Source organism: Halorubrum pallidum (assembly GCF_055380345.1).
Genome location: NZ_AP043945.1, coordinates 337457 through 393574, shown reverse-complemented (window position 1 = coordinate 393574; position 56118 = coordinate 337457). Strand labels below are relative to the sequence as shown.

The window sequence follows — 56118 nt, the reverse complement described above, 5'->3', positions numbered from 1 at the left end:
GTGTACGTCTTGATCTCCAAAGCGTGGACCGTCCGTGTCATGTGGTCGCCGACGGCGTCGTACACGCGCTGGTGCTGGTCGACGAGCGACTCCCCGTCGAAAGCGGGCGAGACGACGACCGCCGCGAAGTGCGCGTCCTCCTCCTCGTCGTCGTGAATCCGAGGGTTCGTCACGCGCGCGACGGCGTCCGCGATGTTCGCCTCGATGAGGTCTTCGACCTCGGCCGGGTCGATGGTCATGCGTCGTCTCCGGTCCCGGCAGGCAAAAAGCGACCGCATGTCTCCGGTGATCGATCGCGGTCTGTCGCGCCTACCAGTCGACCGCCTCGGTCATTCGATCACCGCTGTCACTCGGTCGCCCAGTCGAAGACCTCCCGCCGACGGTCGAGGAGGGTTCCGAGGTGATCGCCGTCGACTTCTACGAGGGTACCGCCCACCTCGTCGAGGTACGTTCTGACCGGCTCGATCGGGGCGTTGTCGTCGTCGACGCCGTGCCAAGCCCGTACGGTCGCGTCGGGCGGGTGATCGACTGACTCCTCGGCGAACTGTCGCGCCTCGCGGGCGACGGCCGTCGCACCCTGTCGGAGCGCCTCGTGGAAGTCGGTGGCGACGGCGTCGGCGACGGCCGCGGACACCGCCCGATCCGTGTACTGGTCCACCACCGCTTCGGACCCGCGGAGACGCGCCAGCGGCTTCGAGAGCCGGAAGGCCAACCGCACCGCGAACGGGATCGACGCGAGTCGGGCCAGACCGGTCTCCGCCGGCGGAACCACGGCTCCGACCAGCCCGATCCGTTCGGCCGGCTCCGCGGCCGCCAGCGCGAAGGGCCCGCCGCCGGAGAAGCCGACGTGTGGCACGCCCGTTACCCGTCCGTCCGTCCCCTTCTCCGCGACCCCTTCGATCGCGAGCAGTTCCCGCACGTCGTCTCGCCAGTCGGAGAGCGACCAACCGCGCCGCGGCGGCGACGACCGCCCGTATCCGGGTCGGTCCGGGACCACGAGGCGGACTCCGGTCTCGGCCGCGGCCCGATCACAGACGGCCGCGAACAGCCGTGACCCGGGCGTTCCGTGATGGAAGACCAGCGGGTCTCCGGTCGGATCGCCGGCAACGGCGTACGCCAGCGTCCGGCCGTCCGGGAGCGTGCGTTCGCGCGTCGAAACCTCGCGTCGCGTCGTGGCCGATTCGTGTGCTGTCATTGTCGGTCGTTCCCGTTCGTCTACCGCTCGAACACGAGTCCGTAGTGGTACGGCGGGAGGTCGACCTCCCGAGCGAGTCGCAGATCCGTCGCCGACTCGACCGCGGCGCGCGTCTCGTCGGGACTGATCCGGAGGTCGGTCGGCGGTCCGCGCGGCTCCCCGCCGACAGTCGTCTCCGCCCGCGGCCGAGCCTGCCAGTTGATCACGACGAACCGACCGCCGGGCGCGAGCGCGTCGACGACGCCGGCGAGAAATCCGGCTCGGTCGTCGATCCCGTGGAACGCGTTAGCGAGTATCGCGACGTCGACCGACTCGGGGAGGTGCAACGCGAGATCCCGGGCGTCACCGCGGATCGGAACGACGGCGTCTATCTCCTGTTCGTCCGCGAGCGTCGTGAGCTCGTCGAGCAGCGACTCGTCGAGGTCGACGGCGTACACCGGTTCAGGGTCGACGATCCGCGCGGCCGGCAGCGCGAAGTACCCGTTGCCACAGCCGATCTCGACCGTGCGATCTCCCCGTTCGAGTCCCAACCGCCGGAGCGTGTCTGCCGGCGTCGGCCAGAGTCGACCCCACCAGTCCCAGTCCGGTTGTCCCGTGTTCTGGAAGCGGTCCATACCAGACGGTAGCGGGGATGTCGGCCTTATCGGTTCCGGGGCGGTGCGAGCGGCGACCGGCTCACTCGCCGTCCGCGAGCCGACGCAGTCGCGGCAGCGCCTGCTCGTAGCCGAGCGCGACGACGCCGACGTACAGCGCGAGCAGGCCCATCGCGATCCCCCACGCGCCGAGCGCGAGGTCGCCGCCGGTGACCGCCGACAGCCCGAACCGTTCGAGGACGACGCCGCCCGCGGCCGCCGCCCCGGCACCGAGGGTGACGGCGACGAGTTCAGCGATCTCGACAGCGACGGCGGGTACTTCGACCATACCCGACCGACGGCTGCGGCGCGATATGACTCTTTTGGACCGACGGGATGGTAGGTGTCCTGCGAAGCGCCGCGCTGGGCGAGAACGCCACGGTATCGGCGGCGGAGAGCGGCCCTTTTATTTTCGTGAACGCGTATCACCGGGTACGCATGAGCAACGGAGACGGCGACGGTCGGAACGACCTCCGGATGCCCGACGACGACGAGGTGTTCGCGGAGGTCGTCGAGATGCTCGGCGCGAACCGCGTCAAGGTCCGCTGTGCGGACGGCACGGAGCGGACGGCGCGCATCCCCGGGCGGATGCAAAAGCGCGTCTGGATCCGCGAGGACGACATCGTTCTCGTCGAGCCGTGGGACTGGCAGGACGAGAAGGCCGACATCTCGTGGCGCTACGAGAAGAGCGAGGCCGAACAGCTCCGCGAGGAAGGACACCTGCAGTGACCTCCGACGTCCCGATCGTCGCGCGTCACTGACGAGACTTTTCGCGGCGCTCTCTCACTCGCTCGTGAACCGCTCCCGTTCCGCGAACGCGACCGCCGTCCCGTAGCGTTCGACCAGCGGCACGTACGCGTCGCCGAGAGCGCGCATGCATGCGGCCGTCGAGACGAATCCGAGGTCGTCTGCCACCGACTCCGCCGGGCGGCCCTGCAACACTTTCCGGACCAACAGGCGCTCCTCACGGTCGTCGAGGGCAGTGTCGCCTGCCTCGTCGGCCTCGATCAGCGCCGCGAGCGCGATGTCGCGGAACGCTCCCGGCGCGCTGTCGTACATTCCCGGACCGAACGACGCGCCCACCACGGAGCGCCACTCCGCTTCCGTCAGGTCGATCGGGACCGGTGCGGAGCAGGCGCGGAGCGCACCGCGGACCACGTCGGCGTCGACGGCGCGATGGGCGTCGGAGAGCCCGTCTCGCTCCCGGTCACGGAACGCGATCGCGTGACGGCCGAGGAGGGAATCACCCGCCTCGCCCGCCGGCCGCAGCATGACCGCGGAGTGCTCACCGGACGCGTCGTTTCGGGAGGTCGAGAGGTGAACCGTCCGGTAGTCCGCGCGACGCCAGAACCGGAGCAGCCGCGGCGTCGCCCCGTACCCGACCGAGAAGTAGTCGACGCCGCTCTCGGTGCTCCGGATCCCGAACTCGGCGTGGATCTCCGCGAGCAGCCGCGAACCGAACCCCTTGTCGCGGAGCGCGCCGTGCGTCGCGATCCGAACGATCCGGATCCCCCGCGGCTCGGCGGCAGCCTCGTCGCGGAGTTGGCTCGTGAGGAGGTCCGGTACCATGTTCCCGCGGATCCGTTTGCCCTCGTACATCCGCTCGCGGGTCGTCGCGTCCAGTCCCCCTTCGCGCGCGAGCAGGGCTATCGCGACGACCCGGTCGTCGGCGACGAGCGCCCGCGCGAGGAGGTTCGGCGCGTCGAGCAGCCGCGCGAGGTCGTTCGGCTCCGTGCGGTAGTGCGCGGCCACGAGCAGACCGAACGCCTCGCCGAGCAGCGTCTCGTCCGCGAGCAGATCCCCCGGGGCGAGCGCTCGATACCTCGCGTCTTCTGCCGCCGTTCCCGCGACCGCCTCCGCGACTGCCGGCCGGGCGTCGAGCAGGAGCGCGTGCGACGCCCACGCCTCGATGGGATCGTCGCGCGCGTATCGGATCGGCTCGTCGAGCCGCACGTCCCGCACCGCGAACCGACTCGCGAGCAGCCGCTCGCGGAACCGGACCGCGAACCCCCGGCCGGATCCCTCGTAGCCGTGAACCGTCGTACAGAACGCGATAGACGGCGCATCGAGGAGGCCCTCCAGCAGCCGCACCGGCAGCGCGGCCGCCTCGTCGACGATCACGACGTCCGGGCTCTCGGGTAGCTCTGACGCCGCCGCGGGAGACAGGTAGCGGACGCGCCCGCCACCCGGGGCGTCGAGGCCACGCGTCGCTTCCGCCGCGTTCTCGAAGCGCTCCACGTCGTCGCCGTCGCGTTCGATCCCGCGTCCGATCACCTCTCTCGAGCGTGTGAACACCTCCGCGGCGTTTCGAATTCCCGGCGCGGTGACGAGCACGTCCGCGCCCGCGAGCGCCAGTTCGCCGGCCGCGATCCCCGCCGCGCTCGACTTGCCGCGACCGCGATCCGCCTCGACGACGACGGCGTTCCCGGGGGTCGAGAGCGGCTCGAACGCCCGCACGGCGCGCGCCTGATCGGCCGTGAGACAGGCCTCGTACGCCGCGTCCGGAAACACCGGATCCGGCGGGACGGTCGGTGTCTGCGACACGGTCCCGCTGCCGGTCGAGTCCACGGGCCCCGCAGAGAGCGCGTCGCGTTCGACCGCGGCGCTGCCGTCTGGTCCGTCGCCAAGCGACACGAGCGCGATCCCCGGGTGCGTTCGGAGCGTGTCGACCAGCCGCTCGCGAAAGCGGCCGGTCACGTCGTCGAGGCCGTACGGCGGGACCGCGAGCGACTCGTCGAAGCGGTCGCGCGTCTCTTGCCACGCGTCGAGCGCGGGGGCGACGAGGACCAAGAGGCCGCCGCCGTCGACCGCCCCGACGCATCGGCCGAGCGCGTTCGGGACGAACTGCTCGTGGCAATCGAGCACCACGACATCGCGGGTGCGCCCGAGCAGCCCGTCCGCGCCCCGCGGCCGGTACTCCTCGAACCGGAACCCCTCGCGCGTCGAGACGACCGAGACCCCGTCCGCGTGCTCTCCGAGGACCGCCTCGATCGCCGTGTAGGCCGCGTCGATTCCACGGTCGCGGTCGCCGGCGAACACGAGGACGCGTCGCTCGTTCGTCGCCTCGGCCGCCCGTTTCGCCCGCCGCGCCAGCGTCGCGATCATCCGTCGGTTGCCCTCCGTTGTCCGGGACGGCAGATGTGTCTTGTCCTCCGCGGCGTCGGTCGATCGCGGCTAGTACCGTCCCGGTCCAGCCGAGGCGGGAGGCTTACGGCGGCGCAGGGCGTCGGTTCACTCATGACCACGGTCACGCTCGTCGGCACGCGGCTCGCGGACATCGGCCGCGAGTTCGTCTACGAGGGCGAATCGTCCGACTGCGAGGGGTGTCCCTACCGGGAGCAGTGCCTCAACCTCTCCGAGGGCACGCGGTACCGCGTGACGGGGATCCGCGAGAACGCGCAGACGCTCGACTGCGCCGTCCACGACGCGGGCGTCCGCGCGGTCGAAGTCGAGCCCGCGCCCGTCCCCGCCACCGTCCCGTCGAAGCGAGCGTACGCCGGGAGCAAGGCCTCCCTCGCGGGGCCGTGTCCGCACACCGAGTGTCCGAGCCACGGGTACTGCGTCCCCGACGGCGTCGACTTCGACGAGGAGCGCGTGATCGATCAGGTACTCGGCGAACCGCCGCACGACGAGTGCGCGCTCGACCGCGACTTGACGCTCGTGGAGTTCCGCGCGAAAGAGTAGCCGTCGCGCCGGTCGAGTACGTCTGACGACTACAGCGACGTGACCGCGTTCAGCGTGATCCGAATCGCGCGTTCGACGTTGTTCTTCGCTTTCTCCGGCAGTTCGTCGTCCGAGTCCGCACCCTTCTGCGTGCCCGCGACGAGGTTGCCGTCGACGGTGCAGATGGCTCCCGCGCGGAGTCCCTTGCGCCGCGCGAGCGCGAAGACGGTCGCGGCCTCCATCTCGATGGCGAGGAGGTTCGCGTCTTCCCAGTCGTCGACGTACGCGTCGCTCTCGTTGTAGAAGGCGTCGTCGGAGACGATCGGTCCGACGTGGACCTCCTCGTTGGCGGCGGCGTCGACGAGCCCCCTGAGCACGTCGTAGTCGGGGACGGCCGGGTACACTTCATCTTCGTACCGCTTGCTCGTCCCCTCCTCCTTGGCCGCGCCCGTCGCGACGACCATGTCGCCGACCTCCATGTCCGCCTGTAGCGCGCCGCAGGTACCACACCGGAGGAACGTCTCGACGCCGACCCGCGACAGTTCCTCGACGGCGATCGCGGCCGACGGGCAACCGATCCCGGTCGAACAGATCGTGAGGTCGACGCCCTCGTAGCTCGCGTTGACGACCTTGTACTCGCGATTCTGCGCGACGACCTCGCTGTCGTCACACAGGTCGGCGATCCGATCGACTCGCCCCGGGTCGCCGGGGATGACCGCGATCTCGTGTACGTCGCCTTCCTCGACCAGTAGGTGCGGCTGTTTCGCCATGTGGATCGAGACTCCCGCGTCGCGCAAAAACGGACCGGTCGGGACAACCGATCGTCGGGGTTGCGAGGAGGGACGTCGGATTCATCCTGCGTTACCGAGACCGGAGTCTCGTTCGCACACCAGAAACCTATGTTTTCTGGAGACGCTGTATCCCCGCCCTGCCCTCGCTTCGCTCGACCGTTGAGGACGGGGGCTTAGCGCCAGGATCCAGCTAATAGGTTGCAACGGTTCTACTGAGATCCTCAGCAGGTGATCCGTCTTCACCGGTTGCGGTCAATACAGGTTATTACATGTCACTCAAGATAGTTTGAATAGCCAAGATTAATGACGACCTCCGGAAGATTCGTTCCATGGCAGATTCACAATGGAAACTGTGGGCTGATGAGAACGTTGTCTATGCGAAGTTCCCGGAGGGAATGCCAGCAGAGGAATCGGAATTCATCCGAATCAACGAGCGTTTCGAGGAACTCGCCGAAAAGGAGCGGGTAGACGCGCATATCTCAATAATACAGATGGAAAGTTCCCTTCCGAGGGAAGTGATCGAAAAGGCAGCTGAAGCGGCCAAGGCGGGGAAACCGCATGGAATCACGAGATGGGCACTCGTGTCGAACGGAATCAAGGGAATGGCCTTCGCGAGTTCCGTTAAGAAGATAGATGGGATTGACGCGAAATCGTTCAAGGACGTAGAAGAAGCCGAAGAGTGGGCTACTAACTAGAGAGGATCTATTCAGCAGTGAACTCGATTCGCGTGATCTCGAACCGCACGCCGTCAAGAGTTTCCGCCTCCGCAATATGGATCTCCCAGCCGTGTTCATCGACGATTTGACGAACGCTTGTCATTCCCATCCCACTCCCGCCGGACTTCGTAGAGAATCCCGGAGTGAACACCTCTTCACGATCCTCCGGGTCTATCCCTGACCCGTCGTCTTCCACGTAGAACCCATTAGCGACCTTCCCAATATGAATAGAAGTGGGACAGTCGGCGTGTTCCACAGAGTTCGAGAGTAAGTTTTGCAGAAGCCGCCGCGTTGCGGCAGGATCACCCTCCATCCGGGCGGTTCCAACGATCTCCAATGTAGAACGATCAGAAGAATTGACGCCCTCCCACGCCGCTTCAGCGACCTCACTAATGTCGATCTCCTCCATTTCACTGACGATCTCCTTCGATCGGAGTATGTGCACTAGGTCTTCACGGAGTTCGTTGAGGCGATCTACTGCATCTAACGCACCCTCGATATGAGCCGTCTCACCGGTCTGCACCGCCAATTCTAACCGCCCCTCAATTGTCTGAATCGGGGTCTGGAGATCGTGGGAGATCACTCTTGCCAATTCATCGAATTGCTCGTTCTGCGTTTCCAACTGCTGTTGGCGACGCTTGTAATCCGTAATATCTCTGGAAAGACCAATCAGCCGCGAACCAGAGCCATCATCGAATACTGGCTGAATCTGTGCCTCGACCCACTCCGCCTCTATCTCCGGAATCGTTCGGAACTCGACAGTCTCTGCTTCGCTGGTTTCCAGAACCGATTCGACGGCCTCCACCACGTCAGAACGATCTTCTTCGTAGACCCGGGTTTCGAACTCCTCGATCGTCCTGAGAGATCCTTCAAGAACTGGACACGGGTCGGGATAGCTTACCATCTCCCCCGTTTCGTGGTCCTGTTCCCAGATAACTGAATCAGTCCGAGCGAGAGCGAACTCCATCTGATCTCGTACCTTCTCTATTTCCGCTTCATGTTGCTTCTGGTCGGTGATATCACGAGCAGACACGATTAGTGATACAACAGTTCCCTCGTCGTTTGTGACCGGTCTGATAGTCCCTTCGGCGGTGAAGACATCCCCGTCTGACATCGGATGGTCAACCTCGTACTCGACGTACTCGCCATCAGCACCCCGGTCTATCCACTGCTTCAGGTCGGCTGTCGTATCGGCAGTCCACCACGGCGTTGCCCAGAACGGTTTCCCAATAATGTCGTCACGATCTGCTTCAATATACTCTAATGCAGTATCGTTGACGTGCTGAACCCTCCCGTCAGTGTCGAGCAACCCAACGAGGATATTCGGGTCGTGGAACATCGATTCGAACCGACGCTCGTTCCGACGGAGTTCCGTCTCGCGTCGTCTCCGCTCGGTGATGTCGGTGATAAAGCCCTCTAGAGCTTCCAGTTCACCGTCGGGACCAAAGATTCCACGTCCCCGTTCCCACACCCACCGTGTTTCTCCGCCCTTGGCCTTGATGCGATAGGTGAGTTCGAACGAGTCACTCATTTCGAGTGATCCCTGAACGGTTTCCCAGACATCCTCCTGATCTTCAGGGTGGACGACCTCTTCACCCCACTGAGTTTCATTCGATTCAAGTTCTACAGCCGTGTATCCAGAAAACTCTTTGACGTCGCCACGCACGTCTTCCATCGGCCACTCCGGATCGTTCTTGCACCGGTAAACCATCCCCGGAAGGTTACTCGTGAGCGTTTCGAATCAGCGCTTGCGCTTCTTTTGTGTCGTGATATCGCGGGTGATTCCCGTCTGGAAGGACGCCTCTCCGCCCTCTTCAATCGTCTTCCCGTTCATCTCACCCCATCGCGTCCCGTCCTCGTCACGGAACCGGAACTGAAGCGAGTACGATTCCCCCTCTTGAGCTGCCGATCGTATCGTTTCCTCAGCCGTGTCTTGATCCTGTAGATGAACTTGTTCCAACCACTCATCGAGCGACCCGATTGTCGTCCCGAACACCGGGCAGACGGTCGGGTGGATTTCCATCTCGTCGGTTTCGACGTCTCGGGTCCATATCGCGGCGTCAGTCGATTGCAGCGCAAATTCCATCCGGGACCGTTCCCGTTCAAGTTCCTGTTGAGAGCGATACTGTTCGACCGCATTCTCGATTCTGTTAGCGAGCAGTTTGTACTGATCCGTCCCGGATCCCTTCTGGAGATAATCGGTTGCACCAGCCGAGATTGCATCGCTTGCGACCTCCTCACTCCCTTTCCCAGTAAACAGTATCATCCGTCTTCAGTTAAGCAAGAAACCGCGTGATAGCGGAGGCTTATCGAGACATCTTTCGGAAGGAATGAGGAAGCCGAGTTTGTGCCCAACGGCTCCTCATCTCGGATTATGCGTCGGCTCACTACACTGTTTCCCTCTGAGTTTCTCGAAGAGCACGCCGAGGAACTCGGCGTGGTCGAACGTGACCTGCCTTGTTGAACGCAAGACAGCGTCGGGGTAGGGTCGGTAACTCACGGTTTCACGGCGTTAAAGCACGGTTCTTACACTCAGAAGATGTAGTAGCTGCCGCTGACGGTGTTGCTCGAAGAGTCAAAACTATGCCATCTTACTCCCTTGATCAGATGACGATGGCGATGCCTCTCCCAAATATGTCCGGAGAAGGGGGAGCAGGCGGCGAGCCCTAACTCGCCGCCTGCGTTAGGTTATGGATGATGCACTTCCGCGTGAGCTCCCGGAACTGGCCGTGCCAGCTCCGGGAGCGTAGCTTCTCGCCGTCGTCTTCCTTCAACTGCGAGAAGCCCGTTTCACTCATCCAGCGCTGGTTGTAATCCTCATTCATCCGGGCGTTGTGAGCCTTCTGTAGCGGTGTTTGCTCTCTGTGCTTGATCAGTGGTCGCGTTGAGTTGGAGCGACACTCCTCACGGAGATCGCTCCATGAGTAGTTTGCGTCGGCAGATAACACGCGCAGGTCTTCCGCGTTCCGGCGGAAGACCTGCATCCCAATATGACCGTCCCATGCCTTCTGCGTCGTGAAATGAACGTCCTTGATCGCTAGCGAATTCACGTCGATCAAAATCGTCGTCTTCATCGACTGAAACGAGAAGTCTGCGCGGTCGCGGTAGTGGTAGCTGGTTTGATCGCGTTGAAAGCCGCTTGCGTCAATTGCGGCTTCACCACTCCAGCCCGCCTGCTCCGCCGAAGCGCGGAGCAGGCGGCGGAGTTCACGCATTCGGTACTCCTTTTCCCACCGACAAAACGAGCTGTAGTGCGGTGCGTCGTCAAGATCAAACACGGCGAGGACGCCGGGCATTTCGTTGAGGTAGTCTTCGGTCTCACGGAGACTCTTCTCCAGTTCGACGCGGTACAGGATCAACGCGATCTGCACCCACTCGGCGTACCCGTCCGCGCCGTCCGGCGCGGCGGGTACGTCCGGATCATCAACATGCTGTTTGGCAAGATCTCGACACATCCAAGCAAGCCGTCTGAGCGATGCCATATCGCCAGACGGCGTCCATTTCCGGGTTAATCTAACGGAATATTACAGTAAGAGCGTCTGAGAACGTCGTCACTAGGCGGCAAAACAAGGCAACGTGACCGCAAGCTTCAGATCCCTGCCTTTGTCTGGACATTTGTGTTCGGTTTCGCCGCAGGCGAAAGCCGAACACTCGCCGGGTTCAGACGATCTTACAACTCAACTGCCGATGAGACAATCTCGCCCAGCGGGTTCTATCAGCGGTTGACGCCGACGCTTGCGGAGTACCTCCGCGACCTCGTCGAGCGCGGTCTCGACGAGGTCGCTGTTCCTGATGCTGTTGACGCTGATATCGACCGATTTAGAGACGTGATGATCGCCGATGGAACGGTGTTGCGGTTACATGAGTTTCTTTCAGATCAGTTCGAAGCCCGCCATGAGGAGCAGGCTGGAGCGAAGCTCCACCTGCTCCACAATGCCACAGAGCAGACGATCGAACGGATCGATACTGCTGACGAGAAAACACACGACAGCACCTTGTTCAACACAGGGCCGTGGCTTGAGAATCGCCTCATGCTGTTCGATCTCGCCTACTTCAAGTACCGCCGGTTTGCGCTGATCGACGAGAACGACGGCTACTTCGTGAGTCGGCTGAAGCAGAACGCGAACCCGGTGATTACGGCAGAATTACGGGAATGGCGCGGCCGCGCCATTCCCTTAGAGGGCAAGCAGCTCCGAGCTGTTCTCAACGATCTCGATCGGAAGTACATCGATGTAGAAGTCGAAGTAGAGTTCAAACGAGGGCCGTATAATGGGACGCAGTCGCTAGATACGAAGCGATTTCGCGTCGTCGGCGTCCGCGACGAGGACGCCGACGACTACCACCTGTACATGACGAATTTAGCGAGGAAAGAGTTCTTTCCGGCGGATTTAGCGGAGATCTACCGCTGTCGGTGGGAAGTTGAGTTGCTGTTCCGGGAGCTGAAGACACAGTACGAACTAGACGAGTTCGACACGAGTGACGAACACGTGGTGAGGATCTTATTGTACGCAGCGCTGCTGTCGCTGCTTGTAAGCCGCGATCTGTTGGATCTAGTCACTGAGCAGGCGGATGATGAGCTTGTGTTTCCGACAGAGCGCTGGGCGGCGACCTTTCGGTCGCACGCCCAGCTTTTGCTCCACGAACTCGGTGAGTTCCTCGGCTACTCACCACCGCCGCTGCTCGACCGGCTGATCGAAGACGCTCAAAAGGTCCACAAGCAACGACCAATCTTACAAGAGACACTCGCTACCGCTACACAACCGAGGTGTGAGTCTTAACTGAAGACGGATGGTAAACAGTATAAACGGGAGATCGGGGTGGCATTCACGAACGGATTCGAGAAAGTCCGCCACCAAGTCCCCGAAACTCGGCTCGTCATCCACGTGGAGGACTTGGATGTCCGAAGTCATACCTACTCAACAACTGTCCGATCCGATAAAATTTCATATCTGACATTCAACATACAACAGTAATATAATCAGTGATCTAACTATTCTCCCCCGAATAAATGTCAGTAAGTGAGGTATACGCGCTGTATTCAGCAAAGCGTCGAGAACATATCACCGGCTGAGGATACCAACAGAGCCCACTAGGATTAATTCACATCGACTAGATCGTCGAACAGATGTGTGTCCGCACAATTATTTCACCCTACTGCGCGGTGACGGGAGTTTAAAAAGAAGCAAGTATCTCCTACACAACGAGAGAGCGAATTACGGACATTTTATACCCGTTAACCGGTTATTTACTCGTGGTGGCCATGACGATTCCGTTACCCCCACTGAAACTCGATTTCTACTAATAGATTGTAACGGCTCTGCTGAAGTCCTCAGCAGCCGATCCGATTTCACCGGTTGCGGTCAATACAGGTGAGTCATGAAGCGTTCAGTATAGGTGAAAGCGTACCGGAGTAGCTATCCACCTTTCCGATCCCTCATATCCAGTTCATTGGCCAGTTCGGCTTTGGTGAATCCCGCGACTGCAGAGACTTCAACCGGAGAACTTGTGAGTTTTAACTAAAGGGGAATGACTTAAGATATTGACTGATGAGTTGTTCTGTCCCCCGATGAAGATGTTCTGAGAGAGACTCTTCACTCATCTCTAATTCAGTAGCTAGTTCTTGGATTGTGACTTCCTGCGAGGGACTGTAATAGCCGTTTTCATATGCAGCCACCGTCGCTTTGAGTGTCGCTAACCGTGTCTGTGCCTCACTCGCGGTCAGTGAGCCAGTATAGATCGGCGACCCCGGTTGTATATGACGGCCTCCCTCAGTAAGTGGACCTGTATCCACAGGGGTGAATCCAATATCTTCGATAAGACTCGAAACGACACTTTTAGCCTCATCATCATCCCCCGCGATAAATATCGCAAAACGATCATCCGGATCGGCCTCAAGCCGTTGTCCGTCTCGGAGATTTTCCCAATAAATAGAATTGAATGCCTTGACCACTCTTGAGTCTTCGAGATGATCCGCAATGAGGTCTGTATGTGTCTCCGCTCCGTCGACTAGTCCATCACGCCCCGGATAATAATTTGAGGCACTGATAACGATCTTATCACTGAGAGTGTCCGCAGGGAGAGATTTGTATGCATTAAACGGAATCGCCTCCATAACGACTTCGCCGAAATCGGCTGCTTCAGAGACGGTCCCCGCATGAGCGTTGCTTCCCAGATCGTCAACGAGATCGGTGAGTGTTTCTGGCCCCCGAGAATTGCTGATCATAACCTCGTGGCCTGCTTCAACGAAGTTCTGAGCGGCTGTACTCCCGACATTCCCTGCACCAATCATTCCAATTTTCATCAATGGTCTCCTGTTCCAGCCTATGAGTGGGGACGTGAAAAGCTACCAAGTTAGGAGTCTGGTTGCTACTACCGAGAGTGGAAGTGAGGGAGCAACTTTTCAATCCATACCCGTCTCAATTGAAACCTGAAGTACGTGACTCGCTCCTCCTGTAGTATCCTCAACTGAGGATACTCTTCTCCGGAAGATCTATTACTACGAATTTCGTAGTGTTACTATGAGCGAGAGCAAAGGAAGTCAAGGGTCGAAACAGGGTGAAGGAGTTGATGAGAGTACGCTCTTTTCACTTCTGGGGAAGGCACATACCTTAGCAATCCTTAATGAAGTTGTCACTACAGACAAGCATTCGATCCGCTTCGGCGAACTTCAAGATTCGCTCGAACTTTCGCCGAATACACTCTCTCGACGACTCGATGAACTTGTCGAAGTTGGATTTCTTGAACGTACACAGTACGACGAAATTCCTCCACGAGTAGAATACGAAGAAACAGAGATGGTAAACGATCTCACGCCAGTTTTTCGAGGATTAGAGACATGGATGGAACGGCACGGATCAGATCAACTTGAGTGTTCCTGAGAATCGGTAGTTCATAGAGCCGTTAGCTGAAGCCTGTTCGGAACTCTACGTAATTGAGTGAGACGGCTCTGTTGAATTCCTATTAGAAGTTGTGAACGCAACTGCACAGATTCACTCAATGGGCTGTTCCAAAACCATAACCTCGGCATGACCCTCCAGTTCGACACGGACACCTTGACGGTTACTATCATCTCAGAGGCGAATGGAAACCCGCACATCGAAATTGAATCACATCGATAAGCTCGCACTCTTCAGTGACCAGCCGTTCAGACAATGATCTGTCTGAAGGGTACTGAGGCATCCCGAACGCGGCTATCTACTCTGAAATCTGAAAGTGTTCTATCTCATCTGATCCACACTGGGGACACTCATCTGCGCCCGACGCAAGATTCTCACCGCACTGGCGGCACTCCACGACTACCTCTTTCTCGTCACTGGGCAGTAGCCGAGTAAGTACTGTGCGGATACTCATGGGTTCCGATGTTTTGGTGGCTGTGAATTAATGCTACTGGTGATCGACTTCTCAGGTGATGTTGTGTTTAAAAAGAAGCAAGGATCTTCCAAACAACGAGAGAGTGAATCACGGACAGTTTATACCCGTCAACTGGTTACTTGTCCATGGTGGCCATGACGATCCGTTACCCCCACTGAGCCCCTTGTGACGACGGGTTTCTACCGAGCCACCACTTCCGAGCAGTCCGCACGAGTGACATCTGTGATCGTTCCCAGTGGCCACACGCGGGTGGAGTGAAAGTGAAATTTATCGGGATCACACCGATGCTGTCCGTCGATCTCGATGCGAAACGGGTGGGTGCGAACCGAGTGGCGTTCAGTACGAGGCTGCGCGCTTGTCGAGGCCCGCCTCCTCGATGTCGTCGCCGGCGACTGAGGTTCGAAGCGCGTCCATCCCGTCGTCGCGGTCGGTGTCGAAGTTGCGCGCGTACAGGTCGTCGACGCGGGCGTACTCGGCCTCCGACAGCGGGGGCACGTCGCTCGCGGCGCTCCACGCGGCGAGGTCGTCGCCGTCGCGGAAAGTGGGCGTCACGGAGGCGACTTCGTCGTGTGTGAGCAGCCAGCGGATGGCCGCCTGCGCCATCGTGCGGGTCCCCTCGGCGTGGTTCGGGTCTTCGAGGAAGCGGATCGCCTCCAGCTTCTCCCAGCCGGTCTCGTACCACTCCTTCGGACGGTGCGAGCGGTGGTCGCCGTCTTCGAGGACAGTGTCGGGCGTGACCTGTTCGTTGAGGAGCCCCGATGAGTGCGGCACGCGAGCGATGACGGAGGTGTCCGAATCGGTGGCGCGGATCCTCTCGACGAAGTGCCGACCGGGCTGTTGTTCGAAGAGGTTGAACACGGTCTGAACCGCGTCGAACTCTCCGTATTCGACGGCGGCGTCGCCCTCGGCGATCCAGCCGATGGAGGGACCCAGCGCCCAGCCGAGCGCGCGGACGCGGCCGTCGGCCTTCCACTCGGCGAGGAGGTCGCGGACCTCGGGGGTGACGTCGTCGACGTTCGCGTTGTGGAGCTGGAGCAGGTCGACGTAGTCGGTGTCGAGCCGGTCGAGCGAGCGCTCGAACGCGGTTTCGAGGTAGTCGCGATCGAGTTCCTTGGGAAGCTCGCCGTGGCCGGCCTGCGGGTTGTTGTAGAAGTCGTAGCCGATCTTCGTCGCGAGCGTCACCTCGTCGCGGCGTCCGTCGATCGCCCGCCCGACGATCGCCTCGCTGTCGCCGTGGCCGTATACGTCGCCCGTGTCGACGTAGGTGACGCCGGCGTCGAGCGCGTCCTCGACCATGCCGATCGCCTGTTCGTCCGAGCGGTCGCCCCACCAGTCGGTGCCGACGACCCACGCGCCGAATCCGATCTCCGAGACCTCGACGCCGGAGTTCCCGAGTTCGCGGTGCTGCATACCTCGCCTTCGGGATCGGGACACTTAGCGGGTGCGGTTACTCCCGCGACGCGGTAACGCCGGCTCGCCGAGACGCCGCCGGTGGATGCCGTCCTGTGAATATACGCGTCGCCCGAGCGTGCGTCCTCGCATGGACGAGTCCCTCCACGACGCGCTCGATGCGATCGCCTTCCTGCTCGCGGTGATCGCCGCCGCCGCGCTCGCCGACCTCACCATCCGATACGGCCTCAGGGGTCTCGCGTTCGCGGTGTTGTTCGTACTCGTGCTCACGCTCGTCGGCAGCGCGTTGGGGATCACTCCGGACCGTGACGGATTAATCGACGTCGGCGACTGCCCCTGACATCGCCTTCGCACAACCGAATCCCTTTGAGGGATGGCGACGAAGGTCGGGCGATGACAAAGCGACACGTGTCCCTGCCCGACGGTGCGGAGGCCGGGGTCCGAGGGTTTATCGACGAGGTGGACGATCGACTCTCCTCGGACGAGGACACCTGCGAGGTCGTACGAGACACGCTGATCGACCTCCACGGCGACCGCGAGCGCTGGGAGGCGTGGCGGGACGGCGAGTCGGTCTCGAAGGCCGAACGCGTCCGTCTGCAAGGGTACGATCCGTGTAACGCGACTCTCGAGTCGGAGTACTACGCCGAGAAAGACGAGGACCGCTTCCGGCAGTCGAAGTACCTCCAGTGGCTCTGGCGGCAGTTCGACGCCACGCCGATGGCCGACAACGTCGAGTTCGCGCTCCGCTTCCGTCAGATGCTCGGGGATCACCTCTTCGCCGAGTGCGGGGAGGACTGCCGCTTTTTCAAGGGGATCTCCGTCACCTACGGTCACAACATCGAGATCGGCGACAACGTGGTGATCCACGACGACGTCCACCTCGACGACCGCGGGAAGCTGACGATCGGCGATCGGGCGTCGATTTCGGACGGCGTCCACCTCTACAGCCACGACCACGACCTCGTCGACCAGACCGAGGTCCGCAACTTCCACACGAAAGTCGAGGACGACGCGCGCGTCACCTACGACGCGATGGTCCGCGCGGGCTGCCGGATCGGCGAGAACAGCGTCGTCGGCGCGCGCTCCGTGGTCCAGGGCGACGTGCCCGACCACCACGTCGTCGTCGGCTCCCCCGCGCGCAGCGTCCGGGTGAAGCCGGGCTGGGAAGAGACCGCCGACGAACTGGAGGACGGTCGGCTCCCGGACCGACAGGACGAGCGCGAGATCGAGTACGACCTGCCCGAGGGGATCGACGTGTTCGACGAGTTCGGGCGGGACCGTCGACCACCGAGTCCGAAGCGGTAGCGGGCAGTCGGCGCGATATCTGATGGCCTGTCCGACCGCCGTGTCCGACGACCGCCGCGGGACTCCGCGCCAGACTTCTCCGTGCGTAGTAGACTTCTCCGTGCGTAGTGAGAGACGCGCATGCGTTTCGAGTTGCGTTGGATGGTATCGCTACCGCTCGGGGTGTGGTACCACCCGTCAGTATCGTTATCTCCTCGGAGAGCGTGGTACGAGGTGGTGATACGCACATGACAGGAACACAGATCCTGATGATCGTCGGCGACTTCGGCGAGGACTACGAGATCATGGTGCCGTTTCAGGCGCTCCAGGCGGTCGGCCACGAGGTCCACGCGGTCTGTCCGGAGAAGGGAGCGGACGACAGCGTCAAGACCGCGGTCCACGACTTCCGCGGCGACCAGACGTACCTAGAGACCCGCGGACACGACTTCGCGCTCACTCACGGCTTCGACGAGGTGACCCCCAGCGACTACGACGCCTTGGTCGTCCCCGGCGGACGCGCCCCGGAGTACCTCCGCGGCTACGACGAGGTGCTCGACGCGGTGCGCCACTTCTTCGAGGCGGACAAGCCGGTCGCGTCGATCTGTCACGGCCCGCAGATCCTCGCGGCCGCGGGCGTGCTCGACGGCTACGAGATCACCGCGTACCCCGCAGTCAGACCCGAAGTGGAGGCTGCCGGCTGCTCGTGGGTCGACGAGGTCACCACGGACGGCAACCTCGTCACCGGACAGGCGTGGCCCGACCACCCCGAGTGGATCGCGCAGTTCCTCGACCTCCTCGGCACGGAGATCGACCACGCCTCGGAGGCGGCGACCGCGGACTGACGCCGCGGCCGCGGGATCGGAGCGGTCCCGCGACCGCAGAGACGTTCGCCACCCCGATTTATGGTGTGTGCTGTCGTTACTCGACGTATGACCGAGAACGACGAAGACGGTAGGGCGGATCCGGTCGGTGCGGCCGACGGCGGACGCGACGCCCCCTCGCGGCTCGGACGAGTGCTCCTCGGAATCGGCCTCGCGGCGCAGGCGACAGAAGACTTCCGCGACATGGAAGACACGATCGAGTACGCCGAGTCGGCCGGAGTCCCGCTCCCGGAGGTCGCCGCGCCGTTCGCCTCCGGAGCGATGGTCGCTGCCGGGGCCGGTATCGCGCTCTGGCGGCTCCCACGAGTCGCGACCGGTGCGGCGGTCACGTTCCTCGTCGGCGTGACCGCGACGATGCACGACTTCTGGAACGCCGACGAGGACGACAAGAGCGGAGAGCGGCTCGCCTTCTTCGGTAACCTCGCGATGCTCGGCGGGGCGCTGGTGTTCCTGCGAGAGGCGTACAAGTAGGGCGGCTACCCCGGCCGCACAGTGGATCCGTCGCTCACAGATCGCCCGCGTCGAGCGGGTCTTCGAGCTGTCCCATCACCGCCTCCAGCGCGTCGGTCGCGGTCACCAGGCCGACGATCTCACGGTCGTGCAGGACGAGCGCGAGTTCCTGACCCTCCGCCTGGAACTGATCGAAGGCGTCGCTGACGCTCGTCTCCGCCGCGAGCGTCATCGGCGGGGCGGCGATATCAGCGAACGTCAGGTCGCCCTCCCGGAGGTCCTCGAAACGGCTCACGATCGACGGCGCGTACACGATCCCCTCGAAGTCGGTGAGATCGGCCCCGACGCGCGTGTCTGAAAAGCGCTGAGGAACGGTATCGACGCCGAGTTCGGGGACTACTCGTAGTCCTCGTACGTGGGCCGGCCGGACTCCGGCGGGAACGCGTCGACGGGGACGGTCGTCTCGTCTCCGCTTTCCATGTCTTTCACCGTGTACTCGCCGTTCTCTAAGTCTCGCTCGCCGACGATCACGACCGTCTCGGCGTTGATCGAGTCGGCGTAGCCGAGCTGTGCGCCGAACGAGCGGTCGGAGACGTCCTCTTCGACGACCACGCTGTCGTCGATCGCGCGGAGGTCTCGGGCGACCGCGGCCGCCTCCGCGCGCGTGTCGCCGACCGAGAGGACGTAGTAATCGGTGGTCAGCTCCTCGTCGGGCCAGACGCCGGCGCGCTGACACAGCAACTTGAGCGTGGCGTGACCGGGCGCGACGCCGACGGCGGGCGTCGGCTGGCCGCCGAAGCTCTCGATCAGGTCGTCGTAGCGGCCGCCGCCGAAAACGGAGCGGGACACCTCGCCGGTCGAGTCGAAGCACTCGAAGACGACGCCGGTGTAGTAGTCGAGCCCGCGGGCGGTCGTCAGCGATATCTCACAGAACTCGCCCGCGCCGAAATCGTCGGCGGCCTCGAGCACGTTCCGGAGGTTCTCGACCGCGGCCTCGACGTCCGCGCCGCCCGCCTCGGCGACTGCGTCGAGATCGGCTGGAGAGTCCACGTCAGAGATGAGATCGTCGAACTCGCGGGCGGTGTCGCGAGCGAGCCCGGCGTCCGAGAGGAGTCCGAGGTACTCGCCGTCGTCGACCTTCGCGCGCTTGTCGACCGCGCGGATGGCGGCCGCCGTGTCGACCGCGTCGGGGTCGGCCGCGAGCGCCCGCACGAGCCCACCGAGGATGTCGCGGTGCGAGACGCGGAACTCGAAGTCGTCGCCGGTGAGTCCGAGATCGGTCAGGGCGTCGGCGGCGACCGCGAGCACCTCGGCGTCCGCCTCGGGCGTTGACGACCCGAAGACGTCGATGTTCGTCTGGTAGAACTCGCGGAACCGACCCTGCTGGACCTGTTCGTAGCGCCAGAACGGACGGGTCGACATCCACTTGATCGGCTTCGACAGCTCCTGACCCCTCGCGACGACCATCCGGGCGACGGTGGGAGTGAGTTCCGGCGTCATCGCGACGCCGCGGCCGCCCTTGTCCTCGAAGGCGTACAGCTCGTCGACGATCTCCTCGCCGGACTTGTCGACGTACATGTCGGTCCGTTCGAGTGCCGGCGTCGCGATCTCGCGGAAGCCGTGGCGACCCGCGGCGCCCTCGATCGCGTCGGTCACCGCCCGGCGAGCGGATTGCTCGCCCGGGTAGAAGTCGCGAAATCCTTTCAGTCCGTCGTGCATGGACGCGAGTTCGGCGACCGACCGCTTGAAACCATCCCTTCGAGGCGTCGTCGCGCGGGGAGGCGTCCCCGGCGAGCGTCGTCGCTCAGTCGTCGTCGGTCGCCGCCGCTGGCTTCCGACGGTCGTCGCGCGGCCCGGCGATCTCGACGGCTGGCAGCATGTCGCGGAGGTACCGACCGGTGTGCGAGTCGTCCTCGCGGGCCACCGCCTCCGGCGTCCCGCTGGCGACGAGATCTCCCCCGCCGTCGCCGCCCTCCGGACCGAGGTCGATCACGCGGTCGGCGTTTTTCACGAGGTCGAGTTCGTGTTCGATGACGACGACCGTGTTGCCGCGGTCGACGAGCCGGTGGAGCACGTCGATCAGCTTCCGCTCGTCCTCCTTGTGGAGCCCCGTGGTCGGCTCGTCGAGCAGGTAGAGGGTGTCACCGGTCGCGCGCTTGCCGAGTTCCTCGGCGAGTTTGACGCGCTGGGCCTCCCCGCCCGAAAGCGTGGTGGAGGGCTGGCCGAGCACCATGTAGTCGAGCCCGACGTCCTTGAGCAGCTTCAGTCGCCGTTTGAGCCCCTGGTGGCTCTCGAAGAAGTCGTACGCCTCCTCGACGCTCATGTCGAGCACGTCGGCGATCGTCTTCCCCTTGTACTCCACGTCGAGCGTCTCGTCGTTGTAGCGGGCCCCGCCGCACTCCTCACAGGGGACGTACACGTCCGAGAGGAAGTTCATCTCGATCTTGACGGTCCCCTGGCCGCCGCACTCCTCGCAGCGGCCTCCCTTCACGTTGAACGAGAACCGCCCCTTCTCGTAGCCGCGCCGCTTCGAGAGTTTGGTCTCCGCGAACAGCTCGCGGACGTGGTCGAACACGTCAGTGTACGTCGCGGGGTTCGAGCGCGGCGTCCGCCCGATGGGCGACTGGTCGATGAGCCGCACCGTCTCGATCTGGTCGATCCCCTCGATGGCGTCGTACTCGCCGGGATCGACGCTCGTGTTGTCGTTCATCTCGCGGGCGAGCCCCTTGTAGAGGATGTCGTTGATGAGCGTGGACTTCCCCGAGCCCGACACGCCGGTGACCGCGGTGAGCGTCCCGAGCGGGATCGCCACGTCGAGGTCCGCGAGGTTGTGCTGGCGCGCGCCGCGGACGACGAGTTCGCCGTCCGCGGCGCGGCGCTCTGCGGGCACCGGGATCGACTTCCGACCGGCGAGGTAGTCCGCGGTGATCGACTCGTCGCTCTCGAGCACCTCCTCGAAATCGCCCTGCGCGACGATCTCGCCCCCGCGTTTGCCCGGTCCGGGACCCATGTCGATGATCTCGTCGGCCCGGCGCATCGTCTCCTCGTCGTGTTCGACGACGATCAGGGTGTTCCCGAGGTCGCGCAGGCCGGTGAGCGTGTCGAGCAGCCGGTCGTTGTCGCGCTGGTGGAGCCCGATCGAGGGCTCATCGAGCACGTAGAGGACGCCGACGAGCCCCGATCCCACCTGCGTCGCGAGCCGGATGCGCTGGCTCTCACCGCCCGAAAGCGTCGAGGCCTCGCGGTCGAGTGTGAGGTACTCTAAGCCGACCTCCTCCATGAAGCCGAGCCGCGCGCGGATCTCTTTCAAGATCTCTTCGGCTATCTTCGTGTCGCGCTCGCCGAGCACCGCCTCCAGTCCCTCGAAGTGCGTGCGGGCGTCGGCGATGGACATGCGGTTCACCTCGGTGATCGGCGTGCCCGCGACGAGGACGTGTCGCGACTGCGCTTTCAGCCGCGTGCCGTCGCACTCAGAGCACGTCGTCACGGCCATGTACTCCTCGATGTGGTCGCGAGCGCGCTCGGAGTCGGTCTCCACGTGGCGGCGCTCCAAGTTGGGGATGACGCCCTCGAACCGCTCGGTCTTCTCGCGAGTGCCGTTCTTCGTGGTCCACTCGAAGTGAACGAGTTCGTCGGTGCCGTAGAGGAATTGTCGCCGGATCGACTCGTCGAGCTCCTCGAAGGGGGTCGAAAGCGAGACGCCGAAGTGGTCAGCGACGTTGTCGAGCTGTCGGGAGTAGTAGGTGCGGTCGTAGCTCCACGGCTCGAACACGTGTTTGAGGGGTTTCGAAGGGTCGACGACGACGAGGTCCTCGTCGACTTCCTTCGTCGAGCCGAGCCCCTCACATTCCGGACAGGCGCCGTACGGGCTGTTGAAGGAGAACGACCGCGTCTCGATAGCCGAGAACTGGAACTCTGAGTTGGGGTTTCCGAGTTCTTCGGAGAACTCCACGACGAGCCGGTCGTCGCCGTCGGCGTCCTCGGCGAGCGATCCCGTGGAACGCGCGTTGGAGGCGAAGGGGACGTCCTCCGGCGGGTCGGGGACGATCAGCTTGAGCGCGCCGCCGGCCTCCTCCAGCGCGGTCTCGACGGAGTCCGTGATCCGCGATCTGGCGTCGGGGCTCACTTTCACCCGGTCGACGATCACGTCGATCGTGTGGTCGTAGTTCTGGTCGAGTTCGGGGTCGTCCAAGGTCAGATCGACGGGCTCGCCGTCGACCTCGACGCGGGCGTACCCCTCGCTCACGAGGTCCTCGAAGAGATCCTCGAAGGCCCCCTTCTGGTCGCGGACGACCGGCGCGGCGACCTTCGCGCGGGTCCCCTCGGGTAGTTCGAGGATCTGCGCGACCATGTCCTGTGCGGACTGCTCGCCGACCTCCTCGCCCGTGACGGGGTCGTACTGGACGCCGATCCGGGCGTACAAAAGCCGGAGGTAGTCGTGCAGTTCGGTGACGGTCCCCACGGTCGATCGGGGGTTGTTCGCAGCGTTCTTCTGGTCGATGGAGATGGCGGGAGAAAGTCCCTCGACCGACTCCACCTGCGGTTTGTCCATCTGTCCAAGGAAGTTGCGGGCGTACGCGGACAGCGACTCGATGTAGCGGCGCTGCCCCTCGGCGTAGACGGTGTCGAACGCGAGCGACGACTTCCCCGATCCGGAGAGCCCGGTGACGACGGTGAACTCCTCGCGCGGGATCCGGACGTCGAGGTCCGTGAGGTTGTGTTCCTCCGCGCCGCGGACCTCGATGTAGTCCTTGCTCATTTCACCGTCTCTTGCGGTCGCGCGCGGGAATACTCGTCGGTCGCGGGGAGGGCGTCACGGCGCGTGACGCGTCACCGGCCGACGAACTCCGCCGGCGGCGAGAGGTCGCGACGTCCCCCGAGCGTGACGACGAAGAGGACGCCGACCCCGACGCCGTACGCGATCATCAGCGGCACCGTCGCGAGCAGCATCGTGATCACGTCGGCGGGGGTGAACACCGCCGCGACGAGCATGATGCCGATTATGACCTCGCGCCAGCGTCGGCGGAAGGCCCGGTACGGGACTCCGGCGTTGTTCAGAAGGACCATCGCGATCGGGATGTCGGCGAGGAACCCGATCCCGATCGTCGTGTAGATGACGAGCCAGAGGAAGTCGCTTACTTGGTAGGTGATGATCATGTTCGCCAGCTCCGCGTCCGTGACGAGCCACCCGATGAGCCCGGGAGCGATGTACGCGTAGCCGAGCGCGAAGCCGCCGACGAGGCCGGCACCGAGCGCGCCGGCCCAGAGGTACACCTGGTAGACCCGGCCGGCGACGAACCCCCGCTCGCGGAGCGCGGGCCACACGTAGTAGAGGACCACCGGGAACACGGCGATTATCCCGAGCAGGACGGAGAACTTCACCATGAAGATCAGCGCCTCGACGGGATGGAGCGTGATGATGTTGATCCCGCCGTCTATCTCCGCGGGGACGCGGCGTTCGAGGTCGTTGCGGACCGTCGCGAGCCCGCCGAGGTACAGCCACGTGAACGCGGCCGCCATCACCGCACCGAAGACGGCGACGAGCCGGAACGAGCGCGAGCGCAGCGAGTCGAAGATGAACTTCAGGTCCGTGTAGTAGCCGCCGATGTCGTCTTCCGCCTCTTCTTCCTCGCCGTCCGTGAGTTCCGAGAGGAACGTCGTGCTCGCGCGTGAGGTGCGGTTCTGCATCGCTCCCATGAATCCGCCGTCGTCGCCGGAACCGCCCGCACCGCCACTGCCATCGGAACCGCCCGCACCGCTGTCCGCGCTCCCGTCGGCTCCCGAGTCCCCGTCGTCCGCGTCGGCGACCGCGTCGTACCGGTCAAGAATCGCCTGCGCCTTCTCGGGGTCGTCGTCGTCGATCGCCGCCTGCGCGAGTCCGAGCGACTCCGATTCGTCCATCTGCTCGAAGACGTCGTCGGGGGCGGCGCGGACCCCGGCGGCGTCAAGGTCGCCGACGTCGAGCGCGGTCGGATCACCGTACTGATACCCCGGACTCGTCGTGTCGAGGTCGGCGTAGACGGCCCACAGCGTCGCGACGGCGACGAACGCGAGCGCCCACGCGGCGACGTACGCCCCGGGCGCGGTGGCGGGGTCGGTCCCGATCCCCGCGCCGGGTTCGAGGAACCGCCAGTCGCTGTTGGCAAGCCGGAGGAGGCCGTTGGCGGCCGCGCGACCCCCGTACTCGTAGAACGCGTAGACGAGTCCGCCGCCGAGGACGGCCGCACCGCCGACCACGTTCCAGTGGTTCCGAGCCGCGCCGAGCACGTCGACGCGGTCCGAACTGCGTTGGGCCGTGACGACGAGCTTCGCGAGGTAGAGGCTGAAGCCGTACAGCGCCACGAGCGGGAACGCCCACATCAGCTGCGTGAACGGGTCGGGCGGCGAGAAGACGGCACCGAAGACGAAGATGGCGACCACCGCGTAACGCCACTTGTCTCGGAACGTCTCGTACTGGACGATACCCGAGTAGGACAGCCCGGTGATCAGGAGCGGCATCTGTCCGGCGAGCCCGAATGACAGCGAGAGGAAGACGATGAACTCCGTCCACATCACGATGGAGTAGGTCGGCTGGATGCCGGCCTCCAGCCCGAACCCAGCCAGAAACGAGAACATGATCGGGAAGAAGGCGTAGACGCCGTAGGCGACGCCGACGCCGAAGAGCCCGGCTCCGAGGAGGGCGATCCCGGCGAGCTTCCAGCGCGGAATCGGCGACTGCGGCCACGCGCCGCGGGCGCGAAGCTCGGAGCGGGAGACGTAGATGAGCGGGGGAACGGCGGTGATCGCGCCGACTATCAGCCCGATCTTCGCCTGGAGCAGGATGACCTCGAACGGGGTCGTGGCGATGACGTCGGCCTCGGCGGCAACCGCGGGGGACATGTTCGATTTGGTGACCGTATAAAGGAAGTCCCAGACGAACGTGCGGAGCGCCCAGAACGTCGCGAGGAAGCCGAGGAGGAAGACGATGAACACCTTCTGGAGATCCTTCTGGATCGACCGAAGGAACGCCTTCGCCGACTCGCGGCCCGCCGCGAGCGACTGCTGGGTATCCTCGTCGAGGGCACTCGCCATACGGGAGTCGAAGTCCGTCGCCGTTATCAACCTTTTCGACCGCGTGCGAGTTCCGCGTCGCTCCCGTCGCTCGCGTCTATCCGAAAAGGCCTATAGTCGCCCGGTTTCGTAGGGAGAGTGAATGGACGACTCGGACCGGTCGCGCGAGGATCCCTCGGCTCCGGCAGACGACGCGGTCGGCGACGACGGGACGGCCGACAGCGGCGATACCGCGGCGGATTCCGACGAGACCGACGAACCTGCCACCGACGACGTCGGGAGCGACGAGACCACTACCGACGAATCCGCGTCTCCAGCCGACGGTTCGGCGGAAGACGAGTCCGAGTCCGCCGAGTTGACTCCGCTCGACAGACACGACGGGTCCGCGCGGTGGGAAAACACCGACCCCGTGGAAACCGAGAGCGGGACGGCTGACGATACGGCCGGAAGCGATGACGACGGCGAAGACGCCGACGGCGACGGCGGCACCGGCGAGTCATCCGACGAGGGGGAGGTCGGCGGCTTCAACGCGCCGGAATCGGACCAAGAGATGCCGCTCGCGGATCACATCGAGGAGATGATGCGGCGGCTCGCGGTCGTCTTCGTCTTCGGCGGAATCGCAACGCTCGTCGTCGTGGCGCAGTCGACGGAGCTTATCAACTACTTCTGGAGCTACCACATCCCCGCACCGATGGAGAACCGGCCGCGGCTGTACGGCCCGCTCGAACTGCCGCTCACCCGTCTGAAGGTCGCCGGGCTCGCGGGCGTCGTCGTCGGGCTCCCGGCGTTCGTCTACCAGACGTACCGGTTCATGAAGCCGGGGCTGTACCCAAACGAGCGGCGGTACTACCTCGCTGCGGTGCCGACGAGTCTCGTGCTCGGTGGCATCGGCATCGCGTTCGCGCACTTCCTCGTGTTGCCCGCGATCTTCTCGTATTTCACCACCTACACCTCGGACGCCGCGACGATCGCCTTCGGGCTCGCGGAGACGTTCAACCTGATCGTCATCATGCTGGCGTTCATGGCGATCGTGTTCCAGATCCCGCTTTTCATCATGCTCGCTATCATGATGAACCTCGTCACCCGGGAGTGGCTGGAGGCGAAACGGCTGATATTCTGGGGGTCGTTCCTCGGGATCGCCTTCCTGTTCAGTCCCGACCCGACCGGGATGGCCCCGATCATCGTGACGCTCACCATGATCGTCCTCTTCGAGGGGACGCTCGCGATCCTGCGCTGGACCGGGAACTAGACCGGTCCGGCGCGGGCGGCTCCGACCCGTCGGGTGGGAGACTTATGTCGGTCCGATTCCTACTGGGGGCCACGCGATGGAAGAGAGCATCTCCGGGTTCAAGGTTCGCGGCGACTGGGTCGATGTCGTCGAACACGGCGAGCGGATCGCGCTCGCGCTCCGCGAGTCCGGGATCGACGGAGACGCGTATCACGACTTCGACGACTGGCGGCCGAAGTCGCACGAACGGATCGACGAGGACGTGTCGGCCAAGACCGCAGAGCAGGCATCCGTCAGCGAAGGCGAAGGCGAACGCGCCGGAAAGACGCCCGGTGACGACCTGCAGACGGCCGGAGAGAAGCTCACGGAGTCCTACGAGAAGGTCGGAGAGAACGACACCGAAAGCGCCGTCGAGCGCTGGGGCGAGTCGATAGAACACGTCGCTCGCGCGGCCGACTCCGCGAGCCGCAAGGCGCTCCGGAAGGTCGAAGACACCGTCTACCGGAAGGTGATGACGCAGATGGCACCGTACTACTTCGACAACGAACTCGTCAGCGCCAACGTACAGGAGGTCGGCCGCGGCGAGGACGGCGAGACGTTCGTCTTCGAGGTGAACATCAACGACGACGACCTCAAAGCCGAAGTGAGCGACATCCTCGCCGAGTACGAGTCGGAGATCGACCGCTGGCACGTCGAAGCGGAGAAGCGAACTGAAGACGTGGCCGCCGCCGAGGGCGTCGAACCGCCCGAAACCGAGGGGGGGCCGGACTCGACGACGACGTGACAGTGCGGTCGAGCGCATCGAACGGATTTACTTTCCGGACCGACGAACGGAATCCATGAGTGAGGTGCTTCGGGTCGAAGCCGGTGAACTGTCGGCCGACGAACTGATAGACGCGCTCAACGACGGTCGGCGGATCCTCCTCGACGTCGAGGTCGCCGGCGGGTCCCACGAGGTCGTCCTCCGATACGACGGGGAGACGTACCACTGCGACACGCCGACGAACCTCCATCGTCACGCCGACGAGTCCGAGATGCGCGGCTGTCTCGACCAGATGGGATACGCGGCCGCGGAGTGATCCGCGCCGAGATCGGGTCGGCCGAGACACCGAGGTTTAATTCGAGGGGGGTCGAACGACGCCCATGAGCGACCCCGAGATCGAGGACCTCGTCGGCGACGTGTCTCCCTCGTTCCAACACGTGCTCTCCTGCGTGTTCGGCGTTCGCGACCACGAGAGCCGCACGTACCTCGTGTTGCTCGATCACCCGGGAAGCACCGTCGCCGAACTCGCGGCGACCCTCGATCGAGACCGATCGAACGTGAACCGTTCGCTGTCGACGCTGCGCGAGAAGGGGCTCGTCGAACGCCGTCGGCGGCTCCTCGACTCCGGCGGGTACGTCTACCAGTACACCGCGATTCCGATCGCGGAAGCGAAGACCAGGCTCCACGACGCGCTCGACGAGTGGGTAGAGGGCGTTCACGCCGCGATCGACGGGTTCGATCCCGACACCGGCGGCGACAAGACGGACCAACAGTGACGGGGGGAGACGAGAGCCGGCGTCGGACGCGAGTCCGCCGGTCCGGCCGAACGCGGCCGCGACGGCGGGCTACGAGGTATCGTTGTCGAACGCGAGCGTGACACCGTCGGCGTCGACGGTCGCGCCGGCCGCACACACCGGGTGTTCGAAATCGGCAGTCAGAACCTCCGTCGCGGCGGCCCCCGCGTCCGTCGAGTCCGCTGCCTCCAGCGCGTACGGTTCCGGACTGTCGGTCTCGTAGGTCGCGACGATCGTCGGTTCGTCGACGGCCTGGACGAGCAGCGCGTCTCGGCGGACGGTCCCGATCGTCGCGGCATCGGCGCCGACGACGCCCGCGATCCGCGGGGTGTCATAGTCGTCTTTCTCGAAATCGAGCGCGAGCAGTGCGGTCGCGAGCGCGTCGCGAGCGGGATATCCCAACTCCAGTTTCTCCGCGATCGGGTCGACGTGCGAGCCGTTTCCGACGACGGCGAGCGACTCATCGGTCGGCGTGCGAACCGCACGCGCGCAGTTGTACGAGACGTACGGGTTGTCCGTCTCGGGTGCGTCCGGCGTGGGGCCGACGGTGAGAACCCCGCCGCGGTCGATCACGCGACGGTTCGGGAACGACCGAGAGGAGACGCGATACGCGCCGGTTCCGGGAGCGACGACGACGAATCGTCCGACGTACATACATCATCGTGACGATTGATCCCGCTAAAACGCATCGATCTGTCCACGTTTGTCGATCAGATATGTGAGCGGGGGATACGATCAACGGTCGGCCGAGGCTGCACAATCGGCCGACGAGACCGCCCACTCTGTGAACGGCTAGCAGAGTGCCGCCAACGCGGAACGCTTACAAACACCGACGGGCTATCCGAGAGTGCACAGTCCATTGGGGTAGTGGCCAATCCTGAAGCCTTCTGGGGGCTTCGACCCTGGTTCGAATCCAGGATGGACTATTCTCGCGGTCCGCTCCGCCCGGCTCTGAGCACCGCCATCCGTGGCTCGCTATCCGATATGTTGGTTATTTCAAGTGGAACGATATCACCGCTACGTAGTGCGGTTTCCACTCGAACAGAAGGGGTCAACGAAGAGTTGCAGTTATTTTTCGACATCGAGCAGCGCGACGCGCTCACGGACGATGTCAGCGAGGTCGCCGTCGACCACTCCCAACTCGCGGTCACCGACGTCGAAGACGTCACGCACGCGATCCGCGTCGAACGCCGTCCCCGTCGAACGGTCGTCCGTCGGAGTGAACGTCGTGCGCGCGTCGACCGCCGCTGCGGCCGCACCGAGGTCGGCCGACGGGCGGTCGGCACCCGACACGGCGCCGAAATCGGCGAGCAGGACCGCGACGCGGTTCTCCCCGTCGGAGACGCCGAGCCGGAGCGCTCGGTCGATCTGACGGCGACCGGCGGCGTACAGGAGAATCTCGACGCTCGGGTCGCGGGCGACGGCCTCGCCGCGAGCGATGGCACGGGCGGCGAGGCGGGTCGCCTCGCGCAGATGCGTCTCCGAGACGACGAGGTCGGCATCGAACGCCTGCACGACTGCCCCCGTCTCCATCGCGATCTCGGAGAGCGTGTCGAGAAACGCGTCGAGGTCGTCTATGGTCGCGGTGCCGTTTCGGAGTCGGCACGGCGGTGCGGGCGGGTCGACGGCCGTCGTCCCTCCGTCGACCCGGACGGTCGCGGTCCGGTCACCGGCCGTCTCGGAGCGTCCAGTCGTCACCGGAAATCACCCAGGCTCGCCTGACCCTCGCCGTCGTCGTCGCTCGCGGAGCCGGCCGTCGCCGCGGCGGATGCCGAGCTGTCGGGACGAACGTTCTCCATCGACGGGTCCTCGCGGCCGGCGTGTTCGAGGATCCGCTCCGCGGTCCGCTCGCGTCCGCGCAGCGCGCCGAGCACCACGGCCTTGTCGGCCTCGCGGAGGTCCGCGCGGCTCTCGACGCCGGCCTCGTACAACCGACGAGCGCGCTTCCGACCGACGTTCCGGACGCCGGCGAGGTCGAGCAGTTCCTCGCGGACGCCGTACTCGATCCGCTTTCTGGCTTCGCGGACGGCGACGACGACGTCGCCGTCGACGTCCTCGACGTCGCCCGCGAGCGTCTCGGCTGCGCGGAGGAGCCACTCGGCGGTCTCGACTTTCCCGCGGATGTCGCCCGGTCCCACGCCGTACCGCTCTGCGATCCGGTCCTCGTCGACCTCTGTGGCCCAGTCTTCGAGCAGGCGAGCCGTCTTCAGCGACGCGAGCCAGTCCTCGAAGCGCACGTCCTCGTACTCGGAGGGCACGTCTCCGAGGAACTCGGGTTCTCGCTCGTAGCAGAGTTCGGTGTACTCCTCGCGGTCGCCCGATTTCAAGTAGAGTTCGTACATGTCGGGCGTGCGGCTGACGAGGTGATAGAGGCCGAGCGGCGTCACGTCTGAAGACGAGGACGCGTCGGGGGTCTCGTCGACGGTGTCGGGTTCGTGGGTTCCGGTGCTGTCGGAGGGGGTGCCCCCGTCACTCTCGTCGGCTCGCGCGTACGTGCCGAATTCGAGGTCGTCGTTTGCGGCGGTTCGGACGAACTCGCCTGCGCCGTCGTCTTCGTCCGCCCCGCCGGCTCGTCGAAGCCCGTCGATCATCTCCGCGGCGCTCATCGGGTCGAGATAGAGCCGCGAGACGGTGTGACCGATCCCGGTCGCGGAGAGGCTCTCGGTTCCGCCGCCGCGGTCGACTTCGACGAAGTCGTTGACCTTCAGGTACTCGAGGACGGTGTCGGTGACCGAGACGAGTCGACCGTCGTCGTCGGTCTGCGTCGCGTAGAGGGTGTTGTCGAGGAACGAGATCAGCCCGTCGCGCGTGGAGGCGAATCCAGAGGCGACGGTGGCGAGCACGTGGGTCCGGAGCGCGGGCTCGGCCGCGAGCTTCGAGCGGACCGGCTCGGCCTCCGCCCAGACGTACCTCTCGAACAGTTCGTCTCTGGTGTCGGCGTCGCTCGCGAGCAGCACGGCCTCACCGTACGGGTCGAGTCCGGGCCGCCCCGCGCGCCCGCACATCTGGTGGATTTCGAGCACGTCGAGCGGCTTCATCCCCCCGAACTCCCCGTCGTATCGCCGCCAGTCGCGGACGATCACCCGACGGGCGGGAGTGTTGACGCCGGCGGCGAGCGTCGGCGTCGCGGAGACGCACTTGATCAGCCGGTCGCGGAACGCGTCCTCGACGAGCGACCGGTGCTCGCTCGCGAGGCCGGCGTGGTGGAACGCCGCTCCCCGTTCGACGGCGTCGGCCAGATCCCCGGAGGTGTCCGTGTCGGAGACACCGCGGATCTCCTCGGCGAGCTCGCGGAGCCGGTCTCGCTCGTCGTCAGTGAGCCGCGGGCCGGTCACGTCGGTGAGCCTCCGGGCCGACGTCTCGGCGTTGCGCCGGGAGTTGACGAAGACGAGCGAGGAACCGCCCCGTCCGTCCTCCTCGGTGTCGAGCGCGTCGGCGACGAGCCGCGGCGTCTGGTCGTCGCCGCGGTCGACCGGCACCTCCCGTTTGCTCCCGTCGTCGAAGTCGATCGCGTTGCCGTAGTGGACGCCGATCCGGAGGTCGATCGGCCGCCAGTCGGACTCGACCAGTTCGGCGTCGAGCCAGTCGGCGATCACGTCTGCGTTGCCTACGGTTGCGGAGAGCGCGACCGTCTGGAGATCGGGGTTCACCTTCCGGAGCTTCGCGAGCGTCACTTCGAGCGTCGGACCGCGGTGGGAGTCGTCGACGAGATGAACTTCGTCGCTCACGACGCAGGTGAGGTCGTCGATCCACGGCGCGCCGTTGCGGATCAGCGAGTCGACCTTCTCGCTCGTGGCGACGATGATGTCGCGGCTCGCGAGCCACTCGCCGTCGGACTCGTAGTTCCCCGTGGAGACGCCGACCGTGACCCCGTGGTCCTCCCAGCGCTCGAACTCCGCCTTCTTCTCGCTGGCGAGCGCGCGCAGCGGGACGATGTACAGCGCCTTGCCGCCGCGTTCGACTGCAGAGAGCATGGCGAGTTCGGCGATGAGCGTCTTCCCGGAGGCCGTTGGCACCGCGGCGACGAGACTCTGGCCGTCGACGACGCCGGCCTCGACCGCGGCCGCCTGCGGGGGGTACAGTTCGGCGACGCCCTCCGCTTCGAGCGCCTCGCCGACGCCCGTGGGGAGTCCGGAGAGCGAACTCGGTTGCATTACGAGAGAGGTGGGCGTCGCTCCGATTTAAATCGTCGGAAGCGGATGGAGTCACACGGGCGGTGAGAGAACGGGTGCGACGAGGCCTACGCCGTTTCCATCTCGCGTTCCAGCTCACGAAGCCGCTCGACTCGGTTCTCCGTCGACGGGTGCGTCGAGGCGATCTTACCGACAAACCCGGCCCTGATCGGGATGATGAAGAACGCGTTCATCTCCGCCTCCTGTCGCAGGTCCTCTTTCGGAACGCGGTCCATCCGACCGTCGATCGTCATCAGCGCGGAGGCGAGCGCGCCGGGCTCGCCCGTGATCATCGCCGCCCCGCGGTCGGCGGTGTACTCGCGGTACCGCGAGAGTGCGCGGATCAGCAGGAACGAAACGATCCAGACGAGGATCGACACGAGGATCGCGACGATGACCGGCGCGCCCTGTCGGTTGTCGCCGCTGAACAGCCAGCCCCACCGGACGATGAAGAAGGCGATAGTCGAGAGGAACGACGCGATGGTCATCACCATCACGTCCCGGTTCTTCACGTGCGCGAGTTCGTGGGCGAGCACGCCGTCGAGTTCGTCCTCGTCGAGCGAGCGCAACAGGCCCGTGGTCACGGCGACCGTCGCGTTCTTCTTGTTCCGGCCGGTCGCGAACGCGTTCGGAACCTGCGTGTCGGCGACCGCGACCGTCGGTTTCGGGAGGTCTGCCTGCTGGCTCAGACGCTCGATCCGACGGTGGAGGTCGGGGTACTCGTCGGCGCTCACCTCGCGTGCGCCCATGCTCCGTAGGGCGAGCTTGTCGCTGAAGAAGTACTGGGCGATCGAGAACCCGCCGAGCATGACAAGCGGGAAGAGGAAGTTCTGAAAGTACAGGCTCAGAACACCCACAAATACGACGTAGAGGGCGAAAAGCAGGAACATCGTGAACGCCATCCGCCCACGGAGTCCCCAGTCGGTCTGCCAGTCCATGCCCGTGAGTTACCGTTCGCGGCGTTAAAGCTTGCCGGAGCGGCAAGGCGGCGCGTGGGGCCGACGGCGCGCTCGGTCGAAAGAGAGCGCGTGTCGGGATCGTGACGAGACCGGTCGGATGGGCGCAGGTCAGATGGACAAGATCGCGTTGACGAGCGTTCGGGTCGCGATCGCGGTCACCGCGCCGAGCCACGTCAAGAGGACGAAGTGTATGTACCCGTTCGCGGGGTTCCCACCGTCGATCCGCCGGATCATCTGCGAGGAGAGCGCGGCGTTGAACAGTACGACGGTGAGGAGGAGGTACTCGATGAGCGGGATGTCGTACGCGCCGGGGTAGACGATCTGCCCGATGTCCATCTGTTCGAGCCCAAAGTCGGCCGTCAACTCGGCCAGAATCGCGACGATCTCCAGCCCGATGAAAAAGGCGAACGTCGCGGCCGCCGTGATCCCGTACAACAGCCCGATGAACGTCATCGCCGCCTGTCGGCGCTGCTCGCGAAGCTGGTTCACGGCGTTCATGTTCTTCGAGATCAGTTCGCCGAGCATCTTCGGATCTCCGCCCATCTGCCGGCCGATGAGGTACATCTCCGAGAACTTCTGGATGAGGTACGACCGCGTGTCGAACGTGAACTCGCGCCACGCTCCTTCGGTACTAATCCGCATGTTGAGCCGCCTGTAGAGTCGCTCGATAGCCGGTGAGAGGTCACCGAAGTTCTTCTCACGCAGGGTCGTCAACACGTCCGTCGTCGTCGACTGCTTCGCGCTCTCGGTCGCCCCGAGCGCCCGCACGAACGAGGGGAACTCACCGTCGCGAGCCGTGATCGCCTGCTCTTCGCGGCGCAGAACGACACCGGTGATGATGAGCGGCGAGACGGGCACGGCGAGGTACAGCGGGAGCCGCACGTCGTCGACGAAAAACAGGAGTCCGGGGAGTCCCGGTCCGTACCCGAACATCCCGGCGGCCGTGATTCCGATGATCACAAAAGAGAGCCCACCGCCGATCCCGAGCGAGGCCCAGAGCTTCATGTCGCCGGGAGCGCGCTCGTCCGGATGAAACCAGATCGGATCGTACGGCGAGGTCGCGCGGATCATCGCGTAGAAGCCGAGTTGGACGAAGACGAACAGCACGATGACCGCCGCCACCGTCGCAGTCGGATCGTTCCCGGTCAATATCGGAAGCACGATGGCGAACACCAAGGCGAACGTCATCGAGAGGATCATCGACATGTACAGGTCCTTCATCACTTCCAGGTTCGACAGCGAGGACTCGTACAGCGTCTCGTACTTCGCGAGCATCACGTCCTGTTCGGAGACGAGGAACTCCTCCAGCGACTGCCCCGCGCCCATCGTGTAGCCGAGCCGGTCGAAGAAGTCGGCCATCGCCTCGGAGGGGACCTCCTCGGCCCGACGACGACACGCGTCGTCGAGGCTCTGGTTCCACGTGTCGACGAGGTGGACGACGCGGCGGATCTCCTCGGCCGCGACGCCGTACTCCTCTTCGCGCGCCAGCGTTCGGAACACCTCCATCCGATCGATGTTCGTCGTCGACAACACCGTCATGTGCGTCATCACGAGGTGCAGTTGATTGTCGATATTCGTCTCCAGACTGCTGAGATAGATCTTCGGATAGATGACCGCCGCGACCAACACGAGCCCGCCGAACATCGGTATCGGGACCCGCGCCGCGAGCGGCAGCGGAAGGACGAACAGGCCGACGACGCTCACGAGGAACACGAGCACCGACGGAGCCAGCACGAAGCCGACGTACTGCCCCTTCGAGATGTCGAGTTTCTCGTAGGACTCGAGTACGTCCGCGGTCAGATCGGCCGCGGTTGCGAGCCCGTTACCGACCTCTTTCACTGCCATCGGCTGTGATGACCTCGTTTCTCACCGTGGTACTCGACGGCCCCGTTCATCCCGGAAGTCACCTGACGTTCCGGTGCATATCGAAGGGGAGCCCCTCGACGCCGTCGCGCTGGAAGGCGTTGATCGCCTGGTTGACCTCGTGGTAGCCGAGGATTCCCTCCTGAATCATCCGCTCTATCAGCTCGGCGCGGAAATCCAGATCGTCGTAGATGTCCCGGGTGTCCGCGTAGCCGAGCAGCGTCGCGATCTGCTCTTCTAACACGTAGGAGTTGTTCATCCCCTGGAAGACGATATCGTCTTCGACGGGGTCCCAACTGAACACCTCGCGGGTGACGACCCCCTCCATCTCCTTTGAGTACCCCTCGATCTCCTGCACGCTCGTCACCCGACGGAGCACGTCGTCGCCCTGTTTCACCCGGTTCTGGAACAGCGCCACGTCGGCGTTGTCCATGAACGTCTCCGGGACGTTGATCGGCTCGGAGGTGAACCGCTGGATCATGGAGACGATGTCCGACGCGTGGAACGTCAGCATGACCGGGTGGCCGGTCTGTGCGGCCTGGAACGCCATGCGACCCTCGGCACCGCGGACCTCGCCCACGATGATGTAGTCGGGTCGCGACCGAAGCGCGGCGGCGACGAGATCGAACATGTCCACGTCGGAGGACCCCTCGCCGCCGCCCTCGCGGGTCAACAGCTGCTGCCAGGTGCTGTGCGGCGGGATGACCTCGGCGGTGTCCTCCGCGGTATATATCTTCGAGTCGTCGGGGATGTACGAGAGGATGGCGTTCAGCGTCGTCGTCTTCCCCGATGCGGTCTCTCCGACGACGAACACGGTCTGTTCGTTCTCCAGACAGAGCCAGAGGTACGCCGCGAGCTGCGGCGACAGCGTCCCCCAGTTTGTGATCTGGTTGATCGACAGCGGCACCTCCTCGCCCTGCCGGATCGTGAGCGAGGATCCCTTCAGCGAGACGTCGTCGGAGTAGATGATGTTGATACGCGACCCGTCGGGCAGCGTGGAGTCGACGATCGGATCGGAGTCGGAGAGGGGGTCTCCGATCCGCTCGCCCATGTTGCGGAGCCAGTTGTCGAACTCCTTCGGGGTGCCGAAGTCGACGGTCGTCTCCAGCATTCCGAAGGTGCCGTGATCGACGTGACACTCCTTGGGGCCGATGACGTGAATGTCCTCGTTCGCCGGGTCACGCATCACCGGCTCCAAGGGTCCGAGTCCGACGATGTCACGGTTGAGACGGTATCGGATGTTCTCGTAGGTCTCCTCGGTGACGGAGAGTTTTCCCATGTTTCGCACCTTCGAGAGCCCCCGCCGCCAGCCGGTCGTGTGGTCGTCGACGTGCGTCACCTCCTCCAACAGCTCCTCGATGAGGTCGTCGTACTCTGCCTCGGAGTCGGGCGCGCTGTGCTGGCCGCTCGCGGAGAGCAGTCGGTTTTTGACCTCACCGAGGATCTTCGCCTGCGGGCCGGACACCTCCGGTTCGATGGCGTAGTACTTCGTGTCCTGTCCGAGGTCGCCGTATATGTGGCTGTAGATCGGACCGCCGACCGGGTAGATGACGTTCGGGCGGTTCGACTCGTACTCCGATTTCGGCTCCTCGATGAACTGGGGGAACTCACCGGTGATCTGTTTGAACTCCCGGAGGTGCTCCCGGAGGTGCGGCCGCCGCATCGCTGCTTTCCGGAGTTCTTCGGACGGTTTCGCGGTGCCGTGTTCGGTCATGGTATCTCTCGGGTGGTCTGATGGTTCAGGCGACGCTGCGGCTCTCGATGACGATCCCGGTTCCGGATCGGACCGAGAAGCCGATCGTGTCGCCGACCTGTTCGCCCATTCCGGCGAAGCGTTTCACGTTGATCTGTCGACGGATGTCGCTGCCGACCTCGATCATCTCCAGTTGGAGGAAGACGTCGGCGATAGAGCGGAACGGGCCGATCGCCTCGTCGTCGACGGCGGAGGGGTCGACGGTCAACACGACCACCTTCCCCTGCGAGATGATCTCCCGGAAGAAGGAGATGATCTCGAGCGCCGCCTGTCGCTCCTCGTTCTTCCGCACGAGCGCCTCGAAGGTCGGGTCGTTCCGGAAGATGGCGTCGAAGGTGTCGAGGAAGACCACGTCGGAGTTCCACATCGCCTCCGCGTTCATCAGCCGCTTGAGCAGCTCCTTGCGCTCCCCGTCGCCGTCGGAGAACGCGCCGCCGGAGTCGAAGTCGGCGTGTAAAAAGAGCAGCTCCTCGTTCAACAGCGGCTTCACCATGTCGTACTCCAGCGAGTGCATCTGGTCGATGAACCCGCGGACGGTGAGTTCCGTCGACATCATCGTCACCGACGCGCCCTCCTCGATGAGCCCGTAGGCGAACCGCTGGGAGATGGCGCTCTTGCCCGCGCCGTAGTCGCCCTCCATGAGGACGATGCTACCGCGGGGGATCCCGCCGCCGAGCTCCTTGTTGAGCCGGTCGCGCTCGCCGAGGCCCAAAGAGAGGAGGTTGTCCGCGCGGGGCATCTACGCCTCCACCCGGAACTGGAACAGTTCCTCGTCGCCGTTGACGGTCAAGTACACGCGGTGATCGGTGTCGGAAGCGAGCTGGCCCGTCTCGATCGTGAGCCGGAGCACGTCGCCGCGACTCCACGCCGCGCCGTCGCCGGCGGAGACGAGTTCGCCCGTTTTCGCGCTCGGCTCGACGTACGATCCGTCGAAGAGCACGTCGACGCCCGACCCGTCGGGCGCGAGCCGGTAGGTGCCGGTGTTCTTTATCAAGAGCGTGACCGTCTCGTTGTTCGAGTCGTACACCCCCGCGCTCGGGTCGGAGATGACCGTGACGTCCGTGCGGAGCGTCTCGGTCGCGTCCAGTCCGGCGTCGTCGACGGCGGCGCTCACGCGGTCGACGCCGGTCGTGATCGTCCCCACGACGCTCGCGGCGATCACGAGGCTCGCGATGAATAAGATGAGGTGCGAGACGGGAACGCTCGCCATCTAGCTCACCTCCGTCACGGTGGCGGCGTCGCGGACGCCGGACTCGACCACGAGCACGACGCGAGTCTCGCCGCCGACGATGTTAGTCGAGAGGTCACTCTCGTCGATCTCGACGGTCAGTTCCTCGCCGCCGAGCCAGAGTTCGGTAACGGTGTCGCCGTCGACGGTGGTGTCCGCGGCCGATCCGCCCACGTCGACGTACTCGTTGCCGACGACCAGCGTCGCGTCGCTGGCGACGAGGCCGACCGCGCCGTCGTTGACGGCGGTCACGGTGAGTGTGTTGGGGGTCGTAGTCGTGTCATACGTCGCGTTCGTCACCGCGAAGTCGGTGTTCTGTTGCTCTAAGGCACGCTCGTGCATGCCGTGTTGAGCGTCGGTGACGCGATCGAGGCCGTTCGCGGCCACGGGGTAGAACGTCGTGAAGGCGAAGAACAGCCCCGCAACGATGATGGCCGTCGAGGCGGAGACGCTAACGCCCATCGCCCCACCCTCCGTCGGCCGGATCGGCCTTGTCGGAACGCGGGTTCGGGTCGTTCATCGGTCGCGGTGACCCGCCGTTCCGATCGCGCTCGGTCGCTCGGTCGGCGCGGTCCTCGTGGTGACCGGATCGGTCATCGTGGTGGTCCTCCCGCCGACGATCAGACCGGTCCGCTCGTGCGTCGGCGTCAGGATCGTGTCCGTTCGCACGCCGGTCGTTCGCGTCGCGCCGGTCCGTCTCGTCGCGTCGTCGGTCGTTCGCGTCGAGCCGATCGCGAGACCGCCGCCGACCGCCCCGGCCGTCGATCGACGGTGCGCGACCGCCCACGAGCGACCCGCCGGCGAGGTCGTCCCAGCGGTCCAACAGCACTAGGTGACCGCTCGTCCCGTTGAGTTGAGTCACGTAGCGGAGGCTTCGCGTGTGGTGCTCACGGACGAGTCGGTCCGTGCCCGGCCGGTCCACGACGTTACGGTCGATCGTGCCGAAGCCGGAGAGGAAATCGCGGAGTCGCGCGGCCGCCTCCGGGCCGATCCACTCGATCCGCTCGTAGTAGTTGATCGCGCGAACCGCGTCGGTGACGTCGCTCTCTGAGACCAGGAACTCCAGCCACTCCATGACGAGGAGGTCGCCGACGTAATCGCCGGGAAGCTCCGTGAGGTACGGCTTCCGCCGCCCGCCGGAGAGGTCGTCCTCGCCGACGTACTCGAATCCGTCACCGGTCGCCTCGGCGGGATCGCCGCCGGGCCGAGGACCGCGCGAGCGGTCCGGCTCGGGATCTGACTCAGCGAACTCGTCGTCGAAGGGATCCGAGTCGGCGGGCTCGTCATCGAAGGAATCCGCGTCGGCGGGCTCGTCGTCGAACGGATCGACCTCGTCGCCCACGCCCTCACCCGGCTCGTCGAACGGGTCCGTTTCGTCGCCGGGGTCGTCTCCGTCGTCGGCCCAGTCGGCCTCCCCGGCGTCGTACTCCTCTTTCAGCTCGCTGAAGCTCTTTCCATCGTCGTTCATGTCGTCTCCGTCGTCCGCCGTCGCGGTCTCGGACGCGGCAGCGGCGGGGTCGCCGTCGTCCGTCTGTTCGTCCGGTTCCAGTTCGTCGAACGCGTCGTCCTCGTCGTCGTCCTCGTCACCGTCGTCGAAGTCGTCGTCGAGCAGGTCGTCGTCGAAGAATCCGTCGGCGTCCGCGCTCGCGACGTCCTCGTCGAGATCCTCGTCTTCGGCGTCTCCCTCGTCGTCATCGAAGAGTCCGAACGACCCCTCACCGCCGCCGTTGACGCTGTCAAATCCGCTCGAATCGTCGACGAACGGATTGATGCCGCGAGTGACCATCTCGTAGATGTCGAGCAGGTTCCGAACGTCCTCCTCGATATCGTCGACCGCGGCCGAAATCTCCTCGTTTTCGGACCGGACCGTCGAGACGGTGGACGACAGGGAGGCGACCTCATTTTCGAGGTCGTCGAGCCGCTTTTCCAGCTCATCGGTGCCGGAGCCGCCACCGCCGCCATCGTCGAAGTCGTCGTCCCACTCGTCCATGCCATCGAAGTCGTCGAGGCCGTCACCTCCCATACCTCCACCCATTCCCCCGCCCATCCCCCCGCCGCCGAAGGGGTCATCGTCGCCGCCCATTCCGCCGGAATCGTCGTTAGATCCGTCGTCGTCGAGGAACCGGTCGAGGACGCTCGCACCGACGAGCCCCAGCGTGGCGACTATCCATGCAGCCGTTGGAGTTCCCCACACCGGTAGTTCGAGGCCCATTACCAGACTCGACCCGCAGAACACACTTCAATGCACCTCTCAAAATATCAACAGTGAGAAGACGGTGTGAGACGTCCGTTCGTCGATCGCTCAAAGCGTTCGTTCGAACCCGTCTGCCGCGCGGACCACGAGCCCGCCGTCGGCCCGCAGCCGCACCGTCCGACCGACCCCGTCGCCCACGTCGCTCGCGACGATCGGCACGTCGGCCGCCGCAAGTGACTCCTCGGCGCGCTCGACGTTCCGTGGTCCGACCGCGTCCGTGATATCAAGCATCTCCGCGCCGCCGGCGACGCGCGCCTCCAATCGATCCGGGGACGCGCCCGACTCGCGGAGCCTCTCGATCAGCGCTGCTATCCCGGTGTCGACGTACTTCGCCGGGCGCGCGGTCGGCGACCGCGCGTCGCCTTCGTTGGGTAACATCGCGTGCAACAGGCCGCGAACGCCGGCGGCCTCGTCGACGAGCCCGACGGCGACGCAGGAACCGAGCCCGCTCGTCGTGAGCGTTTCGCCGTCCGTCGCCACCGCCAGTTCGCCGACGCCGACCTTGATCCGTCCGGGGTCGACAGCGGTCTCCTCGTCCGCGGAGGCCGGCCTGCTGCGAGACGACGACGGGTGGCTCACGACCCCGAGAGCCGTGCGAGCGCCGCGGCCAGTTCGCGCTCGTCTGGGAGGGCGTACACGTCACACCGCGCCTCGACGCCCTCGGTCTGGATCGCGGCGTCGATCACGAACCCGTAGTCCTGTCGCTGACTCAGTTTCGCGACGAGCGGACTGATCGCCGCGGAGCCGATATCGTGGACGAACTCGGGCGGCGAGTGCGCGATGGACGTTCCGAGCACGTTCGCCCAGCCGTCGATGAATCCGCTCGTCATCACGTTGCCGAGTTCACAGAGCGCGTTCTCAGCCATGCCGCCGAGCGGCTCGTCCGGCTCCATCGGGAGCATCGCCTCCGCGATGGCCGCCGCGGACGACTCCTCGAAGAGGATCGCGAGGTAACCGCTCGGTTTGCCTTCCAGTTCGAACACCGTTCCGGCGTGCGGCTCGACGCCGACTTCGGCCGGCACGTCGGCGAGTGGGACGAACCGCAGGCGGCTCACGTCGACAGTCGTCTCCAGCCCGGTCATCATCGCGATGTTGTCGGCGGCGTTCGCCGAACCGCGCTTCGCCAGCGACGCGAACGTCGACAGCGACTCGTACGGGACCGCCGGTCCGCCGCCGTCTCCCTCGACGCCGCCGGCCGCCTCGGCACCCGGCGTCGCGGCCGGCGCGGCCTTCCCGACGATGAGGTCGCGGAACGGTCCGGAGTCGGGTAACATGTAGATCGAGAAGTCCAGATCCGTCGTCGTCGCGTCCAGTCGGCTCTCGAATAGGAACACGCCGTCACCGGCGAGCGCCCCGTCCGGAAGCACCGCGGCACCGTCCGCCTCGAAGTACCGCGGAGGCGTCATGTCGATCGCCGTACCGAGGTAGTTGGCCCAGCCGTCGAGGAAGCCGCCGAGCGCGATGTTTCCGACCTCGCTCACCGCGCTGTGGCCCATCGACCGTCCACCGGGCAGCAGCGATAGGAGGGCGTCGACGTTGGCTGCGTCGAATGCGAGCACCGCCTCCCCCTCCAGTCCGCCGCGGAGTCCGACGCTCACGCCGATAGACTCCCGACCCGCGAACGCCTCGGCTAAGTCCTCGCCGCTGGCGACGCTCGCTCCGGTGACCTCGACCGCGAGGTCCGTGCCCGTCAGTTCAGAGAGCGCGCCCGCGGCCTGTTTCGCCCCGCGCTCCGAGAGGCGGTTGCAGGCACCGAGCGCCCGGACGTCGACGCGCATTATACCGCCGATCCGATGGCGTCGAGCACGTTCGGCTTCTGGAACGGCTTCGTTATGTACCCCTCCGCTCCCGCCTTGATCGCGGCCTTCATCTTCTCCTCTTGGCCGACGCTCGTGCACATGATCACCGTCGCCTCGGGGTTGTCGTCGAGGATCTCCGTCGTCGCTTCGATCCCGTCGCGGATCGGCATCACGATGTCCATCATCACGAGATCCGGGCCGTGCTCGTCGTACATGTTGACCGCCTCCACACCGTTTTCCGCCTCGCCGACGACCTCGAACTCCCCCTCGAGAATCTCCCGGAGGAGGTTCCGCATGAACTCCGAGTCGTCCGCGATGAGCACGCGCGTTGCCATAGTTGTTCGAAGAACGGGACAGCCGTCACTTAACCGCTCGCCCGCGGTTCTCAGCGTTGAGAACCATCGGCGATGCGGCGCTCGACCGTAAGTGGACGCGAGCGGACCCACTCGACTACCGCGGCGACCGCTCCGCGTATCAGACTGTAGAATTAGAGCGGGGGCGTTCGGAGGCGGTTCGTCCGGATCGGGAGACGTGACGGCGATCGAACGAACGCCGCGTTCCGAAGAATTAAGCCCGACCACGCTGGGAATCAGATGAAGATGAAGTCCTGTCCCCGGTGCGAGTCGTCGCTCGACGACGAGGCCCGCTACTGCGTCGAGTGTGGCGCACCCCAGACGGAGGCGGCCGCCGAGGAGCTTGACGAGTACGTGCAGCGACAGGCACAACAGGTGGCGGCCGACACGGGCGGAGCCGGTGACAGTACGGGCGGCGGCGGCTCCGACGACGGGTTCTCTCCCGCCGAGGCACTCTCCGACCGCGAGCAGCTCTGGCGGCGTGGATGTTACGTGCTCGGCTACGGGACTATCGTCGCCGCGATCACGCAGATCCCGCGCGTCGGTGCATTCCCGCTGTTTCTCGGCGGCGTCGCGATCCTCCCGCCGATCCGTCGCCTCACCGCCGAGCCGCTCGGCAGTCCGCTGAAACGCGAGGCGATGGCCGGGCTCTACGCGATATTCACGCTGATCGGCGTCGCGCTGTTGCTCCTTCTGTAAGACGTGCGAGATGTGGATGACGCGCACCGCGAACAGCGTGTCGCACCGATGATGCCGCGCCGACACCGCAGAACGGGGAGAACAGCGCGCACCAGCGTCCACCACGGATCGGGCGTGATTCGACTTATTCGATCCGGAAGCCGCCGTTCTCTTCGGCCGCGCGGACGAGGTCGCCGATGGTGTCGCTCGCGGTGAGCCCCTGGCTCGTCGCGAATCGCTTTATCGCCACCGGGGGCACGTCGACGGTCGTCTCCGCGGCGACCAACAGCAGTCCGAGCGCTTCCGGGGTCGGCGAACTCGGACCGGCGTTCGAGGCGAACCAGCTCACGAGCGTGTCGAACGTCGCGGTCACGTCGTTCGACACCATCCGCTGGCGGGTGGTCTCGCCGTTCACGTGCAGCGTCGCGTCGATCCCGTACGTGAACCCGTCGTTGTCGAAGGAGGACGCGAGCCACCGACTGACGGCCTGTCGGTCGACTACGGGGGCACCGCCGCCGTGCTGTGTGCCCCCGGTCGCGTGTCCGTCCGGAGTCCGCGCGGGCGCCGTCTGACCGCCGGCCGATTGCCCGCCTCGTCCGCCGGCCGCCTGTCCGCCGCCCCCCCGTCGGTCCTGCCGGGCGGCGTCGCTCCGCCGTTGACCGCCACCGCCGACCGCGCTCTCCGCCTGCCCGCCTCCCGGCGGGCGACGCGCGTCCGGGTTCTCGGGATCCGCCGGCCTGAACGCGGAGTCGTCCTCGGCGGCGCGGTCGGGTTGTGATCGCCCGACGTTGGGCCGGCCGTTCGTCCCGACGACGTACCGGCTCTCCCCGATCTCGACGACGTTCTCGTCGTCGGTGAAGTCGAGTTCGTCGGGATCGGCTGGCGGTGCGTCGTGGTCACTCATGACGTAGCCGTTATCGCGCGATAAAATAGGTGTTCCGGGCGGCCGACCCGCCGCGGAGGTAGTTGGGGGCTGTGCGAGACTCGTTAGAGCCGGACCGCTTCGCCGTCCTCACTGAAGAGGTCGGGCGCGGTCAGTTCGACCTGCGTCGTCGCGCCGGCGGGCGAAACGATGTCGAGCGTCGCGTCGTCACCCTCGCCGAACGCCGTTTCGTCGGCGAACGCACCGGAGGACGGGTTCAGCAGAACCGTGTACTGGTTCTGGTCGTCCAAGACCGGGTCCGCGAGGAAGTTGCCGTCGGAACCGACGGCGAACTCATTGGAGTTGAGATTCTCCACGTTGTAGAACGGGAGAGCCGCAGAAACGGAGATCACATCAGTGTTGGTAGACACGTTTGCTCCGCTGCTATCTTCCAGTCGTGCAGTCACGTCTTCATTTTCAACCAATTCGAGATCGGACACGTCGACGGTGACAATCTCTTCGGTCCCACCGGAGACATCCTGAGTAACAGTGTTACCCTGTGCGTCAGAGACGTTCAGTGTCTCGGCACCAGCCGAAGCGTTCACACCGACCTCGATCTGCTGTTCATTCTCTCGGATGGGGTCTTGCAGGGCCGTCGCGTTGTCCGAGCCCGGCACGGATACACTAGCCTCGACGGTAATGGCGTCGGAACTGTCAGTATCAACATCGGCGTCACTGTCGTCAACGAGTGCGACCGTCACGGTATCTCCGCCGCTCAGATCGAAGTCAGAGATGGAGATGTCGTTGATCTCTCCCTCGTCGAGGTCTTCGACGGGAACAGAGACGGTATCTGCACCACCGTCAGTGTCCCTAATTTCGAGCCTATCGATACTGTCGTCGCTGATCGTGCTCACGCCGACCTGGACGCTATCGGCATCAGTCGGGACGTTCGCCTGAAGCGTGACGTTGTTGTCGCTGGCGGGAACCGACACATCGAAAGCTCTGTCGGTGAACACGAGGTTCTCCTGGCCACCAGGCCCAACGGCCTGAATCGTCGAGTCAGTCAGGTCGATGTCGTCAGCACCGGGCGCGCCGGTGGTCGTCACGCGAATCTCGTCCAGCGTCGCCGTGTCAGAGCCGACGATACCGACGGAACTCGTCACTTCGATTCGCTCAGACACGAGGTCCGTACTCTCTTCACCGGTCGATTCCGCCTGTGACTGGAGGAACCCAGCCGTGTTGATCAGCACGCCCGCGGCGATGGCGGCGACCAGCACCATCGCGATGAACACGATGAGGGTGCCGATACCGACCTGACCGCGGTCGTTGTTAGTGATGAATTCGAACATTGTTACAGCCTCACCGAGTCGCCGTCATCGCCGACCAGCGTAGTCGGGACGCGGATTTCGGTCGTCGTCGATGCGCCGGAGGCGGTCGTGAACGTCACCGTCAGGGAGTCGCCCTCGGTGAGCGCGTACCCAGCGTCGTTCTCGAACGCGTCCGATTCGAGGTCTACGGTGACCTCGGCGCGGTCGCTGTTGTCGGTCAGAACGTTGCCGTCACCCTCCGTGGTGAAGATGTCGTTGGTCGCCGGCGGGCTCTCGTCAAGCTGGAACGTTTCCTGACCGGAGGTGCCGACTAGTTCGACCGACACCTCGTTGAGATCGATGTTGTCCGCGCCGGGAGCGGATGCGACGACGAACTCAAGCGATCCGATACCCCGCTCGCTCGTGCCAGCGACGTTGTCGGAAATGTCGCCTGACTGGCTCACGACCTGCAGTCGTTCGCTCACCTGACTTGTACTCTCTTCGCCCGTTGCCTCCGCCTGCGTCTGGAGGAAGCCGGCCGTGTTGATCAGAACACCCGCGGCGATCGCCGCCACGAGCACCATCGCGATGAACACGATGAGGGTCCCGATCCCCACTTGACCGCGCTCTTCCTCGTCCATGATTGCTTCGAACATTGGTTGTGTTGCGTCGGCCCCCGGCCTGCCCGGCGGGCGTTACCGGAGGGAGTAGGAATTCCCTATTAAACACTCTGTGCCGATTATTCGTCTTGATAAACCTCCGCAGTCTTGCGTTTTTAGCATTAATTTCACAGACAAATTTGAGATAACTGTGGCGGGCCGAATCCTGGCGTTATCGGTGGTGATAGTGACGTGCCAAGAGTTGTCGTCGCGGATTTCGGGGTTCGACGCGACGCCGGATCGGCTCGCCGATGACCACCCGCTGTCGTCGGTGACGCGACGGCGCGCGAGCCGCTATCGGGCTTCGCCGACGCCGGTAGAACCGGCCTACCGATCCTGGATTCGCGTCAGTTCCGACTCCGGGATCACGAACTCCCGCGTTCCGGGCTCGTAAACGACGAGACTCCCGGCGACGAGCGCCATCGAGGCCGCGAACAAGCCGGTGGTGATCAACAGCAGCGCCTGCGCGTTCGCGAAGCCCGTCCGAAAGGCGGCGATCGGCGTCCCAACGGCGGCGACGACGACGAGACCGAACCCGACTGCGAGGTACGCCATCGCCGTCCGTCCGGACGACCGGTACGCCGCGACCGCGAAGGCCACGAGCGTCGCGCTCGCACCGGCCAGCACGGTGGTCGTAACGAGATACAACCCCTCGATAAGCTCCATACCTCCCGTCCTCGAACTCGACGTATAAACCCACCGTGGCGGCTATCACGGGCGATAACATCTCGGGAGCGCTTGCGACAGAGATGTTCGGTACGCAGGCACAGAGCCACCGGTGAGGCGGGTTCCCGGTCGTGCGGCGTCACCGGTATTCTTTTAAGCTCTAAAAATCAACGACGATAACGTGAATGGTGGGGGACAATCTGATCACGGTTCTCGGTAACAAGTACAACACGGATATCCTGACTGCGACGGGGGACGCGATGTCGGCACAGGACCTCAGCGACGAGCTCGACGTGCCGATCGCGACCTGTTACCGGCGGATCAACGAACTCGAAGAGGCTGACCTGCTCGAACTCCACGACCGGCCGCTCTCGGACGAACACCGTCGGGTGAAGGTGTACCGCCGAAAGGTCGACGGCGTGGAGGTGGACTTCCGGGACGGTCTCACGGTCGAAGTCGAAGAGCGCTCCGCGGTGAAAAACCGGCTCGACGACGTCTGGCGTGACCTCTCGTCCGGGCAGCGGTAGATCGGTGAACCGACAGACGAGCCCGATCTAAAACGATGGTTCGTCGGACCGCCCCATCATCGAGAATCCGCCCGCCCGCTCGTGGACCGTGATTCCGCCCTCGCCGATCTCCATCGGGAATATGTCCGTGTCGATGTCCTGTTTCCGCATCTTCGCGACCCAGACGTACCGATTGACCCCCGAATCCGTCGGCGTCTGGATGAAGTAGATGTTCCCGTCGGTGAGGAAGTTCTCTAATCCGACTTCCGTGTCCGGGAAGACGGCCCCCTGCTCGTTGATGAGAAGCGACGTGAGCCCGTTCGCTTTGAGGATGTCGGAGAACTTCAGGAGGTACGTCCGCTTCTCCTGTTCGGCGTCGAAAAACAGCTGGAACATCGACAGCGAGTCGAGGACGAGACGGTCGAATTCGCCGTCTTCGACGGTGTCGAGCAATCGATCGACGGCGGTCGAGAAGTCGGTCTCGCGCAGCATCTCGCGTTTGTCCAAGATCACGATGTCGCCGCTGTCGACGAGGTCACCGAACCCGTCGAGACCGATCGACTCCGCGGCGCCGCGGATGTCGGCTTCGTCCTCCTCGAAGGAGACGTACACGCCGCGTTCGTCGCGTTCCGTGGCTCCGTGGTGGAGGTACTGGATACCGAAGATGCTCTTGCCGGTGCCGGGATTTCCGGAGACGAGCACCGTCGATCGCTCCGTGATACCGCCGGTGAGGATCGAGTCGAGTCCCTCGACCCCGGTGGAGACGAGTTCAGACATTCGTCTGCGTGTTGGCGACGAGAGTATATAAAAGACGATCCGATGGACCGACCGCGCAGACGGCGACAGCTTTATTTCTCGACACACCGCCCGTTCGTGTATGTCCGGTGATGCGTCTTCCGTCGACCGCGGTGGTGACCGGCGGTGAGCGATCCCTCGGTTCTCGTCGTCGAAGACGAGCCTGACATCGCTGCGCTGTACGCCGGCTTCCTCGACGATCGATACGACGTGGCCGCCACCGAGACGGCCGCGGACGCGATCGATCGGATCGACGCCACGTTCGACGTCGTGCTGCTCGATCGGCGGCTTCCGGACGGGAGCGGCGACGACGTCCTCGATCACATCCGCGACGCCGGCTACGACTGTCGGGTCGCGATGGTCACCGCCGTCGAGCCCGACTTCGATATCGTCGACATGGGATTCGACCTGTATCTCACCAAACCGGTCAGCCGATCGAAGCTGCTGGCGGCGATCGAGACGCTCCTGACGCGGAGCGAGTACGACGACCTCATTCAAGAGGCCGCCGCGCTCGCGAGCAAGCGCGCGGTCCTCAACTCACAGAAGCCCGCGGCCCAGCGAGAGGGCAACGAGGCGTACAACGAACTCGTCGAGCGACTCGAGGACATCGACACCGACATCGACGACCTCAGCGAGTCGCTCTCGTCCGACGACTACCGAGCGATGTTCCGGGACCTCGGCGAGGCCTGACCCGCCGACCGGCGGACTGTACGGCGGGGCTCCCCGCGTGTCCCGCTCCCTGTTCAACCGTGCGTTCGCTGCCCGTCGAGACTCTCACCGGAGGCGTGCTGAAACGCGAACGCTCCCGCTCGTCGTCGACGGCCGCCGTTCCGAATCGTCGAGAGCCCCATTCAAGTGACTGCGACGCTACCGTATAGTATGATGAATGGTACCACGCGTCGAGGTCTGTCCCTCGCGGCGGCGGCCGGGGCGGCCGCGGTCGCCGGTTCGTACCTCGTCACCGGCTGGTCGCGCTCGTTCGTCGTTCGCCCGGTCGACCAGGCCATCGTCAATCTGACGCCAGGACCGATCGTGACGGTCGTCATCGAGACGGTCGGCGACGCGGGCCATTTGCTACACGTCGCGCTGGCGATCGCCGTCGTCGCCGGTCTGTTCGGCTCCCTGTCGCTGATCGGGGGGTGGATCACGGGGCGGACCGACCGGCCGTTCCTCGGCGTCGCGGCGGCCAGCGGCGGGTCGTGGCTGCTCGCGGCCGGGCTGACGGGAGCGCCCGCTCCGGCTGTCGGGGTCGCGCTTCCCGTGGCGGCGGTCACCGCGCTCGGTGGAAGACCGTCGACGAGCGACGGCAAACAGTCGGTCGACGCCGTCCGACGTCGGGTTCTCCGCGCGGCGTCGGGGTCGATCGCGTTCGTCGTCGCGGCGGTCATCGGACGGCAGGCGGTCGATGGAGATATCGGATCGAGAGACGACGAGCCCGAGCCGCTCCCCGACGCCCCGCGGTCCGAAGGCGTCGAGGCTCGACTCGGAGAACTCGACGCGGCCTCACTCGCGCTCGACAGCGACGAACTCCTCGGCATGGTGTCTCCGATCGGCGAGTTCTACAACGTCGACATCGCGGGGTTCGACCCGGAAGTCACCGCGGCCGAGTGGTCGCTGACGGTCACCGGCGAGACGGGCTCCGATCTGACCGTGACGTTCGACGACCTGATCGACCGACCAGTCGAACACCGAGCGATCTCGCTGCGCTGTGTCGGCGAGCGGCTGAACGGACGAAAACTCGACACCGCCGTCTGGACCGGCACCCCGATCCGGCCGCTGATCGAGTCTGTCGATCCGGCGGGCGACTGTGACTGCGCGATGGTGCGCGGTGAGGACGGTTACTACGTCCAGTTCCCGGTCGACGTGCTCGCCGAGGGCTTCCTCGCGTGGGGAATGAACGGCAAGGCGCTCCCGACCGGTCACGGCCATCCGGTCCGCGTGCTGATCCCGGGCCACTGGGGCGAGACGAACGTGAAGTGGCTCTCGGAGATCGAACTGCTGAACGTCGAGGAAGACGGCTACTGGGAGGAGCGCGGCTGGGAGGGAACGGGGGAAGTGAAGGCGGTCGCCAAGCTCTGGGACGAGGGGATCACGGAGCGGTCCGACGGTCGGATCGAACTCGCCGGCCACGCGTACGCCGGGACGCGCGGCGTCGGTCGGGTCGAGGTTTCGACGGACGGCGGCGGAACGTGGACGGACGCGACCCTCTCCGATCCGCTGCCCGACGCGGACGTCTGGCGACAGTGGCGGCACGTCTTCGATCCCGACGGCACGCACGAGGTGGTCGTCCGCGCGGTCGACGGCGAGGGGACCCGACAGATCCGCGAGGCGTCGGACCCGTCGCCGTCCGGTGCGTCCGGCTGGGTCCGTCGGACCGTCGGCCGGTGATCCGCGCCTGCATCGTCGGCGGACGGATCGCGGGTCACGAGAGTTGAGCGCCGACCAGTCGGTCGGCCTCGGCGAGGAAGGCGTCCCGCTCGTCGATCGGGATCGTCGCGCCCGCGGCCACGTCGTGACCGCCGCCGTCGCCGCCGACGGCGCGGCTCGCCTCTCGCATCACCGCCGAGAGGTCGAGGCCCCGCCGCACGAGCGCGTGTGACCCGCGCGACGAGACTTTCAGCTCGTCGGCGCTCTCCTCGGCGAACGCGATCACGGGCTTCGAGCGGTCGACCGCGGGCGAGCCGATCGCCATCCCGGCGACGATGCCGACGATCGTCTCGCGGATCCGCGAGCCGGCGTCGAACCACTGGAGGTTCTCCTCGTGTGTCACCCCCTCCGTTTTCACCCACTGGAGCCCTTCCGAGAGGTTCCGACGGTGGGTGCGGAGCAGCCGCCGCGCCTCCGCGAGCGCGTCGCCGCGGTCGCCGAGACACACCGCGAGCCCGACGTCCGCACGGTCGTACCGCGCGGTGGCGTTGAGCAGGGTCGAGAACTCGCTCACGTCCCGCAGCTCGGTGCCGGCCTCTTCGTCGACGAGGGTGTAAGAGGTGCCGACGAGCGACTCGATCCGGTCGGCGGGGACGCCGGAGGCGACGGCGCGGCGCATCAGCGCGGAGGCGAGCGTCTGCCGCTCCGCGCCGTCGAGGTCGACCCACCGTCGCCACTCGCCGTCGCGCTTCGCGTCGACGTCGAGGTCGGCGAGAAAGGAGATCGCGCCGGCCTCGTCGTTCGACACGCCCGGGATCGTCACGTCGGAGGCGTACTCCAGGAACTTCGGGAGCGGGCGGGTCTGTCTCCCGTACAGGTCCAGGTCCGTCCGCGTCTCGATCACCCCGGCGTCGACGCCGTCGCGGACGATGTCGGCGTTGGCACCGACCAGTTCTCCGTCTGTGTCCTGCATGTCGCCGACCGCGCCGACGACGGCCAGCGCGGCGAGGTCTCGGTTGTCGCTGTCGGGTCCTTCGAGCGCCCGCGCGAGGACGTAGCTCGCGCCGGCCCCGGACAGTTCGCTCGCGCCGTTGATCCCTTCGAGCAGGGGGTTGAGGTGACAGTCCGTGTCGGCGTCCGCCGGCTGGTGGTGGTCGGCGATGACCGGCGCGAAGTCGCCGGCGGCCTCGTGCGCTGCGATGCTGTCGAGCTGTCCCGATCCGAAGTCGGTGAAAAGCACCGTCTCGTACGTCGTCGCGGCGATACGATCGATGGCCGCGTCGTCGAGCTGCTTTTCGAAGACGACCTCGTGGTCGATGCCGGCGCGCGCCAGCGCCGTCGACGCGACCGCGGCGCTCGTGAGTCCGTCGGCGTCGATGTGCGACGCGAGGAGGACGCGGTCCGCCGCGATCAGCCGGTCGGCACACGCGTCCGCGCGGCCGGCCAGATCCGGTACGGGGGAGTCGGCGGCTGCCATTACCGTCCGATGGCGCTCGATGAGGGATAAACTCACGCCTCGGGCGTCTGCCGCGTCCGCTCGGCGTTCGGCGAGGCCAGCGAGGCGTCGCGTCGACCCTGCTGCGGCTCGGTCACCGCCGGCAGAGGCAACAGTTGCCGTAACTGACGGTTATAGATGCGTCTAGATATATGCACTACACACATGACACGTGGGTTCAACACCCGGAGTCTCCACGCCGGTGCCGAGGCCGATCCGGCGACCGGGTCGCGCGCGACCCCGATCCACCAGACGACCTCGTTCGTGTTCGACGGCGCGGACACCGCGGCGGAGCTGTACGCGCTCCGGGCGGAGGGCAACGTCTACTCGCGGATCGCGAACCCGACCGTGCGCGTCCTCGAAGACCGCCTCGCGGACCTCGCCGGCGGCACCGGTGCCGTCGCGACCGGATCCGGAATGGCGGCGTTCGACGCGATCACCACCGTTCTCGCGAGCGCCGGCGACAACGTCGTCGCCAGCTCGGAGATGTACGGCGGCACCGCGTCGTACCTGTCGACCATCGCGAATCGCCGGGGGATAGAGACCCGGCTCGTCGACACCCTCGACGTCGAGGCCTACGAGGAGATGATCGACGACGACACCGCGTTCGTCCACGTGGAGACGGTGGCGAACCCCTCGCTCGTCGTCCCGGATTTCGAGGCGATAGCCGCGGCCGCCCACGAGCACGCGGTGCCGCTCGTGGTCGACAACACGTTCGCCACCCCGTACCTCTGTCGCCCGTTCGAACACGGCGCGGACATCGTGTGGGAGTCGACGACGAAGTGGATCACGGGCAACGGCACGACCGTCGGCGGCGTCGTCGTCGACGGCGGCCAGTTCCCGTGGGATCACCCCGACGCCGACTACGACGAACTCGACGGACAGTCGCCTGCGTTCCCGGTCGACTTCGTCGAGCGGTTCGGCGACGCCGCGTTCGCCAACGTCGTCCGCCAGCGCGGCGTGCGGACCACCGGCGGCCAGCAGTCACCCTTCGACGCGTGGCAGACGATCCAGGGGCTCACCACGCTCCCGCTCCGGATGGAGCGTCACTGCGAGAACGCCGGCGCGGTCGCCGAGTTCCTCCGCGACGACGACCGGGTGGACTGGGTGACGTACCCCGGGTTCGACGACCACGACAGCCGCGAGAACGCCGAGCGGTACCTCGACGGCGACGGGGGGATGGTCACGTTCGGCGTCGACGGCGGCTACGAGGCTGCGAAGGCGCTGTGTGAATCAGTCGATCTGACGAGCTTCCTCGCGAACATCGGCGACGCGAAGACACTCATCATCCACCCCGCCTCGACGACGCACGCACAGCTGGACGAGACCCAACAGCGGCTGGCCGGCGTCTTCCCGAACATGCTCCGGCTCTCCGTCGGCATCGAGGACGTCGACGACGTGATAGCGGACCTCGACAGCGGGCTGGCCGCCGGCGAGCGCGCGGCGACCGGCCCGGAGGTGTAACTCGCGTGAGCGCTATCCCCACCGACCACGGGGTCGCAGAACTCGGCGAGTTCACCTTCGAGTGTGGCCAGTCAGTCCCGGATTTGGAGGTCGCCTACGAGACCCACGGCGAGTTCGAGGGCGACAACGTCGTGCTGATCTGTCACGCGCTCACCGGCAGCCAGAACGTCGCGCGCTCGCCGGCCGCGGGCCGGGACGAGAGCGCCCGCGGGGCGGGACAGGCCGGACAGGCCCGGGCGTGGTGGGACGACATCGTCGGCCCCGGGAAAGCGATCGACACGACGGAGTACTACGTCGTCTGCGCCAACGTCCCGGGGTCCTGTTACGGGACGACGGGACCGGCGAGCGAGCGCCCGGACGGGCTCGACCTCCCCGACGAACCCGACCACGACCGATGGGGGACCGCGTTCCCGCCGGTACAGGTCGGAGACTGGGCGCGCGCGCAGCGCCGCCTGCTCGATCACCTCGGCGTGGGGCGGCTGCGGGCCGTCGTCGGCGGCAGCGTCGGCGGCATGAACGTCCTGGAATGGGCCAAGCGATACCCGGACGACGTCGACCGGGTCGTGGCGATCGCGACCGCCGGCCGGCTCGACGCGCAGTGTCTCGCGCTCGACGCGGTCGCCCGGCGCGCCATCCGCGCGGATCAGCACTGGAACGGCGGCGATTACTACGGCGACGACCGTTCCTCGCCGGACGAGGGGCTCGCGCTGGCCCGACAGATAGGCCACATCATGTACCTCTCGAAGGCCTCGATGGAGCGGAAGTTCGGCCGGCGCTCGGCGGGGCGCGACTCGTTGACTCGCGAGGAGGGGGACCTCGGACTCCCCCCCGAGCCGACGGCCGCGTTCTTCCCGTACCGCGAGGTGGAGTCGTACCTCGACTACCAGGCCGAGGGGTTCAGCGAGCGGTTCGACGCGAACAGCTACCTCTACCTCACGCGCGCGATGGACGAGTACGACCTCTCGGCCGGTCACGGGACCGACGCGGACGCGATAGCCGCCTTCGAAGGCGAGGCGTTACTGATGAGCTTCACCGCAGACTGGCACTTCACCGTCGAGCAGTCGTCGTCGCTGGCGGACGCCTTCCGCGACCGCGACGTTCCCGTGGCTCACCACGTGATAGACTCGGACCACGGCCACGACGCGTTCCTCGTCGAGCCCGAACACGTCGGACCGCCGCTACGCGACTTCCTCGACGAGGGCGTCGCGGGCCGTGCCGTCTCCGACGACGGCGGCGACGACGAGGATCCGCGTCCCGAATCGGACCACGCGCCGGTCCACGCGAGCCTGTTCAGAGGATAATCAGCGGTGTGGTCGAGCGCGAACCGATCCGCGATCGCGATCCGCGGTCGCGTACCCGCCTCACTCGGCGCGCTCGCCGATGACCCACTTGTGCGAGTAGCTCTCGCCGCAGGTGCAGTGGGCGTAGGCGTGGACTACGTCGCCGTCGGCGTAGATTCCGCCGACCTCGTCGTTTTGCGCCTCGGCGAATGCGAAGACGAACTGGACCGCGTGGTCGGCATCGGAGCCGGTGTCGGAATCGTCGTCACCGGAATCGTCGTCACCGGAATCGTCGTCACCGGAATCTCCGTCCGCGAACGGACAGACGCCGTCGTCGAGCGATCGCGATATCTCGCCGTCCGCGCCCATCGCCGTCTTCGCGAACTCCATCGCGCCCATGCCCGTGCCGGCCTCGAAGGCCGAACGGCCGGTCTCGCCGTCGAGGATCAGGCGGACGCCGTCGTCGGTCTCGACTCCGACGTTTCGCAGGCGGGAGTCGTCGTCGAGGTACGCGTCGCTCACGAAGAAGACCACGTCGTCGAGCCGCTCGCCGGCGAGGAACTCGTCGAGGTTGCTCATGCCGGTTCGACGCGCGTGAGCGGTAAAAGAGGTGCGAGTCGCGCCGCCGGATCGGGCGCGTTGCGATCTGGGCACACCGCGGGCATCGATGCCGACGTGGCTGGAATCGGGGTAAGTGTTAATACGTACCACTGAGATCCGTCGCGTGATGAGCGCGCAAACCCCGTCCGGAGATCGGCTCGTCGAGTGGGCACGACTAGTCGACGAGACGGTCCCAAAGGAGGTCCGAGAGGACCGATCCGCCGATCGATAACTTTCACCCCGCTTCGCGAAGGCTTTAGGCCGGAGGCGGCGTAGGCCCGCCGATGGCGACCGAGGCCGCCGAGATCGACCGATCGCTGCTCGTCGACGACTTCCTCCAGCGCCGCCGCTACCAGCTCGAACTGGCCGACTCGGCCGCCGCCGACCACACCCTCGTCTGTCTGCCGACCGGGCTCGGCAAGACCACAGTCAGCTTACTCGTCACCGCCGAGCGCCTCCACGAGGTCGGCGGGAAGGCCCTGTTTTTGGCCCCCACCAAGCCGCTCGTCCAGCAGCACGCGGAGTTCTACCGCGATGCCCTGTCGATTCCGGACGACGAGATCGTCGTGTTCACCGGCGACGTGAGACCCGACGACCGCGCCGCGGTGTGGGAAGACGCCCGGATCGTTATCGCGACGCCGCAGGTCGTCGAGAACGACCTAGTCGGCAACCGGATCTCGCTTTCCGACGTGAGCCACTGCACCTTCGACGAGTGTCACCGCGCGACCGGCGACTACGCGTACGTGTACATCGCGGAGCGCTACCACGCCGACGCCGCGAATCCGCTCGTCACCGGGATGTCGGCGTCGCCCGGCGGCGACACGGAAGAG

53 protein-coding genes, 1 tRNA gene and 4 pseudogenes (2 of these 58 only partly in view) are annotated in these 56118 nt (G+C 65.2%); 21 read left to right on the top strand and 37 right to left on the bottom strand.

Going from position 1 to position 56118, the window contains the following annotated elements; all coding sequences use genetic code 11:
* The 4 genes from ACZ45C_RS03600 to ACZ45C_RS03585 all read right to left on the bottom strand — a co-directional run.
* Window positions 1-239, bottom strand: the 5' portion of a protein-coding gene (locus tag ACZ45C_RS03600) for a BolA family protein (RefSeq protein WP_460562261.1). It extends 85 nt beyond the left edge of the window; only the first 239 of its 324 coding nucleotides appear in the window; it begins with the start codon at window positions 237-239; the stop codon falls past the left edge of the window.
* A 107-nt stretch (window positions 240-346) separates the two neighbouring features.
* Window positions 347-1195 carry an alpha/beta fold hydrolase gene (locus tag ACZ45C_RS03595; RefSeq protein WP_460562263.1) on the bottom strand — a complete coding sequence of 283 codons (849 nt, stop codon included), beginning with the start codon at window positions 1193-1195 and terminating at the stop codon, window positions 347-349.
* Window positions 1196-1215: 20 nt separating this feature from the next.
* Window positions 1216-1809 (bottom strand): class I SAM-dependent methyltransferase, encoded by a 594-nt coding sequence (locus ACZ45C_RS03590; protein ID WP_460562265.1) that lies wholly within the window; start codon window positions 1807-1809, stop codon window positions 1216-1218.
* A gap of 61 nt (window positions 1810-1870) precedes the next feature.
* Window positions 1871-2116, bottom strand: a complete 246-nt coding sequence (locus tag ACZ45C_RS03585; protein WP_460562267.1) for a hypothetical protein — start codon at window positions 2114-2116, stop codon at window positions 1871-1873.
* Window positions 2117-2265: 149 nt separating this feature from the next.
* Between ACZ45C_RS03585 and eif1A the strand changes: the two genes are divergently transcribed.
* On the top strand, window positions 2266-2556 hold the full coding sequence (eif1A, locus tag ACZ45C_RS03580) for a translation initiation factor eIF-1A (protein ID WP_256402272.1): 291 nt from the start codon (window positions 2266-2268) through the stop codon (window positions 2554-2556).
* Window positions 2557-2610: 54 nt separating this feature from the next.
* Here eif1A and tmcA read toward each other — a convergent pair whose 3' ends face one another.
* Entirely contained in the window at window positions 2611-4932 is a 2322-nt protein-coding gene (tmcA, locus tag ACZ45C_RS03575) for a tRNA(Met) cytidine acetyltransferase TmcA (RefSeq protein ID WP_460562269.1), read from the bottom strand.
* Between the two features lie 132 nt (window positions 4933-5064).
* On the opposite strand from tmcA, the gene ACZ45C_RS03570 reads away from it, so the two are divergent.
* A complete protein-coding gene (locus ACZ45C_RS03570) occupies window positions 5065-5511 on the top strand; it encodes a UPF0179 family protein (protein WP_460562271.1) in 447 nt (148 codons plus the stop codon).
* Window positions 5512-5540: 29 nt separating this feature from the next.
* Here the strand turns inward: ACZ45C_RS03570 and ACZ45C_RS03565 are convergent, their stop codons facing one another.
* The gene (locus ACZ45C_RS03565; RefSeq protein WP_460562273.1) at window positions 5541-6260 is read right to left on the bottom strand and encodes a nucleoside phosphorylase; all 720 of its coding nucleotides are present in this window, start codon (window positions 6258-6260) and stop codon (window positions 5541-5543) included.
* Between the two features lie 350 nt (window positions 6261-6610).
* On the opposite strand from ACZ45C_RS03565, the gene ACZ45C_RS03560 reads away from it, so the two are divergent.
* Window positions 6611-6976 carry a hypothetical protein gene (locus ACZ45C_RS03560; RefSeq protein ID WP_460562275.1) on the top strand — a complete coding sequence of 122 codons (366 nt, stop codon included), beginning with the start codon at window positions 6611-6613 and terminating at the stop codon, window positions 6974-6976.
* Window positions 6977-6983: 7 nt separating this feature from the next.
* On the opposite strand, the gene ACZ45C_RS03555 is transcribed toward ACZ45C_RS03560, so the two are convergent.
* The 5 genes and pseudogenes from ACZ45C_RS03555 to ACZ45C_RS03535 form a co-directional block, all read right to left on the bottom strand.
* Window positions 6984-8672, bottom strand: a complete 1689-nt coding sequence (locus ACZ45C_RS03555) for a PAS domain S-box protein (RefSeq protein ID WP_460562277.1) — start codon at window positions 8670-8672, stop codon at window positions 6984-6986.
* 66 nt (window positions 8673-8738) lie between these two features.
* Window positions 8739-9068: pseudogene (locus tag ACZ45C_RS03550) on the bottom strand (PAS domain-containing protein); the annotation flags it as partial.
* A 38-nt stretch (window positions 9069-9106) separates the two neighbouring features.
* Window positions 9107-9260 (bottom strand): annotated as a pseudogene (locus ACZ45C_RS03545) (PAS domain-containing response regulator); the annotation flags it as partial.
* Between the two features lie 99 nt (window positions 9261-9359).
* Window positions 9360-9497 carry a hypothetical protein gene (locus ACZ45C_RS03540; RefSeq protein WP_460562283.1) on the bottom strand — a complete coding sequence of 46 codons (138 nt, stop codon included), beginning with the start codon at window positions 9495-9497 and terminating at the stop codon, window positions 9360-9362.
* A 166-nt stretch (window positions 9498-9663) separates the two neighbouring features.
* On the bottom strand, window positions 9664-10479 hold the full coding sequence (locus tag ACZ45C_RS03535; RefSeq protein ID WP_464374304.1) for an IS5 family transposase: 816 nt from the start codon (window positions 10477-10479) through the stop codon (window positions 9664-9666).
* Between the two features lie 90 nt (window positions 10480-10569).
* Here ACZ45C_RS03535 and ACZ45C_RS03530 point away from each other — a divergent pair.
* Window positions 10570-11775: pseudogene (locus ACZ45C_RS03530) on the top strand (IS4 family transposase); the annotation flags it as partial.
* 734 nt (window positions 11776-12509) lie between these two features.
* On the opposite strand, the gene ACZ45C_RS03525 reads toward ACZ45C_RS03530, so the two are convergent.
* On the bottom strand, window positions 12510-13298 hold the full coding sequence (locus tag ACZ45C_RS03525) for an NAD(P)-binding domain-containing protein (protein ID WP_460562711.1): 789 nt from the start codon (window positions 13296-13298) through the stop codon (window positions 12510-12512).
* A 217-nt stretch (window positions 13299-13515) separates the two neighbouring features.
* On the opposite strand from ACZ45C_RS03525, the gene ACZ45C_RS03520 reads away from it, so the two are divergent.
* The gene (locus ACZ45C_RS03520) at window positions 13516-13875 is read left to right on the top strand and encodes a winged helix-turn-helix transcriptional regulator (RefSeq protein WP_460562712.1); all 360 of its coding nucleotides are present in this window, start codon (window positions 13516-13518) and stop codon (window positions 13873-13875) included.
* A gap of 829 nt (window positions 13876-14704) precedes the next feature.
* On the opposite strand, the gene ACZ45C_RS03515 is transcribed toward ACZ45C_RS03520, so the two are convergent.
* Window positions 14705-15778: an aldo/keto reductase gene (locus ACZ45C_RS03515; RefSeq protein ID WP_460562713.1), complete on the bottom strand. Its 1074-nt coding sequence runs from the start codon at window positions 15776-15778 to the stop codon at window positions 14705-14707.
* Window positions 15779-15908: 130 nt separating this feature from the next.
* Between ACZ45C_RS03515 and ACZ45C_RS03510 the strand changes: the two genes are divergently transcribed.
* The 4 genes from ACZ45C_RS03510 to ACZ45C_RS03495 all read left to right on the top strand — a co-directional run bounded on the left by ACZ45C_RS03510 (window position 15909) and on the right by ACZ45C_RS03495 (window position 18414).
* Window positions 15909-16118, top strand: a complete 210-nt coding sequence (locus ACZ45C_RS03510; RefSeq protein ID WP_460562714.1) for a hypothetical protein — start codon at window positions 15909-15911, stop codon at window positions 16116-16118.
* 53 nt (window positions 16119-16171) lie between these two features.
* Complete coding sequence (locus tag ACZ45C_RS03505) at window positions 16172-17083, top strand: acyltransferase (protein WP_460562715.1); 912 nt, start codon at window positions 16172-16174, stop codon at window positions 17081-17083.
* Window positions 17084-17310: 227 nt separating this feature from the next.
* Window positions 17311-17904, top strand: coding sequence for a DJ-1/PfpI family protein (locus ACZ45C_RS03500; protein WP_460562716.1), 594 nt, complete (start codon window positions 17311-17313; stop codon window positions 17902-17904).
* Between the two features lie 87 nt (window positions 17905-17991).
* Window positions 17992-18414, top strand: coding sequence for a DoxX family protein (locus ACZ45C_RS03495; protein WP_460562717.1), 423 nt, complete (start codon window positions 17992-17994; stop codon window positions 18412-18414).
* Window positions 18415-18448: 34 nt separating this feature from the next.
* On the opposite strand, the pseudogene ACZ45C_RS03490 reads toward ACZ45C_RS03495, so the two are convergent.
* From ACZ45C_RS03490 to ACZ45C_RS03475, 4 genes and pseudogenes are all read right to left on the bottom strand, one after another.
* Window positions 18449-18772, bottom strand: a pseudogene (locus ACZ45C_RS03490) (CBS domain-containing protein); the annotation flags it as partial.
* 17 nt (window positions 18773-18789) lie between these two features.
* Entirely contained in the window at window positions 18790-20112 is a 1323-nt protein-coding gene (gene hisS, locus ACZ45C_RS03485) for a histidine--tRNA ligase (RefSeq protein WP_460562718.1), read from the bottom strand.
* Window positions 20113-20197: 85 nt separating this feature from the next.
* Entirely contained in the window at window positions 20198-23152 is a 2955-nt protein-coding gene (gene uvrA, locus ACZ45C_RS03480) for an excinuclease ABC subunit UvrA (protein WP_460562719.1), read from the bottom strand.
* Window positions 23153-23223: 71 nt separating this feature from the next.
* On the bottom strand, window positions 23224-25464 hold the full coding sequence (locus ACZ45C_RS03475) for a twin-arginine translocase subunit TatC (protein ID WP_460562720.1): 2241 nt from the start codon (window positions 25462-25464) through the stop codon (window positions 23224-23226).
* A gap of 121 nt (window positions 25465-25585) precedes the next feature.
* Between ACZ45C_RS03475 and tatC the strand changes: the two genes are divergently transcribed.
* The 4 genes from tatC (at window position 25586) to ACZ45C_RS03455 (ending at window position 28210) form a co-directional block, all read left to right on the top strand.
* Complete coding sequence (gene tatC, locus ACZ45C_RS03470) at window positions 25586-26692, top strand: twin-arginine translocase subunit TatC (RefSeq protein ID WP_460562721.1); 1107 nt, start codon at window positions 25586-25588, stop codon at window positions 26690-26692.
* 76 nt (window positions 26693-26768) lie between these two features.
* Window positions 26769-27455: a DUF5828 family protein gene (locus ACZ45C_RS03465; protein WP_460562722.1), complete on the top strand. Its 687-nt coding sequence runs from the start codon at window positions 26769-26771 to the stop codon at window positions 27453-27455.
* Window positions 27456-27510: 55 nt separating this feature from the next.
* Window positions 27511-27750, top strand: a complete 240-nt coding sequence (locus tag ACZ45C_RS03460) for a hypothetical protein (RefSeq protein ID WP_460562723.1) — start codon at window positions 27511-27513, stop codon at window positions 27748-27750.
* A gap of 64 nt (window positions 27751-27814) precedes the next feature.
* Complete coding sequence (locus ACZ45C_RS03455) at window positions 27815-28210, top strand: helix-turn-helix domain-containing protein (RefSeq protein WP_460562724.1); 396 nt, start codon at window positions 27815-27817, stop codon at window positions 28208-28210.
* 69 nt (window positions 28211-28279) lie between these two features.
* On the opposite strand, the gene ACZ45C_RS03450 is transcribed toward ACZ45C_RS03455, so the two are convergent.
* Window positions 28280-28882, bottom strand: coding sequence for an IMP cyclohydrolase (locus tag ACZ45C_RS03450; RefSeq protein ID WP_460562725.1), 603 nt, complete (start codon window positions 28880-28882; stop codon window positions 28280-28282).
* Between the two features lie 199 nt (window positions 28883-29081).
* Between ACZ45C_RS03450 and ACZ45C_RS03445 the strand changes: the two genes are divergently transcribed.
* Window positions 29082-29154 (top strand) — tRNA-Gln (locus ACZ45C_RS03445).
* A 142-nt stretch (window positions 29155-29296) separates the two neighbouring features.
* Here ACZ45C_RS03445 and cgi121 read toward each other — a convergent pair.
* The 12 genes from cgi121 to cheY form a co-directional block, all read right to left on the bottom strand.
* The gene (gene cgi121, locus ACZ45C_RS03440) at window positions 29297-29806 is read right to left on the bottom strand and encodes a KEOPS complex subunit Cgi121 (RefSeq protein WP_460562914.1); all 510 of its coding nucleotides are present in this window, start codon (window positions 29804-29806) and stop codon (window positions 29297-29299) included.
* A 116-nt stretch (window positions 29807-29922) separates the two neighbouring features.
* A complete protein-coding gene (locus tag ACZ45C_RS03435) occupies window positions 29923-32382 on the bottom strand; it encodes an ATP-dependent DNA helicase (RefSeq protein ID WP_460562726.1) in 2460 nt (819 codons plus the stop codon).
* 86 nt (window positions 32383-32468) lie between these two features.
* The gene (gene htpX, locus ACZ45C_RS03430; protein WP_460562727.1) at window positions 32469-33338 is read right to left on the bottom strand and encodes a zinc metalloprotease HtpX; all 870 of its coding nucleotides are present in this window, start codon (window positions 33336-33338) and stop codon (window positions 32469-32471) included.
* Between the two features lie 129 nt (window positions 33339-33467).
* Window positions 33468-35204 (bottom strand): archaellar assembly protein FlaJ, encoded by a 1737-nt coding sequence (gene flaJ, locus ACZ45C_RS03425; protein ID WP_460562728.1) that lies wholly within the window; start codon window positions 35202-35204, stop codon window positions 33468-33470.
* A 58-nt stretch (window positions 35205-35262) separates the two neighbouring features.
* Window positions 35263-36936 (bottom strand): type II/IV secretion system ATPase subunit, encoded by a 1674-nt coding sequence (locus ACZ45C_RS03420; RefSeq protein WP_460562729.1) that lies wholly within the window; start codon window positions 36934-36936, stop codon window positions 35263-35265.
* A gap of 25 nt (window positions 36937-36961) precedes the next feature.
* Window positions 36962-37714: an archaellum protein ArlH gene (gene arlH, locus ACZ45C_RS03415; RefSeq protein WP_460562730.1), complete on the bottom strand. Its 753-nt coding sequence runs from the start codon at window positions 37712-37714 to the stop codon at window positions 36962-36964.
* A complete protein-coding gene (gene arlG, locus ACZ45C_RS03410; RefSeq protein ID WP_460562731.1) occupies window positions 37715-38185 on the bottom strand; it encodes an archaellum stator protein ArlG in 471 nt (156 codons plus the stop codon).
* Window positions 38186-38665: an archaellum stator protein ArlF gene (arlF, locus tag ACZ45C_RS03405; protein ID WP_460562732.1), complete on the bottom strand. Its 480-nt coding sequence runs from the start codon at window positions 38663-38665 to the stop codon at window positions 38186-38188.
* Window positions 38655-40415, bottom strand: coding sequence for a FlaD/FlaE family flagellar protein (locus tag ACZ45C_RS03400; protein WP_460562733.1), 1761 nt, complete (start codon window positions 40413-40415; stop codon window positions 38655-38657). The genes arlF and ACZ45C_RS03400 overlap by 11 nt, the downstream gene beginning before the upstream one ends.
* Before the next feature lie 90 nt (window positions 40416-40505).
* Window positions 40506-41036: a chemotaxis protein CheD gene (locus ACZ45C_RS03395; RefSeq protein WP_460562734.1), complete on the bottom strand. Its 531-nt coding sequence runs from the start codon at window positions 41034-41036 to the stop codon at window positions 40506-40508.
* Window positions 41033-42235, bottom strand: a complete 1203-nt coding sequence (locus ACZ45C_RS03390; protein ID WP_460562735.1) for a chemotaxis protein CheC — start codon at window positions 42233-42235, stop codon at window positions 41033-41035. The genes ACZ45C_RS03395 and ACZ45C_RS03390 overlap by 4 nt, the downstream gene beginning before the upstream one ends.
* Window positions 42235-42591, bottom strand: a complete 357-nt coding sequence (gene cheY / locus ACZ45C_RS03385; RefSeq protein ID WP_460562736.1) for a chemotaxis protein CheY — start codon at window positions 42589-42591, stop codon at window positions 42235-42237. Before cheY ends, ACZ45C_RS03390 begins: the two co-directional genes overlap by 1 nt.
* Before the next feature lie 264 nt (window positions 42592-42855).
* Here cheY and ACZ45C_RS03380 point away from each other — a divergent pair, with 264 nt between their 5' ends.
* The gene (locus ACZ45C_RS03380) at window positions 42856-43308 is read left to right on the top strand and encodes a zinc ribbon domain-containing protein (protein ID WP_460562737.1); all 453 of its coding nucleotides are present in this window, start codon (window positions 42856-42858) and stop codon (window positions 43306-43308) included.
* A 124-nt stretch (window positions 43309-43432) separates the two neighbouring features.
* Here the strand turns inward: ACZ45C_RS03380 and ACZ45C_RS03375 are convergent, their stop codons facing one another.
* From ACZ45C_RS03375 to ACZ45C_RS03360, 4 genes are all read right to left on the bottom strand, one after another.
* Window positions 43433-44191, bottom strand: a complete 759-nt coding sequence (locus tag ACZ45C_RS03375; RefSeq protein WP_460562738.1) for a DUF7500 family protein — start codon at window positions 44189-44191, stop codon at window positions 43433-43435.
* Between the two features lie 83 nt (window positions 44192-44274).
* Window positions 44275-45498 carry an archaellin/type IV pilin N-terminal domain-containing protein gene (locus tag ACZ45C_RS03370; RefSeq protein ID WP_460562739.1) on the bottom strand — a complete coding sequence of 408 codons (1224 nt, stop codon included), beginning with the start codon at window positions 45496-45498 and terminating at the stop codon, window positions 44275-44277.
* A gap of 2 nt (window positions 45499-45500) precedes the next feature.
* Window positions 45501-46112, bottom strand: a complete 612-nt coding sequence (locus ACZ45C_RS03365) for an archaellin/type IV pilin N-terminal domain-containing protein (RefSeq protein ID WP_460562740.1) — start codon at window positions 46110-46112, stop codon at window positions 45501-45503.
* Window positions 46113-46442: 330 nt separating this feature from the next.
* Window positions 46443-46781, bottom strand: coding sequence for a hypothetical protein (locus tag ACZ45C_RS03360; RefSeq protein ID WP_460562741.1), 339 nt, complete (start codon window positions 46779-46781; stop codon window positions 46443-46445).
* A 185-nt stretch (window positions 46782-46966) separates the two neighbouring features.
* On the opposite strand from ACZ45C_RS03360, the gene ACZ45C_RS03355 reads away from it, so the two are divergent.
* Window positions 46967-47308 carry a helix-turn-helix domain-containing protein gene (locus ACZ45C_RS03355; protein WP_460562742.1) on the top strand — a complete coding sequence of 114 codons (342 nt, stop codon included), beginning with the start codon at window positions 46967-46969 and terminating at the stop codon, window positions 47306-47308.
* 27 nt (window positions 47309-47335) lie between these two features.
* Here ACZ45C_RS03355 and ACZ45C_RS03350 read toward each other — a convergent pair whose 3' ends face one another.
* Window positions 47336-48064, bottom strand: coding sequence for an RAD55 family ATPase (locus ACZ45C_RS03350; RefSeq protein WP_460562743.1), 729 nt, complete (start codon window positions 48062-48064; stop codon window positions 47336-47338).
* 144 nt (window positions 48065-48208) lie between these two features.
* On the opposite strand from ACZ45C_RS03350, the gene ACZ45C_RS03345 reads away from it, so the two are divergent.
* On the top strand, window positions 48209-48772 hold the full coding sequence (locus ACZ45C_RS03345; RefSeq protein ID WP_460562744.1) for a HalX domain-containing protein: 564 nt from the start codon (window positions 48209-48211) through the stop codon (window positions 48770-48772).
* 189 nt (window positions 48773-48961) lie between these two features.
* The gene (locus ACZ45C_RS03340) at window positions 48962-50470 is read left to right on the top strand and encodes a molybdopterin-dependent oxidoreductase (RefSeq protein WP_460562745.1); all 1509 of its coding nucleotides are present in this window, start codon (window positions 48962-48964) and stop codon (window positions 50468-50470) included.
* A gap of 34 nt (window positions 50471-50504) precedes the next feature.
* Here ACZ45C_RS03340 and ACZ45C_RS03335 read toward each other — a convergent pair whose 3' ends face one another.
* Complete coding sequence (locus ACZ45C_RS03335; RefSeq protein WP_460562746.1) at window positions 50505-51926, bottom strand: DHHA1 domain-containing protein; 1422 nt, start codon at window positions 51924-51926, stop codon at window positions 50505-50507.
* A gap of 183 nt (window positions 51927-52109) precedes the next feature.
* On the opposite strand from ACZ45C_RS03335, the gene ACZ45C_RS03330 reads away from it, so the two are divergent.
* On the top strand, window positions 52110-53408 hold the full coding sequence (locus ACZ45C_RS03330) for an O-acetylhomoserine aminocarboxypropyltransferase/cysteine synthase family protein (RefSeq protein ID WP_460562747.1): 1299 nt from the start codon (window positions 52110-52112) through the stop codon (window positions 53406-53408).
* Window positions 53409-53413: 5 nt separating this feature from the next.
* Window positions 53414-54709, top strand: coding sequence for a homoserine O-acetyltransferase MetX (gene metX / locus ACZ45C_RS03325; RefSeq protein WP_460562748.1), 1296 nt, complete (start codon window positions 53414-53416; stop codon window positions 54707-54709).
* Window positions 54710-54769: 60 nt separating this feature from the next.
* On the opposite strand, the gene ACZ45C_RS03320 is transcribed toward metX, so the two are convergent.
* Window positions 54770-55267: a DUF5807 family protein gene (locus ACZ45C_RS03320; RefSeq protein WP_460562749.1), complete on the bottom strand. Its 498-nt coding sequence runs from the start codon at window positions 55265-55267 to the stop codon at window positions 54770-54772.
* Between the two features lie 305 nt (window positions 55268-55572).
* Here ACZ45C_RS03320 and ACZ45C_RS03315 point away from each other — a divergent pair, with 305 nt between their 5' ends.
* Window positions 55573-56118, top strand: the start of a protein-coding gene (locus ACZ45C_RS03315) for a DEAD/DEAH box helicase (RefSeq protein WP_460562750.1). The gene runs 1929 nt beyond the window's last position; only the first 546 of its 2475 coding nucleotides appear in the window; the start codon lies at window positions 55573-55575; its stop codon lies off the right edge, out of view.

Bases quoted from the DNA above. Each gene is read 5' to 3' on its own strand.
- ACZ45C_RS03460 (WP_460562723.1), top strand. From the start codon at position 27,511: ATGAGTGAGGTGCTTCGGGTCGAAGCCGGTGAACTGTCGGCCGACGAA.
- ACZ45C_RS03505 (WP_460562715.1), top strand. From the start codon at position 16,172: ATGACAAAGCGACACGTGTCCCTGCCCGACGGTGCGGAGGCCGGGGTC.
- ACZ45C_RS03370 (WP_460562739.1), bottom strand. From the start codon at position 45,498: ATGTTCGAATTCATCACTAACAACGACCGCGGTCAGGTCGGTATCGGC.
- tmcA (WP_460562269.1), bottom strand. From the start codon at position 4,932: ATGATCGCGACGCTGGCGCGGCGGGCGAAACGGGCGGCCGAGGCGACG.
- ACZ45C_RS03320 (WP_460562749.1), bottom strand. From the start codon at position 55,267: ATGAGCAACCTCGACGAGTTCCTCGCCGGCGAGCGGCTCGACGACGTG.
- ACZ45C_RS03570 (WP_460562271.1), top strand. From the start codon at position 5,065: ATGACCACGGTCACGCTCGTCGGCACGCGGCTCGCGGACATCGGCCGC.
- ACZ45C_RS03365 (WP_460562740.1), bottom strand. From the start codon at position 46,112: ATGTTCGAAGCAATCATGGACGAGGAAGAGCGCGGTCAAGTGGGGATC.
- cheY (WP_460562736.1), bottom strand. From the start codon at position 42,591: ATGGCAACGCGCGTGCTCATCGCGGACGACTCGGAGTTCATGCGGAAC.
- ACZ45C_RS03390 (WP_460562735.1), bottom strand. From the start codon at position 42,235: ATGCGCGTCGACGTCCGGGCGCTCGGTGCCTGCAACCGCCTCTCGGAG.
- ACZ45C_RS03515 (WP_460562713.1), bottom strand. From the start codon at position 15,778: ATGCAGCACCGCGAACTCGGGAACTCCGGCGTCGAGGTCTCGGAGATC.
- ACZ45C_RS03350 (WP_460562743.1), bottom strand. From the start codon at position 48,064: ATGTCTGAACTCGTCTCCACCGGGGTCGAGGGACTCGACTCGATCCTC.
- ACZ45C_RS03555 (WP_460562277.1), bottom strand. From the start codon at position 8,672: ATGGAAGACGTGCGTGGCGACGTCAAAGAGTTTTCTGGATACACGGCT.
- ACZ45C_RS03340 (WP_460562745.1), top strand. From the start codon at position 48,962: ATGATGAATGGTACCACGCGTCGAGGTCTGTCCCTCGCGGCGGCGGCC.
- ACZ45C_RS03585 (WP_460562267.1), bottom strand. From the start codon at position 2,116: ATGGTCGAAGTACCCGCCGTCGCTGTCGAGATCGCTGAACTCGTCGCC.
- ACZ45C_RS03560 (WP_460562275.1), top strand. From the start codon at position 6,611: ATGGCAGATTCACAATGGAAACTGTGGGCTGATGAGAACGTTGTCTAT.
- hisS (WP_460562718.1), bottom strand. From the start codon at position 20,112: ATGCACGACGGACTGAAAGGATTTCGCGACTTCTACCCGGGCGAGCAA.
- ACZ45C_RS03565 (WP_460562273.1), bottom strand. From the start codon at position 6,260: ATGGCGAAACAGCCGCACCTACTGGTCGAGGAAGGCGACGTACACGAG.
- htpX (WP_460562727.1), bottom strand. From the start codon at position 33,338: ATGGACTGGCAGACCGACTGGGGACTCCGTGGGCGGATGGCGTTCACG.
- uvrA (WP_460562719.1), bottom strand. From the start codon at position 23,152: ATGAGCAAGGACTACATCGAGGTCCGCGGCGCGGAGGAACACAACCTC.
- ACZ45C_RS03380 (WP_460562737.1), top strand. From the start codon at position 42,856: ATGAAGTCCTGTCCCCGGTGCGAGTCGTCGCTCGACGACGAGGCCCGC.
- ACZ45C_RS03450 (WP_460562725.1), bottom strand. From the start codon at position 28,882: ATGTACGTCGGACGATTCGTCGTCGTCGCTCCCGGAACCGGCGCGTAT.
- ACZ45C_RS03510 (WP_460562714.1), top strand. From the start codon at position 15,909: ATGGACGAGTCCCTCCACGACGCGCTCGATGCGATCGCCTTCCTGCTC.
- ACZ45C_RS03500 (WP_460562716.1), top strand. From the start codon at position 17,311: ATGACAGGAACACAGATCCTGATGATCGTCGGCGACTTCGGCGAGGAC.
- ACZ45C_RS03495 (WP_460562717.1), top strand. From the start codon at position 17,992: ATGACCGAGAACGACGAAGACGGTAGGGCGGATCCGGTCGGTGCGGCC.
- ACZ45C_RS03400 (WP_460562733.1), bottom strand. From the start codon at position 40,415: ATGGGCCTCGAACTACCGGTGTGGGGAACTCCAACGGCTGCATGGATA.
- ACZ45C_RS03330 (WP_460562747.1), top strand. From the start codon at position 52,110: ATGACACGTGGGTTCAACACCCGGAGTCTCCACGCCGGTGCCGAGGCC.
- flaJ (WP_460562728.1), bottom strand. From the start codon at position 35,204: ATGGCAGTGAAAGAGGTCGGTAACGGGCTCGCAACCGCGGCCGATCTG.
- ACZ45C_RS03595 (WP_460562263.1), bottom strand. From the start codon at position 1,195: ATGACAGCACACGAATCGGCCACGACGCGACGCGAGGTTTCGACGCGC.
- ACZ45C_RS03435 (WP_460562726.1), bottom strand. From the start codon at position 32,382: ATGCAACCGAGTTCGCTCTCCGGACTCCCCACGGGCGTCGGCGAGGCG.
- ACZ45C_RS03360 (WP_460562741.1), bottom strand. From the start codon at position 46,781: ATGGAGCTTATCGAGGGGTTGTATCTCGTTACGACCACCGTGCTGGCC.
- ACZ45C_RS03520 (WP_460562712.1), top strand. From the start codon at position 13,516: ATGAGCGAGAGCAAAGGAAGTCAAGGGTCGAAACAGGGTGAAGGAGTT.
- arlG (WP_460562731.1), bottom strand. From the start codon at position 38,185: ATGGCGAGCGTTCCCGTCTCGCACCTCATCTTATTCATCGCGAGCCTC.
- tatC (WP_460562721.1), top strand. From the start codon at position 25,586: ATGGACGACTCGGACCGGTCGCGCGAGGATCCCTCGGCTCCGGCAGAC.
- ACZ45C_RS03535 (WP_464374304.1), bottom strand. From the start codon at position 10,479: ATGGCATCGCTCAGACGGCTTGCTTGGATGTGTCGAGATCTTGCCAAA.
- ACZ45C_RS03355 (WP_460562742.1), top strand. From the start codon at position 46,967: ATGGTGGGGGACAATCTGATCACGGTTCTCGGTAACAAGTACAACACG.
- ACZ45C_RS03455 (WP_460562724.1), top strand. From the start codon at position 27,815: ATGAGCGACCCCGAGATCGAGGACCTCGTCGGCGACGTGTCTCCCTCG.
- ACZ45C_RS03375 (WP_460562738.1), bottom strand. From the start codon at position 44,191: ATGAGTGACCACGACGCACCGCCAGCCGATCCCGACGAACTCGACTTC.
- ACZ45C_RS03420 (WP_460562729.1), bottom strand. From the start codon at position 36,936: ATGACCGAACACGGCACCGCGAAACCGTCCGAAGAACTCCGGAAAGCA.
- arlH (WP_460562730.1), bottom strand. From the start codon at position 37,714: ATGCCCCGCGCGGACAACCTCCTCTCTTTGGGCCTCGGCGAGCGCGAC.
- ACZ45C_RS03590 (WP_460562265.1), bottom strand. From the start codon at position 1,809: ATGGACCGCTTCCAGAACACGGGACAACCGGACTGGGACTGGTGGGGT.
- eif1A (WP_256402272.1), top strand. From the start codon at position 2,266: ATGAGCAACGGAGACGGCGACGGTCGGAACGACCTCCGGATGCCCGAC.
- arlF (WP_460562732.1), bottom strand. From the start codon at position 38,665: ATGGGCGTTAGCGTCTCCGCCTCGACGGCCATCATCGTTGCGGGGCTG.
- ACZ45C_RS03475 (WP_460562720.1), bottom strand. From the start codon at position 25,464: ATGGCGAGTGCCCTCGACGAGGATACCCAGCAGTCGCTCGCGGCGGGC.
- ACZ45C_RS03465 (WP_460562722.1), top strand. From the start codon at position 26,769: ATGGAAGAGAGCATCTCCGGGTTCAAGGTTCGCGGCGACTGGGTCGAT.
- ACZ45C_RS03525 (WP_460562711.1), bottom strand. From the start codon at position 13,298: ATGAAAATTGGAATGATTGGTGCAGGGAATGTCGGGAGTACAGCCGCT.
- ACZ45C_RS03335 (WP_460562746.1), bottom strand. From the start codon at position 51,926: ATGGCAGCCGCCGACTCCCCCGTACCGGATCTGGCCGGCCGCGCGGAC.